The organism is Pseudomonas rhizophila, assembly GCF_003033885.1.
Classification (GTDB): domain Bacteria; phylum Pseudomonadota; class Gammaproteobacteria; order Pseudomonadales; family Pseudomonadaceae; genus Aquipseudomonas; species Aquipseudomonas rhizophila.
The window spans coordinates 4,905,426-4,961,653 of the sequence record NZ_CP024081.1; the positions used below are offsets into that span (position 1 = coordinate 4,905,426).

At 60.7% G+C, this 56,228-nt stretch carries 53 protein-coding genes, 1 tRNA gene, 1 pseudogene and 1 riboswitch; of the genes and pseudogenes, 30 read left to right on the plus strand and 25 right to left on the minus strand.

Annotation, left to right across the window (positions count from 1 at the left end):
* Positions 1-888: 888 nt before the first annotated feature.
* Entirely contained in the window at positions 889-1,200 is a 312-nt protein-coding gene (locus tag CRX69_RS22735; protein WP_107322912.1) for a hypothetical protein, read from the plus strand.
* Positions 1,201-1,307: 107 nt separating this feature from the next.
* On the opposite strand, the gene CRX69_RS22740 is transcribed toward CRX69_RS22735, so the two are convergent.
* Positions 1,308-1,679 (minus strand): PH domain-containing protein, encoded by a 372-nt coding sequence (locus tag CRX69_RS22740; RefSeq protein WP_107322913.1) that lies wholly within the window; start codon positions 1,677-1,679, stop codon positions 1,308-1,310.
* A 449-nt stretch (positions 1,680-2,128) separates the two neighbouring features.
* Between CRX69_RS22740 and CRX69_RS22745 the strand changes: the two genes are divergently transcribed.
* The 5 genes from CRX69_RS22745 (at position 2,129) to CRX69_RS22765 (ending at position 8,262) form a co-directional block, all read left to right on the plus strand.
* Positions 2,129-3,124 (plus strand): TRAP transporter substrate-binding protein, encoded by a 996-nt coding sequence (locus CRX69_RS22745; protein ID WP_047229440.1) that lies wholly within the window; start codon positions 2,129-2,131, stop codon positions 3,122-3,124.
* A gap of 66 nt (positions 3,125-3,190) precedes the next feature.
* Positions 3,191-3,823, plus strand: a complete 633-nt coding sequence (locus tag CRX69_RS22750; RefSeq protein WP_107322914.1) for a TRAP transporter small permease — start codon at positions 3,191-3,193, stop codon at positions 3,821-3,823.
* Positions 3,820-5,103, plus strand: coding sequence for a C4-dicarboxylate TRAP transporter large permease protein DctM (dctM, locus tag CRX69_RS22755; protein WP_047229438.1), 1,284 nt, complete (start codon positions 3,820-3,822; stop codon positions 5,101-5,103). Before CRX69_RS22750 ends, dctM begins: the two co-directional genes overlap by 4 nt.
* A 108-nt stretch (positions 5,104-5,211) precedes the next feature.
* Complete coding sequence (locus tag CRX69_RS22760) at positions 5,212-6,207, plus strand: TRAP transporter substrate-binding protein (RefSeq protein ID WP_047229437.1); 996 nt, start codon at positions 5,212-5,214, stop codon at positions 6,205-6,207.
* A gap of 147 nt (positions 6,208-6,354) precedes the next feature.
* The gene (locus tag CRX69_RS22765) at positions 6,355-8,262 is read left to right on the plus strand and encodes an alkaline phosphatase D family protein (RefSeq protein WP_047229436.1); all 1,908 of its coding nucleotides are present in this window, start codon (positions 6,355-6,357) and stop codon (positions 8,260-8,262) included.
* Positions 8,263-8,409: 147 nt separating this feature from the next.
* Here the strand turns inward: CRX69_RS22765 and CRX69_RS22770 are convergent, their stop codons facing one another.
* The 5 genes from CRX69_RS22770 to CRX69_RS22795 all read right to left on the minus strand — a co-directional run bounded on the left by CRX69_RS22770 (position 8,410) and on the right by CRX69_RS22795 (position 17,286).
* Positions 8,410-8,910, minus strand: coding sequence for a methylated-DNA--[protein]-cysteine S-methyltransferase (locus CRX69_RS22770; protein WP_076386269.1), 501 nt, complete (start codon positions 8,908-8,910; stop codon positions 8,410-8,412).
* A gap of 47 nt (positions 8,911-8,957) precedes the next feature.
* On the minus strand, positions 8,958-11,687 hold the full coding sequence (locus CRX69_RS22775) for a winged helix-turn-helix domain-containing protein (RefSeq protein ID WP_107322915.1): 2,730 nt from the start codon (positions 11,685-11,687) through the stop codon (positions 8,958-8,960).
* A 325-nt stretch (positions 11,688-12,012) separates the two neighbouring features.
* Complete coding sequence (locus CRX69_RS22785) at positions 12,013-13,377, minus strand: DUF1329 domain-containing protein (protein ID WP_047229433.1); 1,365 nt, start codon at positions 13,375-13,377, stop codon at positions 12,013-12,015.
* Positions 13,378-13,402: 25 nt separating this feature from the next.
* Entirely contained in the window at positions 13,403-15,268 is a 1,866-nt protein-coding gene (locus tag CRX69_RS22790; RefSeq protein WP_047229432.1) for a DUF1302 domain-containing protein, read from the minus strand.
* A gap of 335 nt (positions 15,269-15,603) precedes the next feature.
* Positions 15,604-17,286 (minus strand): fatty acid--CoA ligase, encoded by a 1,683-nt coding sequence (locus tag CRX69_RS22795; protein WP_076386273.1) that lies wholly within the window; start codon positions 17,284-17,286, stop codon positions 15,604-15,606.
* A gap of 269 nt (positions 17,287-17,555) precedes the next feature.
* Between CRX69_RS22795 and CRX69_RS22800 the strand changes: the two genes are divergently transcribed.
* Together CRX69_RS22800 and CRX69_RS22805 are read left to right on the plus strand one after the other, a co-directional pair.
* Positions 17,556-18,470: a glycosyltransferase family 2 protein gene (locus CRX69_RS22800; RefSeq protein WP_076386275.1), complete on the plus strand. Its 915-nt coding sequence runs from the start codon at positions 17,556-17,558 to the stop codon at positions 18,468-18,470.
* A complete protein-coding gene (locus CRX69_RS22805; RefSeq protein WP_076386277.1) occupies positions 18,467-19,084 on the plus strand; it encodes a CatB-related O-acetyltransferase in 618 nt (205 codons plus the stop codon). The genes CRX69_RS22800 and CRX69_RS22805 overlap by 4 nt, the downstream gene beginning before the upstream one ends.
* A gap of 46 nt (positions 19,085-19,130) precedes the next feature.
* Here CRX69_RS22805 and CRX69_RS22810 read toward each other — a convergent pair whose 3' ends face one another.
* Positions 19,131-19,760, minus strand: a complete 630-nt coding sequence (locus CRX69_RS22810; protein ID WP_107322916.1) for a LysE family translocator — start codon at positions 19,758-19,760, stop codon at positions 19,131-19,133.
* A 140-nt stretch (positions 19,761-19,900) separates the two neighbouring features.
* Here CRX69_RS22810 and CRX69_RS22815 point away from each other — a divergent pair, with 140 nt between their 5' ends.
* The 3 genes from CRX69_RS22815 (at position 19,901) to CRX69_RS22825 (ending at position 22,745) form a co-directional block, all read left to right on the plus strand.
* Positions 19,901-20,866, plus strand: coding sequence for a 2-hydroxyacid dehydrogenase (locus CRX69_RS22815; protein WP_107322917.1), 966 nt, complete (start codon positions 19,901-19,903; stop codon positions 20,864-20,866).
* A gap of 33 nt (positions 20,867-20,899) precedes the next feature.
* On the plus strand, positions 20,900-21,898 hold the full coding sequence (locus tag CRX69_RS22820) for a class I SAM-dependent methyltransferase (RefSeq protein ID WP_107322918.1): 999 nt from the start codon (positions 20,900-20,902) through the stop codon (positions 21,896-21,898).
* 50 nt (positions 21,899-21,948) lie between these two features.
* Positions 21,949-22,071, plus strand: a riboswitch (yybP-ykoY riboswitch).
* Between the two features lie 89 nt (positions 22,072-22,160).
* Positions 22,161-22,745 carry a TMEM165/GDT1 family protein gene (locus tag CRX69_RS22825; RefSeq protein ID WP_047229427.1) on the plus strand — a complete coding sequence of 195 codons (585 nt, stop codon included), beginning with the start codon at positions 22,161-22,163 and terminating at the stop codon, positions 22,743-22,745.
* Between the two features lie 195 nt (positions 22,746-22,940).
* On the opposite strand, the gene CRX69_RS22830 is transcribed toward CRX69_RS22825, so the two are convergent.
* Complete coding sequence (locus CRX69_RS22830; protein ID WP_047229426.1) at positions 22,941-23,756, minus strand: M48 family metallopeptidase; 816 nt, start codon at positions 23,754-23,756, stop codon at positions 22,941-22,943.
* Between the two features lie 1,303 nt (positions 23,757-25,059).
* On the opposite strand from CRX69_RS22830, the pseudogene CRX69_RS28325 reads away from it, so the two are divergent.
* Together CRX69_RS28325 and CRX69_RS28330 are read left to right on the plus strand one after the other, a co-directional pair.
* Positions 25,060-25,254: pseudogene (locus CRX69_RS28325) on the plus strand (HAMP domain-containing protein); the annotation flags it as partial.
* A 114-nt stretch (positions 25,255-25,368) separates the two neighbouring features.
* Positions 25,369-26,112: a methyl-accepting chemotaxis protein gene (locus CRX69_RS28330; RefSeq protein ID WP_372241397.1), complete on the plus strand. Its 744-nt coding sequence runs from the start codon at positions 25,369-25,371 to the stop codon at positions 26,110-26,112.
* A 113-nt stretch (positions 26,113-26,225) separates the two neighbouring features.
* Here the strand turns inward: CRX69_RS28330 and CRX69_RS22840 are convergent, their stop codons facing one another.
* The 3 genes from CRX69_RS22840 to CRX69_RS22850 are packed head-to-tail and all read right to left on the minus strand — an operon-like array spanning position 26,226 to position 27,340.
* A complete protein-coding gene (locus CRX69_RS22840) occupies positions 26,226-26,849 on the minus strand; it encodes an SOS response-associated peptidase (RefSeq protein ID WP_107322920.1) in 624 nt (207 codons plus the stop codon).
* Between the two features lie 35 nt (positions 26,850-26,884).
* Positions 26,885-27,145, minus strand: coding sequence for a putative signal transducing protein (locus CRX69_RS22845; RefSeq protein WP_014340166.1), 261 nt, complete (start codon positions 27,143-27,145; stop codon positions 26,885-26,887).
* Positions 27,146-27,157: 12 nt separating this feature from the next.
* A complete protein-coding gene (locus tag CRX69_RS22850) occupies positions 27,158-27,340 on the minus strand; it encodes a CPXCG motif-containing cysteine-rich protein (protein WP_047229423.1) in 183 nt (60 codons plus the stop codon).
* Positions 27,341-27,479: 139 nt separating this feature from the next.
* On the opposite strand from CRX69_RS22850, the gene CRX69_RS22855 reads away from it, so the two are divergent.
* Positions 27,480-28,646 (plus strand): 1-acyl-sn-glycerol-3-phosphate acyltransferase, encoded by a 1,167-nt coding sequence (locus CRX69_RS22855; protein WP_107322921.1) that lies wholly within the window; start codon positions 27,480-27,482, stop codon positions 28,644-28,646.
* A 99-nt stretch (positions 28,647-28,745) separates the two neighbouring features.
* Here the strand turns inward: CRX69_RS22855 and CRX69_RS22860 are convergent, their stop codons facing one another.
* A complete protein-coding gene (locus CRX69_RS22860; protein WP_047229421.1) occupies positions 28,746-29,027 on the minus strand; it encodes a hypothetical protein in 282 nt (93 codons plus the stop codon).
* A 361-nt stretch (positions 29,028-29,388) separates the two neighbouring features.
* Here CRX69_RS22860 and CRX69_RS22870 point away from each other — a divergent pair, with 361 nt between their 5' ends.
* Positions 29,389-29,595: a hypothetical protein gene (locus CRX69_RS22870; protein ID WP_047229420.1), complete on the plus strand. Its 207-nt coding sequence runs from the start codon at positions 29,389-29,391 to the stop codon at positions 29,593-29,595.
* A 129-nt stretch (positions 29,596-29,724) separates the two neighbouring features.
* Here the strand turns inward: CRX69_RS22870 and CRX69_RS22875 are convergent, their stop codons facing one another.
* Positions 29,725-30,309 carry a YajG family lipoprotein gene (locus CRX69_RS22875; protein ID WP_047229419.1) on the minus strand — a complete coding sequence of 195 codons (585 nt, stop codon included), beginning with the start codon at positions 30,307-30,309 and terminating at the stop codon, positions 29,725-29,727.
* 205 nt (positions 30,310-30,514) lie between these two features.
* Here CRX69_RS22875 and CRX69_RS22880 point away from each other — a divergent pair, with 205 nt between their 5' ends.
* Positions 30,515-30,748, plus strand: coding sequence for a hypothetical protein (locus CRX69_RS22880; protein ID WP_092402475.1), 234 nt, complete (start codon positions 30,515-30,517; stop codon positions 30,746-30,748).
* Positions 30,749-31,485: 737 nt separating this feature from the next.
* Positions 31,486-32,994 carry a malate dehydrogenase (quinone) gene (gene mqo / locus CRX69_RS22885; protein WP_047229417.1) on the plus strand — a complete coding sequence of 503 codons (1,509 nt, stop codon included), beginning with the start codon at positions 31,486-31,488 and terminating at the stop codon, positions 32,992-32,994.
* Positions 32,995-33,111: 117 nt separating this feature from the next.
* On the opposite strand, the gene CRX69_RS22890 is transcribed toward mqo, so the two are convergent.
* On the minus strand, positions 33,112-33,399 hold the full coding sequence (locus CRX69_RS22890; protein WP_047229416.1) for a PA4642 family protein: 288 nt from the start codon (positions 33,397-33,399) through the stop codon (positions 33,112-33,114).
* A 63-nt stretch (positions 33,400-33,462) separates the two neighbouring features.
* Positions 33,463-33,948, minus strand: a complete 486-nt coding sequence (locus tag CRX69_RS22895; protein ID WP_047229415.1) for a hypothetical protein — start codon at positions 33,946-33,948, stop codon at positions 33,463-33,465.
* 289 nt (positions 33,949-34,237) lie between these two features.
* Here CRX69_RS22895 and dauA point away from each other — a divergent pair, with 289 nt between their 5' ends.
* Positions 34,238-35,977, plus strand: coding sequence for a C4-dicarboxylic acid transporter DauA (gene dauA / locus CRX69_RS22905; RefSeq protein WP_107322924.1), 1,740 nt, complete (start codon positions 34,238-34,240; stop codon positions 35,975-35,977).
* A 128-nt stretch (positions 35,978-36,105) separates the two neighbouring features.
* Here dauA and CRX69_RS22910 read toward each other — a convergent pair whose 3' ends face one another.
* Both CRX69_RS22910 and CRX69_RS22915 read right to left on the minus strand, forming a co-directional pair.
* Entirely contained in the window at positions 36,106-36,579 is a 474-nt protein-coding gene (locus tag CRX69_RS22910) for a WbuC family cupin fold metalloprotein (RefSeq protein ID WP_076386290.1), read from the minus strand.
* Between the two features lie 3 nt (positions 36,580-36,582).
* Positions 36,583-37,140 carry a hypoxanthine-guanine phosphoribosyltransferase gene (locus CRX69_RS22915; RefSeq protein WP_047229412.1) on the minus strand — a complete coding sequence of 186 codons (558 nt, stop codon included), beginning with the start codon at positions 37,138-37,140 and terminating at the stop codon, positions 36,583-36,585.
* A gap of 175 nt (positions 37,141-37,315) precedes the next feature.
* Here CRX69_RS22915 and upp point away from each other — a divergent pair, with 175 nt between their 5' ends.
* A complete protein-coding gene (gene upp / locus CRX69_RS22920) occupies positions 37,316-37,954 on the plus strand; it encodes a uracil phosphoribosyltransferase (RefSeq protein WP_030138594.1) in 639 nt (212 codons plus the stop codon).
* A gap of 2 nt (positions 37,955-37,956) precedes the next feature.
* Positions 37,957-39,231 carry a uracil-xanthine permease family protein gene (locus tag CRX69_RS22925; protein WP_076386292.1) on the plus strand — a complete coding sequence of 425 codons (1,275 nt, stop codon included), beginning with the start codon at positions 37,957-37,959 and terminating at the stop codon, positions 39,229-39,231.
* A 129-nt stretch (positions 39,232-39,360) separates the two neighbouring features.
* Here CRX69_RS22925 and hemH read toward each other — a convergent pair whose 3' ends face one another.
* On the minus strand, positions 39,361-40,386 hold the full coding sequence (hemH, locus tag CRX69_RS22930; protein WP_107322925.1) for a ferrochelatase: 1,026 nt from the start codon (positions 40,384-40,386) through the stop codon (positions 39,361-39,363).
* 13 nt (positions 40,387-40,399) lie between these two features.
* Positions 40,400-41,299 carry a TIGR01777 family oxidoreductase gene (locus CRX69_RS22935; RefSeq protein WP_047229409.1) on the minus strand — a complete coding sequence of 300 codons (900 nt, stop codon included), beginning with the start codon at positions 41,297-41,299 and terminating at the stop codon, positions 40,400-40,402.
* A 196-nt stretch (positions 41,300-41,495) separates the two neighbouring features.
* Between CRX69_RS22935 and CRX69_RS22940 the strand changes: the two genes are divergently transcribed.
* The 6 genes from CRX69_RS22940 to CRX69_RS22965 all read left to right on the plus strand — a co-directional run bounded on the left by CRX69_RS22940 (position 41,496) and on the right by CRX69_RS22965 (position 47,221).
* The gene (locus tag CRX69_RS22940) at positions 41,496-42,482 is read left to right on the plus strand and encodes an NAD(P)/FAD-dependent oxidoreductase (protein ID WP_047229408.1); all 987 of its coding nucleotides are present in this window, start codon (positions 41,496-41,498) and stop codon (positions 42,480-42,482) included.
* Between the two features lie 170 nt (positions 42,483-42,652).
* Positions 42,653-43,615, plus strand: coding sequence for a YbgA family protein (locus tag CRX69_RS22945; RefSeq protein WP_047229407.1), 963 nt, complete (start codon positions 42,653-42,655; stop codon positions 43,613-43,615).
* Positions 43,615-44,553, plus strand: coding sequence for a MerR family transcriptional regulator (locus CRX69_RS22950; protein WP_047229406.1), 939 nt, complete (start codon positions 43,615-43,617; stop codon positions 44,551-44,553). The genes CRX69_RS22945 and CRX69_RS22950 overlap by 1 nt, the downstream gene beginning before the upstream one ends.
* On the plus strand, positions 44,554-45,987 hold the full coding sequence (gene phrB, locus CRX69_RS22955) for a deoxyribodipyrimidine photo-lyase (protein WP_076386296.1): 1,434 nt from the start codon (positions 44,554-44,556) through the stop codon (positions 45,985-45,987).
* 126 nt (positions 45,988-46,113) lie between these two features.
* Entirely contained in the window at positions 46,114-46,887 is a 774-nt protein-coding gene (locus tag CRX69_RS22960) for an SDR family NAD(P)-dependent oxidoreductase (protein ID WP_076386298.1), read from the plus strand.
* A 28-nt stretch (positions 46,888-46,915) separates the two neighbouring features.
* Positions 46,916-47,221, plus strand: a complete 306-nt coding sequence (locus tag CRX69_RS22965) for a YkgJ family cysteine cluster protein (RefSeq protein ID WP_076386300.1) — start codon at positions 46,916-46,918, stop codon at positions 47,219-47,221.
* Between the two features lie 99 nt (positions 47,222-47,320).
* Here CRX69_RS22965 and CRX69_RS22970 read toward each other — a convergent pair whose 3' ends face one another.
* The 6 genes from CRX69_RS22970 to hemA all read right to left on the minus strand — a co-directional run bounded on the left by CRX69_RS22970 (position 47,321) and on the right by hemA (position 52,703).
* A complete protein-coding gene (locus CRX69_RS22970; protein ID WP_047229402.1) occupies positions 47,321-47,839 on the minus strand; it encodes an acyloxyacyl hydrolase in 519 nt (172 codons plus the stop codon).
* Between the two features lie 114 nt (positions 47,840-47,953).
* Positions 47,954-48,745 (minus strand): glutamate racemase, encoded by a 792-nt coding sequence (gene murI / locus CRX69_RS22975; protein WP_076386302.1) that lies wholly within the window; start codon positions 48,743-48,745, stop codon positions 47,954-47,956.
* The gene (locus CRX69_RS22980; RefSeq protein ID WP_076386304.1) at positions 48,738-49,496 is read right to left on the minus strand and encodes a molybdopterin-synthase adenylyltransferase MoeB; all 759 of its coding nucleotides are present in this window, start codon (positions 49,494-49,496) and stop codon (positions 48,738-48,740) included. The genes murI and CRX69_RS22980 overlap by 8 nt, the downstream gene beginning before the upstream one ends.
* A complete protein-coding gene (prmC, locus tag CRX69_RS22985; RefSeq protein WP_076386306.1) occupies positions 49,490-50,320 on the minus strand; it encodes a peptide chain release factor N(5)-glutamine methyltransferase in 831 nt (276 codons plus the stop codon). Before prmC ends, CRX69_RS22980 begins: the two co-directional genes overlap by 7 nt.
* 14 nt (positions 50,321-50,334) lie before the next feature.
* A complete protein-coding gene (gene prfA / locus CRX69_RS22990; protein ID WP_047229398.1) occupies positions 50,335-51,417 on the minus strand; it encodes a peptide chain release factor 1 in 1,083 nt (360 codons plus the stop codon).
* Entirely contained in the window at positions 51,414-52,703 is a 1,290-nt protein-coding gene (gene hemA / locus CRX69_RS22995) for a glutamyl-tRNA reductase (RefSeq protein ID WP_047229397.1), read from the minus strand. Before hemA ends, prfA begins: the two co-directional genes overlap by 4 nt.
* A 171-nt stretch (positions 52,704-52,874) precedes the next feature.
* Between hemA and CRX69_RS23000 the strand changes: the two genes are divergently transcribed.
* From CRX69_RS23000 to CRX69_RS23015, 4 genes are all read left to right on the plus strand, one after another.
* Positions 52,875-54,599 (plus strand): tetratricopeptide repeat protein, encoded by a 1,725-nt coding sequence (locus CRX69_RS23000; RefSeq protein WP_047229396.1) that lies wholly within the window; start codon positions 52,875-52,877, stop codon positions 54,597-54,599.
* A gap of 4 nt (positions 54,600-54,603) precedes the next feature.
* Complete coding sequence (lolB, locus tag CRX69_RS23005) at positions 54,604-55,221, plus strand: lipoprotein insertase outer membrane protein LolB (protein WP_047229395.1); 618 nt, start codon at positions 54,604-54,606, stop codon at positions 55,219-55,221.
* Between the two features lies 1 nt (position 55,222).
* Positions 55,223-56,074, plus strand: a complete 852-nt coding sequence (gene ispE / locus CRX69_RS23010) for a 4-(cytidine 5'-diphospho)-2-C-methyl-D-erythritol kinase (RefSeq protein WP_107322926.1) — start codon at positions 55,223-55,225, stop codon at positions 56,072-56,074.
* 36 nt (positions 56,075-56,110) lie between these two features.
* Positions 56,111-56,185: transfer RNA gene (locus CRX69_RS23015), tRNA-Gln, on the plus strand.
* Positions 56,186-56,228: the final 43 nt, after the last annotated feature.

Below are 56,228 nucleotides of genomic sequence, written 5' to 3' on the forward strand. Positions count from 1 at the left end.
CCGCCGTCATCGCGAGCAAGCTCGCTCCCACAGGGGATCTGTGGCGGGCATAGAATCTGTGAACACCGCGATCAAAACTGTGGGAGCGAGCTTGCTCGCGATAGGGGTCTGTCTGAACCGGTGATGTTGGATGGGCCGCCGTCATCGCGAGCAGGCTCGCTCCCACAGGGGATCTGTGGCGGGCACAAAATTCGTGAACACCACCAATCAAAACTGTGTGAGCGAGCTTGCTCGCGATAGGGGTCTGTCTGAACCGGTGATGTTGGATGGGCCGCCGTCATCGCGAGCAGGCTCGCTCCCACAGGGGATCTGTGGCGGGCATAGAATCTGTGAACACCGCGATCAAAACTGTGGGAGCGAGCTTGCTCGCGATAGCGGCCTGTCTGAAACGGTGATGTTGGATGGGCCGCCGTCATCGCGAGCAAGCTCGCTCCCACAGGGGATGTGTTGCGGACACAAAATTCGTGAACACCGTCAATCAAAACTGTGGGAGCGAGCTTGCTCGCGATGGCGGTCTGCCTGAACCGGTGGTGCTGAATGGGCCGCCGTCATCGCGAGCAGGCTCGCTCCCACAGGGGATGTGGGGCGGGCACAAAATTCGTGAACACACCGATCAAAACTGTGGGAGCGAGCCTGCTCGCGATAGCGGTCTGTCTGAAGCGGTGATGTTGAATGTGCCGCCGTCATCGCGAGCAGGCTCGCTCCCACAGGGGATGTGTGGCGGGCTTTCGCTTATAGCGTTCCAATACAAAATCCGTATTCACTTACTTCCATCAGGTCTTGGCTACTGTCAGATATGACAGTGGTCCTCACTGCGGCTCACTTCTAACCTGATCCAGCCTCGCAAGTACGCGAAGCCAATCTTCGATGACCCGCAAGGAGTTCATGATGAACACAAGATACTGTCCCACTAAACCGACCCTGCTGGCTCTTTCCCTATTATTGAGCGGCATGACTTTTCAAGCTTTCGCGGCAGGACGCGAGCCTTGCAGTGCGGACAAGGTCGCGCAAGCCAAGGATTTGAAACCAGGGGGGATGGGTGAAACGGCTCTGTCCGAAGAAGAGTACGTAACGCAACTGAACCTGGAAGCGGTCAGGGTCACCGGAGTAGTCATGACCAAGGACTTGAGAAGTGATCGTCTCACTGTGGTTACCGACAGCTCCAGCAGCAAAATAGTGACCGACATGTACTGCAAATGAACGGTCCCGAAGGACTCGCCACATGCCCCCTCATTGAAGTGGCATGTGGCTGTCACCCTGCGCCACTTCACCCCCCGAGTTTCCGTATTCACTCAGGGTCACTGACATCAGGCCAAAAGATGCCTGGAGATCAGCTTCGATATTTCGACGATGCCTGTCTTGCCGGTGAATTCGAACTTCACCTTGCCCAGGGATGAAAAGTAAATCTCCAGTTCCGAATCCAGGTCGAAGGTGCCGGAGGTTTCTACCGAGTAGGCCACGATGTTTTTATAAGGCAGAGAGGTGAAGTCTTTTTTGCTGCCGGTGATGCCTTGCACGTTCACTGCGATGATGCGTTTGTTGGTGAAGACTACGCCGTCGCGCATGGACTTATAGGCGTCGATGACCTGTTCGCCATCCAGCAGCAGGGCTGTTACGCGTTCGGCGAATTCATCGTTCTGCTTGAGCTTGAAGAAGCCTTTGTTGTTGAAATCGATCATCCGTAAATCCTTGTGGGGTTGAAAAGCGTTCCAGGCTTCCTGGGCCCATATCGAGACGGGCGCGGGGATTCTGGCGCAGCGAGGAGTAACATCACAAGGCCATGACCGAGCATTTCGCCGTCTCACCAGGCTAAATCCCCCGACACCCGATGCGTGGCCAGCGAACAGGCCAGTAGCCATTATTTCGCTTTTATGGTTTCCTGACCCCCGTTACGGTTGCAGGCTGAAACCTTTCGCCCTGTTTCGGTCCCGATGGTTGTCGCCCCAGCCCTGGAAGGCTCTAACGCACCCTTTTGAGGCGTTAGCCAATACTCGCGATTTTTCCCGCACTGACCGTCACAATCCCCCGGCAAACTGTTTTTCTGCCTAGACTTGCAACTGTCCCGCCGTGCGCTGCGTTTTGAATGAGCCCGCACGATAAATACAAAAACAAAAGAGGAAACCCCACAATGTTCAAACCTATCTGGAAAGCGCTCGCCTGTACGCTGGCACTCAGTGCGTTGAGCACGGCCATGGCGGCGGATCCTGTCGTCATCAAGTTCTCCCACGTAGTAGCCGAACAAACGCCCAAGGGCCAGGGCGCACTGATGTTCAAGAAGCTCGTGGAAGAGCGTCTGCCAGGCAAAGTGAAGGTCGAGGTGTACCCCAACTCCTCGCTGTTCGGCGATGGCAAGGAAATGGAAGCCCTGCTGCTGGGCGACGTGCAGATGATTGCGCCGTCGCTGGCCAAGTTCGAGCACTACACCAAGTCCGTGCAGTTGTTCGACCTGCCGTTTCTGTTCGATGACATCTCCGCCGTGGACCGCTTCCAGTTGAGCCCTGAAGGCCAGAAGCTGCTCAAGTCCATGGAAAGCAAGAACATCACCGGCCTGGCCTATTGGCACAACGGCATGAAGCAGTTGTCGGCGAACAAGCCACTGCGTGAACCCAAGGATGCCCGTGGCCTGAAGTTCCGCGTGCAGGCCTCAGCCGTGCTGGAAGAGCAGTTCAAGGCGGTGAACGCCAACCCGCGCAAAATGAGTTTCGCCGAGGTGTATCAAGGCCTGCAGACTGGCGTGGTCAACGGTGCGGAAAACCCGTACTCGAACATCTACAGCCAGAAAATGCATGAAGTACAGAAGTACATCACCGAGTCCAACCACGGTGTACTCGACTACATGCTGATCACCAACACCAAGTTCTGGAACGGCCTGCAACCTGACATCCGTACCGAACTGGACAAGATTCTGGTTGAAGTCACCACCCACGTGAACAACGAGGCGGCGCAACTGAACCAGAAAGACAAGCAGCGCATCCTGGACGCCAAGACCACCGAAATCATCACCCTCACGCCTGAAGAGCGCGGCGAGTGGCGCGACAAGATGAAGCCGGTGTGGAAGAAGTTTGAAGGTGACATCGGTGCTGATCTGATCAAAGCCGCCGAAGCCTCCAACAAGGCTCAGTAATGGGTTGGCCGGTGCTGCCGCCCTGGCAGCGCCGGCCGGTCGTCCCCCCTGCAGGAGATGTCATCCATGAACGCCCTTCGGCGCATCTGGGAACACTTCGAGGAAGGTTTCATTGCCTTTCTTCTGGCCGCCATGACGCTGGTTACTTTCGTCTATGTGGTGCTCAACAACCTCTACACCGTTTTTTACAGCCTCGGCGACAACTGGCCAGCCGCCAGCGAGCCGGCGTTCGCCATTGGTGACGGCATCATGGGCATGGCCCAGGCGATGACCTGGAGCAGCTCGCTGACCAAGGCCCTGTTTGGCTGGCTGATCTTTTTCGGGTTGTCCTACGGCGTGCGCACGGCCGGGCATATCGGCGTGGATGCGCTGGTGAAACTGGCGAGCAAACCGGTACAACGCTTTATCGGCGTGATCGCTTGCCTGTGCTGCCTGACTTACGCCGGGCTGCTGGCCGTCGCCAGTTACGAGTGGATCAATACCCTGATGATCGCGCAGATCGGCGCAGAGGACCTGGGCCACTTCGGCATCATGCAATGGCACATCGGCCTGATCGTGCCGGTGGGTTTTGCGTTGGTGTTTATCCGTTTCGCGGAAATCCTCGTGCGCATCCTGATGAATCGTCAGACCGGCTTGGGCCTGGCCGATGAAGCGGCCGAAGCCATCAAATTGACTGAACACGAGGAAGACAAGCCATGACCATTGCCTTCCTGTTCGTGGCGCTGTTCGTGCTGATGTTTATCGGCGTGCCCATCGCCATTTCGTTGGGGCTGGCCGGTTCGCTGACCATCATTTTCTTCAGCCCGGACTCAGTGCGCTCCCTGGCGATCAAGCTGTTCGAAACCTCTGAGCACTACACACTGCTGGCGATTCCGTTCTTCCTGCTGGCCGGTGCGTTCATGACCACCGGTGGCGTGGCGCGACGCCTGATCGACTTTGCCAACGCCTGCGTCGGGCATATCCGTGGCGGGCTGGCGATTGCGGCGGTACTGGCGTGCATGCTGTTTGCCGCGTTGTCGGGTTCAAGCCCTGCGACGGTGGCGGCGGTCGGTTCCATCGCCATTGCCGGTATGGTGCGCTCGGGTTATCCACAGGCGTTCGGCGCCGGCATCGTCTGCAACGCCGGCACCTTGGGCATCCTGATTCCGCCGTCGATCGTGATGGTGGTGTACGCCGCCGCGACCGAAACCTCGGTGGGCAAGCTGTTCATGGCCGGGGTGATCCCGGGCCTGCTGCTGGGTTTATCGTTGATGGTGGCGATCTATATCGTCGCTGTGAAGAAAAACCTGCCGGCCCTGCCTCGGGCGACGTTGCGCGAATGGCTGTCCACGGCGCGCAAGGCCCTCTGGGGTCTGCTGCTGATGGTGATCATCCTCGGCGGGATCTATTCCGGGATGTTCACACCCACCGAAGCGGCTGCGGTGGCGGCGGTGTATTCGGCCTTCATCGCACTGTTCGTCTACAAGGACCTCACGTTCCGTGAGACGCCCAAAGTGCTGCTCGAATCGGCCAAGCTGAGCATCATGCTGATGTTCATCATTGCCAACGCCATGCTCTTCGCCCATGTGCTGACCACCGAGCAACTGCCGCAGCAAATCACCGCTTGGGTGATCGATGCCGGGCTGACGCCGGTGACCTTCCTGCTGGTGGTGAACATCGTGCTGTTGATTGCCGGTGCGTTCATGGAGCCTTCGGCGATCATCCTGATCCTGGCGCCGATCCTGTTCCCTATCGCCATGCAACTGGGCATCGACCCAATCCACCTGGGCATCATCATGGTGGTGAACCTGGAGATCGGCCTGATCACGCCTCCGGTGGGGCTGAACCTGTTCGTCACCTCGGCGGTGACCGGCATGTCGCTGCCCGCCACCATCCGCGCAGCTATGCCATGGCTGATGATCCTGCTGGCGTTCCTGATGCTGATTACCTATGTGCCATGGATCTCGCTGGCCTTGCCGAACTGGTTGGGGATGAGCTAGCCCCGACTCAAGACAGGCGCAGCGGCGAGGGCATTTGTTCCCTCGCCACTGCGCTGTCGGGCTAAGCCTGCGTGTCGCACCGTCGACCAATAAAAGGGAAGCCTCACCATGCTAAAACCTCTTTGCAAAGCGCTCGTCTGTACCTTGAGTTTCAGCCTGCTGGGCTCAGCCATGGCGGCTGAACCGATCGTGATCAAGTTTTCCCATGTCGTGGCCGAGCAAACGCCCAAGGGCCAGGGCGCGTTGATGTTCAAGAAACTGGCGGATGAACGATTGCCAGGCCGGGTGAAGGTCGAGGTGTATCCCAACTCCACGTTGTTTGGCGATGACAAGGAGATGGAAGCGCTGCTGCTGGGTGACGTGCAGATCATTGCGCGCTCGCTGGCCAAGTTCGATCAGTACACCCGATCCGTGCAGTTGTTCGACTTGCCGTTTCTGTTCAACGACATTGCCGCGGTGGACCGCTTCCAGCAGAGCGCGGAAGGCCAGAAACTGCTCAAGTCCATGGAAAGCAAGAACGTCACTGGCCTGGCCTATTGGCACAACGGCATGAAGCAGTTGTCGGCCAACAAACCACTGCGTGTACCCGAGGATGCCCGTGGCTTGAAGTTCCGGGTGCAGAGTTCGGCCGTGCTGGAAGAACAATTCAAGGCCGTGAGCGCCATCCCCCAACCGATGATTTTCTCTGTGGTATACCAGGGCCTGCGCACCGGTTTGGTCAACGGCACGGAAAACACCTACTCAAACTTCTACAACCAGAAACAGCATCAAGTGCAGAAGTACATCACCGAATCCAACCACGGCATTCTCGACTACATGCTGATCGCCTCGTCCGACTTCTGGAACGGCCTGCCGCCGGATATCCGCACCGAACTGGACAAGATCGTGGTCGAGGCCACCGCCTATGCAAACAGTGAGGCGGACCGACTGAACCAGCAGGACAAGCAGTTCATCCTCGACGCCGGGACCACCGAGATCATCAGCCTCACCCCCCAGCAGCGCAACGCCTGGCGCGAGAAGATGAAACCGGTGTGGGCAAAGTTTGAGAAAGAGATTGGGCCGGATTTGATTAAAGCCGCTGAAGCTTCCAACCAGGCGCAGTGAGGCAGCAAAGCCCAGTGCAGCCTGTGGCGAGGGAGCTTGCTCCCTCGCCACAAGAGCTGGAGCACGTCGCCTTTTCACCGAGTCCCAGTTCTCCAGCGCATTGCGTTATGATCCCCGCCTCCATCGGAGCCAGAGCTTTACCTGCGAATGTTGCCGTCCTCATCTGACATCTCCCCTGCCCTGCCCCCTGTCCTGGTCGGCCCGCTGCTGCGGCGACTGGAGCCCACACGGCTGGTGATGTGGCTGGTGGGTACACGCCCCCTCACGTTGACGCTGCGTGTGGACGGTGTGGGCGATCTCACCCTGGATGCCCCGCGCTGCACCGTAGTGCCGGTGGGGCAGCAGGCTTTTGTGCACCTGATCGATGTACGACTCGACACCGCCCTGCCCCAGGACGTGGTGATTGACTACGACCTGCTGGTGGACGGCGCGCCCATTGCCGAATGGGCGCCCCATCTGTTGTATGGCCAGGCGCAGTGCCCGAACTTCGTCCTGCATTCGCGTATCGATCAACTGGTCCATGGTTCCTGCCGCAAACCCCACTATCCGACCCACGACGGCTTGCTCTGCGTCGACCGGCTGTTGGCACAAGCCCCACAGCAGCGTCCGGCGTTGTTGATGATGAGCGGCGATCAGGTCTATGCCGATGACGTCGCCGGGCCCATGCTGCGGGCGATTCATGCGTTGATCGAGCGGCTGGGGCTGTTCGAGGAATGCCTGGACGGCGCGGTGGTTGAAGACAGCGCCAAGCTCTATGAACACCCGGCCAGCTACTACCACCGCGCCGATTTACTACCGGCGCTGGAAAGCAATGAAACCCTGCGCGAGCGTTTTTTCGGCGGGGCCCGCAAGCCGATATTCACCAGCAGCAGCGCCGACAATCATCTGGTGACCTTCGCTGAAGTGATGGCGATGTACTTGCTGGTGTGGTCACCCGTGCCGTGGACCCTGATCGACCCGCAACCGCCGGAACTGACCGCCGAGCGGCGCCAGCGCTACGCGCTGGAACAGCAGCGCATCGAGGGTTTCAAGACCGGTCTTGGGGACGCGGCGCGGGTGTTTGCACACCTGTCGTGCCTGATGATTTTCGACGATCACGACATCACCGATGACTGGAATCTATCCGCGCAGTGGGAAGAAACGGCCTACGGCCACCCGTTCTCCAAGCGCATCATCGGCAACGCACTGATCGCCTACATGCTCTGCCAGGGCTGGGGCAACAACCCCGACGTGTTTGATGAGGTGATCCAGCAAACCCTGGCCCTGAGCGACACCGCCCGGGACCGCTACCTGGACAGCGGCCCACAGGACAAACTGATCGACACGCTGCTGGGTTTCCAGCAATGGCACTACGTGTTGCCGACCACCCCGGCCCTGGTGGTGCTCGACACCCGCACCCGCCGCTGGCGCAGCGAGCGCAACCTCAAGCAGCCTTCGGGACTGCTCGATTGGGAAGCCCTGAGCGAACTTCAGCAGGAACTGCTGGATCATCCTTCGGCGATTATCGTTTCACCGGCGCCGATCTTCGGTGTGAAGCTGATCGAAACCGTGCAACGGGTGTTCAGTTGGTGCGGTTATCCGCTGCTGGTGGACGCGGAAAACTGGATGGCCCATCGCGGCGCGGCGCAAGTGATCCTGAACATTTTCCGGCACTCACGCACGCCCGGTAATTACGTGGTGCTGTCCGGGGATGTGCATTATTCCTTCGTCTATGAGGTGCTGATCCCACACCGTAAGGGCGGCCCGCGCATCTGGCAGATCACCAGCAGCGGCATCAAGAATGAGTTCCCGCCGGCGCTGCTGGAATGGTTCGATCGTCTGAACCGTTGGCTCTACTCACCCCGCTCGCCCCTGAACTGGTTCACCAAGCGCCGCAGCATGCGCATCATTCCTCACACCCCCGAACACGCCGAGGCTGGAGAGCGGTTGTGGAACTCGGCGGGGATCGGGCAGGTGTTCTTCAATGAACAGGGGCAGCCGACGCAGATATTCCAGCACAACGCCAACGGCCAACCGCCGACGCGCATGCTGGCGCCGCAAGAGCCTTCCGCCTGAACCGAATGAGTCCTGTGTGGGAGCGAGCCTGCTCGCGATAACGCAGGCCCATCCAACATCCTTGCAAGCTGACCTTCCGCTATCGCGAGCAGGCTCGCTCCCACAAGGGATTTGCAGTGTTATGGGTTTGCGGCCAAATGAAATAACTCAAAACACCAACTGCAGCGTCTGCTGACCTTCCAGGCTCAGCAGGAACTGTTTGGCCGCAAGGCCGCCCGCAAAGCCGGTAAGGCTGCCGGAGGTGCCGATGACGCGGTGGCAGGGGGCGATGATGGAGATGGGGTTGCGGCCGTTGGCGGCGCCTACCGCCCGCACCGCCGTGGGCTGGCCGATCTGGATGGCGATGTCGCGGTAGCTGCGGGTTTCACCGAACGGAATACTCAGCAGCGCCTGCCAGACCCGGACCTGAAAGTCGGTGCCGGCAAAGTCCAGCGCCAGGTCGAAACGGCGGCGCTGGCCGGCGAAATACTCCATGAGCTGGCGCTCGGTTTCCTTGAGGACCGGATGCTGGCTGTCCTCTTCCAAAGGCCCCAGGCGCACGCGGTTGAGACGTTCGTTTTCCCAGAGGATGGCCGCCAGTTTTGTATCCCGGGCGACGAGGATCAGTTGGCCTACGGGGGATGGGATGGTTTTGTACAGGGGTAACATCAAGCATTCCTTATCGCTGGCCAACCGCTTGGCACAAGTAACCAGTCCTAGCCCAACAACCCCAGCACCTTCGCCCGCGCCACGGCCTGGGTGCGGCGCTCCACGCCGAGTTTGCTGTTGATGTGGCTGGCGTGGGTCTTGACCGTGTGCAGTGAGATGAACAACTGCTCGCTGATTTCCTGGTTCGAACAGCCCTGGGCAATCAATTGCAGCACCGCCCGCTCGCGACTGCTGAGGGTTTCGACGGGGGCCGGTGAATCGGCAGCCACCGTCGACGGCAAGCGCTCAAGCAGGTTCTGGCGCAAGGGACTCGGTGGGGCGCGCAACAATTGCTCGCGCAGCCACTCCCGATGTTCGCCCAACAACCATTCGAACGGCTGCAGCACCCCGCCAGCGGCGGCTTCGAGGGCTTGGGCCAGGGTACTGCGGGCTTCGGGTTCGCGGCCGACGCTCAGCAGCAAGGCGACCTTCTGGTTGAGCGCCATCACACTGAGCATCTGCCGGCCGGTTTGCTGGCCGTGTTCAAGCAAGGCATTGAGCCGTCCTTCGGCCAACATGGGCTGGCCGCGGATGGACTCCAGCACCGCCTGTTGCAGTTCGACGTGCAGCGGCAGTTGCGGGTGGAATTCCGGCGGCGCGGCGGCCCGCTCACCGGTGTAGGTCTGCCCCAGCCGCGCCAGCCAGGCTTCGGCCAGGTCCGTACGGCCCTGGGCCAGCCAGAGTTCGCATTTGACCAGGGTGATCATCGCCAGGTAATAAATCGGCGGAACGTCCCAGATATGCATCAGGCGTTCGGCTTCGGCCAGTTCGGCAAAGGCCCGGGCGAATTCACGAGCGTGGCCTTCAACCCGCGCGATCACGCAGTGGCCGATCAACACGCTGATGTCGCGACACGCCCGCGCTTCGGTAAGACCGGCCTGCAACCGCGCCAAGCCGGCCTGGGGCTGCATGCGCAAGGTCAGCAGGAACCCTTCGTACAGAATCAATCGCGCCCGCACGGCATACAGCCGTTGCGGCGAGAGTGCGTGCAGGCGTTGCAGGCCCTGGCGCACTTCATCGAGCGCCCGCAGGATCTCCCCTCGCGCTTGCAACACCCGGGCGCGGTCGTAATGGGCCAGGGCCTCGAACAACGGGTTACCGACGCGCTGCGCCAGCTCCAGGGAGTCACGGTTCAAGGCCCGGGCGCGCCACAGGTCACCGTCGGCAATCGCCAGGTTCGACAGCGTGGACAGGCACATCAGACGTTGGCCATAGCGCTTTTGCGGCAGGCTCTCCAGGGCTTCGGTGCAGTAACGCACAGTGGCCTCGCGATCCCCACGGCCACGGGCAATGATTCCGCTCAGGGCCAGCCATTGGGCAAGCATGGATTTTTGCGCAGTGGCCGAAGGCGCCGGCAGGAACCGACTCAGGTGGGCGGCCAGTTCTTCAGCGGCGTCCAACTGGCAGGCCAGCCCCAGCGCCCAGCTGTACAGCACGATCAAGCGCGGCGTGCTGATGAGCAGGCTGTCGGGCAAGTCCATTTTCCAGCGCAGCAACATGCCGACGTTCTGCTCGGCCAGCAATTGCTCCTCCGAGAGGTTCTGCACCAGGTTCGCCGCCACATCCAGGTGCCCGGCCCGCAGCGCCTGCTCCACGGCCTCGTCGATCAAGCCCTGGGCATTGAACCAGCGGCAGGCCCGCAGGTGCAGGGTCGCAGCCGGCACCATGGCCGGCGCACTGGGACGGCTGCGCAGCAAATCGGAAAACAAATGGTGGTAACGGTACCAGTGGCCATGCTCGTCCAGCGGCACCAGGAACACCTGGTGCGCCGCCAGATACTCCAGGATTTCGGCGCTGTCATGGGCTTCGCGCACGGCATCACACAGTTCGCTGCAGAAACGCTCCTGGGACGCGGTGTCGTAGAGAAACGCCTGCACTTCGGCGGGCAGACAGTCGATGACTTCCTCAAGCAGGTAATCGCGAATCAGCCCTTCGCCGCCATGCAAAGCCTGGGGCATCCGGCCCTCAGTCCCGGCCTCGGAAGCGGCCAGCAACCAGAAACGCAGCCCGGCCACCCAGCCTTCGCTGCGCTGAATCAGGCTCTCCAGGGCTTCCCCGCGCAACGAACTGCTGTGGTGCTGCAGCAGGGTCAGGGCTTCTTCATGGGTCAGACGCAAGTCCTGCTCGTTCAGTTCGAGCAATTGGCGTGACAGACGCAGGCGCGCCAGATGCCAGTCCGGGCGCTGCCGACTGGTGACCAGCACCAGCAAACCTTCGGGCAGGTGATTAAGGAAAAATTGCAGGCAACGGTCCAGCACCGGGCTTTGGGCCAGGTGGTAGTCGTCGAGCACCAGCAGCAAGGGTGTATCCGGCGACAGATGCGCGGACAGTTCATCCAGCAGGCCGTCGAGCCATTCTTCGAAGGCGAAAGGTTGGTGGCGCTGGCGCATTTTCAGCAGCCCCAACGCCCGACCTCCCAACTGCGGGAAGAACGCCTGGAGCCCTTCGAGCAGCCGTTCCAGAAAGCGTCCCGGGTCGTTGTCCCGGGCACTGAGCCCCAGCCAGAGGCTTTGCCAATAGGCCGGCAGGCTCTGGCAGAACTCCACCGCCAGTGAGCTTTTGCCGAACCCCGCCGGTGCGCTCACCAACAGCAACCGACCTCCAAGCCCCGCACTCAAGCGCTCGCACAACCGCGGCCGCACGACATGGCCTTCAGGCAAGGGCGGGCGGTAGAAGCGCCCGTCCTGGACCGCGACGGCGGTGCGGGCAGAACCCGGGAGTGAAGACAGATCAGTCATGGCCGGCTCTTGTTGAAATGCGGGTGGCGGCGTTGCAGATGTCCGCAGACTAGCGGTAAACGAGGAGGTATTGAAGGGAGTTGCTACAAATGGCTACAAAAAGGCTACAAGCCGACCGACTCGAAAAACTCAGGCAGCCACCGCTCTTGTGCCGAGGGAGTTTTGATCATTCCCACGCAGGAGCGAGGGAACGCTAGAGCTTTTTGGGGCTGCTTCGCAGCCCAGCGGGGATAAATCCCCTCGCCACAGGGGGTTTGTGTTGGGCAAAAAAAGCCCCGAACCAGTCGGGGCGTTTTTTCGAGGATGCGGCCTCGGGTGAAGCTGTTTAGCGGATACCCTCCTGGCGCAATGCGTTGGGAGTGAACTCGGCGGTGCTGGCGGTGAAGCCGAAGTCGTAGGCCGATTTCTCTTCGTTCTTCATGCCCAGCGCCAGATAGCGGCCGGACTGCAGGTCGTAGAGGGTTTCCAGGGCGTACCACGGCACTTGCTTGTCGTAGTAGTTCTCGGCATGGGCCTCGGCAACGCGCCACAGTTGGCCACGACCGTCGTAATGGTCGATCACCGCGGCTTGCCAGGTGTCTTCGTCGATGTAGAAGTCACGCTTGGCGTAGATGTGGCGTTGGCCTTCCTTCAGGGTCGCGGTCACATGCCAGACCCGACGCAGCTCGTAGCGAGCCAGGTCCTGGTTGATATGGCCGGCCTTGATGATGTCGGCGTACTTGAGCTGAGGCGAATCGATCTTGTAGCTGTTGGAGGCGATGTACAGTTCTTTCTTGCCCACCAGCTTCCAGTCGTAGCGATCCGGCGCACCGTTGTACATGTCCAGGTTGTCGGAGGTACGCAGGCCGTCGGCAGCGGTGCCCGGGCCGTCATAGGAGACCTGTGGCGCACGGCGCACACGGCGCTGGCCGGCGTTGTAGACCCACGCAGAACGCGGTTCCTTCACCTGGTCGAGGGTTTCGTGCACCAGCAGTACACCACCGGCCAGACGCGCCGGCGCGGTGACTTGCTGCTTGAAGTAGAACAGGATGTTGCCAGGGTTGGCCGGATCGAAATCCTTCATCTTGTCGCGGAACACGAACTGGTCCCTGAAGTACACCAGGCTGTAGGAGCCGTTGGGCTGCGGCGTGGCCTGGGTCACCAGGCGGGTCACGCTGCCGCCGCGATAGCGAGTGATGTGGTTCCAGATCACTTCCACACCGCTCTGGGGAATCGGGAACGGCACAGCCGTCTCGAAGTTCTCCAGACCGTTACCGCCGGACACCAGCTTGGTGTTCACCGCGTTTTTCTTGATGGAGGCATACACGTCATCCGGCACGGTGGCGCCGCGATGGGATGGGTAGACCGGCATCTTGAAGGATTCCGGGTATCGCTTGAACATCGCGTACTGGCCCGGCGCGAGCTTGTCTTTGTACTGGTCGACGTTCTGCGCAGTGATGGTGAACAGCGGCTTTTCACTGGCGTACGGGTCGGAAAGGAAACCCTTGCTGTCCACGCTGCCGGCGTTCTTGGCCATGGGTTTCCAGGCCGGGATCGAACCGTCGGCATTGCCGGCCATTTCGGCGCCCATCGGCGTCAGGCTTTTGCCCAGTTTGTCGGCTTCGGCGGCAGGCACAGCCGCCATGACGCTGGCGGCCAGCAGGGATAGCCCCAAAACACCGACCTGCAACAGACTCTTTGTTATTTTCATAGTGTGTCGTCCTGAAATACTGTGCTTAGAAGGTCACGCCGACGCTGAGCGCCAGGAAATCGCGATCGTCCACGGTGCTGAAGTCGCCACCAAAGAAGTTGGTGTAGGCCAGGCTCGCGTTGTAGGTGTTCTGGTACTCGGCATCCAGTCCGAGGCTGACGGCTTTGCGGCCTTCTTCAAAGTTGGCGCCCGGGCCTGGCGAGTAGCCTTTGACGTCATGGGACCAGGCCACGTTGGGCTTGAGGTTCACACCGGCGAACACGTCCGGGTATTCCCAGATGGCGCGGGCACGGTAGCCCCAGGAAGTGGAGGTGGTGAAGCCGTCGTTGTTGCAGTTGCTGTTCACATCGGCACTGGTCTGGCCACCACCTGCCGCAGTCGAGCCATTGAGCAGGTTACAGAAACCGTTGGGCAGTTCGCCCGGACCAAACACCGGGTCACGGCCGTAACGAGCGTCGGACCTGCTTTCCAGGCCGCCCACGTAGGTCACGCCGACTTCGCCCACCAGGGTCAGACGGCTGGCGCCCATGACCTGATCCAGGAAGTGGGTGAACGTGGTCTGGAACTGAGTGATTTCCTTACGGTTATAGCCATGCAGGTCCTGACCCGGCGAGCCAGGGAGGATCGAAGCATTGCCAAGACCGGGAAGCGGGGTCACACCGGCGAAAAGAATGTCCGTGGTGCTCAGTTGCACCGGGGCGTTCGGACGATAGCTCAGTTCACCGCTCCACGCCGTACCGGTAGGCAAGGTGGTGGAGAAACTCAAACCGTAGAGACGGATATCTTCAGGGTACTCGATGAAATAGTTCGAGTTACCCGCCACCAGCAGAGGCGACAACGCGGCGAACGCAGGCGGCAGTCCTGCTGCCAGGTCAAAAACGGACTGTGGAGCACCGGTGGCACTGAAAATCGGCGCACGGCTGTGGTAGTTCATGAAGTAGGCACCAAACTCGGTGTCCAGCGGCTCGAACATGTACTTGAACGACACGCCCCACTGGCCACTGTCGCGAGCATCACGATCCGGACCGCGACGCACCAGCACGCCTTCTTCGTTGACGTTGACGCCAAGCGCCTCCGCTGGGCCCAGGGCGGCCGCCGGGAGCGTGGAGCGTTTGTTCAGCACTCGCAGGTTGTCGGTGCAACCATCGGCAACCACGTCCGGCTGCGAGAAGAACGTACCGCAGTTGTCCACCACGGTCTGGTCCCACTCCAACTGGTAGAACGCCTCGGCCGACAGGTTGTCGGTCAGGCTCTGGGACACATAGAACATGTTGACCGGAATCAGGCCTTCCTTGACCTCGGCACCAGGACGACGGAACGCCGACACGTCGACCGGGTTGATCGAGTTGATCCCGCCCTGGATGAAGGTACTTTCACCCCAGCTGACCACCTGTTTACCCAGGCGAACCGAACCTGGCTGATCGCCAATGGCGTAGTTGTGGTAGATGAAGGCATCGAGGATCTGCCCGCCGGAAGACTGGGCGCCTTCCTTGCGGTTAGTGTCGCTGATGTCCTTGTACAGACGATGTTCGTCCTTGAGTTCGAAGTCGTACCAGTACTTGCCGCGCACAAACACGCCGGTATCGCCGTACTTGAGTTCCAGGTCGTGGATACCCTTGAAGATCTTCGAAAAGGTTTCCCCGCGCTTGAAGTTCAGGTGACCGTCGTCGGAGGTCTGGGACAGGCCCTTGCCGCCGTTGTTGACGCCGATCAGGTCCCTGTTGGCCTTGGCCGTGGACCAGCTTGCGCCGACCGACAGGGACGAGTCGAACTGGCCCTCGATTTCACCGATGTTGAAACTGACGCCGAATGCTGGCCCGGCGAGCGAAGAGGCGAGACTGACCGCCAGAGGCAGTTTTGCCCGGCGCCAGAACGTGTTTGCTGAGGTCATCGACGCTACTCCATGTGCTTTTATTTTTATGGCAGTCAGTATTTTCCAAGAACACTTTCAACGGCTGGGAATGGCAACGTTCCACCCCGTTCAAAGTCGCATCGCCCGTTTAGTGCGTGCGCCCCGTTCTTGAAAATCCTTAAACGGACTATAGCCAGCAGGTAGTACGGCTTGATCCCTCTAAAGTGTGATTTGCAGCCCGCGACCACTCTGGAACAGTCCTTTCGCCAGGCCGACAGATGTCGGCACGGCAAGGATGGCTGAAATTTTCGGTTTGACAAGGCAAGCGCTTGCTTGGTGGGGCTGCCGTGCCCTTTTGGACACGGCAAAAACGTTTAAAGCGTCGACAGGAAGGTGCTGTTATTGCTCTGCCATTCGGTGACGTCGATGCGGATACGCTTCTTGTCGAGCTTGCCGACGCTGGTCTTGGGAATTTCCGTAACAAGGGCGATCTGGCTCGGGATCGCCCACTTGCTCAGGTGCCCCAATTCGACGAACGGCTTGAGATGTTCCTTGAGCTCGCGAGCCCCGATCTGATGCCCTTCGCGGATGACCAGCAAGGCAAATGGGCGCTCGCCCCACTGCGGATCGGGAATCCCCACCACTGCTACTTCGCGTACCGCCACGTGACGGCTGATGAGGTCTTCCAGGTCCAGGGACGAGATCCATTCACCGCCAGTCTTGATCACGTCCTTGATGCGGTCGCGAATATCGATCACGCCCATGCTGTCCAGCGTGGCGACATCGCCGGTGTGCAGCCAGCCGCCGGCCCAGAGCTCGGCGCCCTTCTGCGGCTCGTTGAAATAACCCTCGGTGAGCCACGGTGCGCGCAGCACCAGCTCGCCCTGGGTCTCGCCGTCAGCGGGCAGGAAATGCCCCTCGGCGTCGACAATCGCCGCTTCCACCAATGGCCCTGGTACGCCGGCCTTGATCCGGTAGGTGATGCGTTCGTCTTCGCTGCCGGCCATCAATTCGTCGTTGAGGTGGGCGCAGGACACCAGCGGGCCGGTTTCCGACATGCCATAGGCGGCGGTGAGCTGGATGCCCCTGGCCTTGGCCGCTTCATACAGGCTGCGGTTCAGGGCGCTGCCGCCGATGACGATTTTCCAGCCAGCGAAATCGGTGTCCTGGGCGCCCTTGGCATTGAGGACCATTTGCAGAATGGTCGGCACGCAGTGGGAAAAGGTGACTTTCTCCTTGCGCCACAACTGGACCAGGAATTCGGGGTCATAACGGCCGGGGTAGACCTGCTTGAGCCCGAGCATGGTCGCCACGTACGGCAGGCCCCAGGCATGGACATGGAACATCGGCGTAATCGGCATGTACACGTCGTTGGTGCCCAGCAACCGCACACTGTCGATGGCGCCCATGATGGTCGACACGCCCATGGTGTGCAGCACCAGTTGCCGATGGGTGAAATACACGCCCTTGGGGTTGCCGGTGGTGCCGGTGGTATAGAACGTGGTGGCGACCGAGTTTTCGTCGAAGTCCTGGAAATCGTAGGCGGGGCTGGCGGCGGCGAGCAGTTGTTCGTATTCGCCCACCAGGTTCGGCAGGTCGGCGGTTTTTTCAGGCAGGTCGGTCAGCAGGAGGGTTTTTTCTACGGTCGTCAGGTGTCCGGCAATCGCCTGGTACAAACCGACGAACTCGCTGTTGACCAGCACGAAGCGGTCTTCAGCGTGATTCATGGTGTAGAGGATCTGTTCCGGTGACAGGCGCACGTTGATGGTGTGGATCACCGCGCCGATCATCGGGATCGCAAACATGCATTCCAGGTAGCGATGGCTGTCCCAGTCCATCACCGCCACGGTATCACCGGCCTTGACCCCGGCCTCGGTCAGCACATTGGCCAACCGCGCGACGCGTTCGATCAGGGTCGGATAGCTGTAGCGCAACTGGTCGCGGTAAATGATCTCGCGGGTTTTCTCGTAACGCGCACCGGACATCAGCAGCCGCTTGATCAGCAGCGGGTATTGATAAGCGCCTTCGGCTGGAGGAATAACGCGAGTCTGCAACATAAGAGTCCCTTTTCTGACTGCACGGTCTTGGCTGGAAGTAAGCACTGTAGAGCGCCGGTACGCGGATCAAATCAGCCAAAGGAATGATTTGATCCGCCCGCAAATACTGGCCTTGAGCCACTTAAGTGCACGTTTTGCACGCATTATGTTGGTTAAACCTTGTCAGAGCTGGATCCAGCAGCGAGCATAGGTGTCAACGTTGTTACAAAAGCCTGTAGGGAAGTACTCTCGCAGGCTCACCCGATACCACCCGCCTTTTGCAGAGAACAATGAGCACCGACCTGACTTCTTCCCCGGCCATCGCGCCACAGAGTGAGCCGCTCGTGTCGATCGTGGCCCCTTGCTACAACGCCGAGAAATACCTGGAAGAAGCGATCCACAGCATCTTTGCCCAGGATTATCCGAACGTTGAGGTCATCGTGGTCGATGACGGCTCCACCGACAATAGCCTCGCCATGCTCCGGCAGTTGCAACAGACCTACAACTTCCAGCTGTACTCCCAGGAAAATCAGGGTGTCAGCGCGGCGCTCAATCACGGGCTGAAATACGCCAAGGGCGTTTACATCTCGACCCCGGACCTTGACGACATCATGTTGCCCCACTCGGTCGGGCTCCGTGCCCGATACCTGGACGAGCATCCGCAGGTCGGTTGTGTCGGCGCGCTGATCATCTACATGGACAGCGAAGGCCACACCATCAAGGCGCAACAACGCGACCACATCCAGGTGCATACCTTCGACGACCTTCTACGCAGCGCTGCGGTCATCGGCGCGCCAACAGCGCTGTATCGCATGAGCGCACTTCGCGACGCCGGCTTTTATGATCCGCTGCTGCGGGTCCAGGATTTCCAGATCACTTTGCGGATCGCCCACAAGGGTTATGAAATTCATGAATTGCCGGTTTGTGTGACGCGCTATCGACGCCACCCCAATAACCTGTCGAGAAAGTACCGGTTGATGCTCAAGGCCGACCTGCAGGCTATCGAGCCCTATCGGGCCCACCCCGCCTACGGTGCGGCTCGTACGGTGCTGGTCCACAAAGCGCTGAAGTACGCGGTGGTCGAAGACCGCAAAGAAGCCTGGCGGCTGCTGCGCAGCATCCCGTGGCGCCACCTGAACGCAACCAGCCTGAAACGCTTCAAGCGACTGGTCTTGCGACGCCCGACAGCGAGGGCGCGACCTTGAATTTTTTGAAAAAGCTCAAAGAGCGCAAAGTACGCAAGCATCTCAAGCGCCTGGAGAAACTCGAGAGAGCGCCGGAAAAAATCCGTTTGCGCTATCCGAAATACCAGATTGGGGTGGGCACGTATGGCATTCCCGAAGTCATGGAGTTCGGCGACGACACGATCCTCAAAGTCGGGTCTTATACGTCGATCGCTCAAGGCGTGAAAATCCTGCTGGGTGGCGGGCATCGCACCGACTGGGTCAGCACCTTTCCGTTCCCGCTGATGATCGAACAGGCCCAGGGTATCGCCGGCTGCAACCCGACCAAGGGCGATGTGGTGATTGGCAGCGACTGCTGGATCTGCGCCGAAGCGATGATTCTGTCCGGTGTGACCATTGGTCATGGCGCCGTGGTCGCAGCCGGCGCCGTGGTGACGCGCGATGTCGAGCCATACGCCATCGTCGGCGGCAACCCATGCCGGTTCATTCGCTGGCGCTTTGAAGAGCCGGTGCGTCAGGCCTTGCTTGAGTCATCCTGGTGGGACTGGCCGATGGAAGAGGTCAAAGCGGTGTCGCCACTGCTGTGCAGTGACAACATCGACGCCTTTCTGGAGTACGTTCGTCAACGCCACTGACCGTCCCCTCCCTGGTGTGGGGACGATCAGAAGTAGGATCAAACGATCAACGCATCTCGGTAAACGCCAATTTGACGCCAATGGCAACGAGTACCGCGCCCATGGTCCGGTCGAACCAGTGGCCCATGCGGGCAAACCCGGCGCGCACTCGCTGCTGGCTGAACAGCATGGCCACCAGGCAGAACCACACTGCCGTCGCCGCCGCCAGGTAAACGCCGTAACCGGCCTGGATTGCCAGGGGGGTATGAGGGTTGATGACCACGGTGAACAGCGACAGGAAAAACAGCGTCGCCTTGGGGTTCAGGCCGTTGGTGACGAAGCCCGAGGTGAACGCGCCACGGGCGGTACGTTCGCCGGCCTCTTTGTGCAGGTTGTCCGCCGTCGGCTTGACCGGTTGCGCCCGCAGCGCCTTGAAGCCGATGTACAGCAGGTAGGCGGCAGCGGCCCATTTCAGCGCGTTGAACAGCATGATCGATTGCGACACGATCAGGCCAATGCCCAGCAGCGAATACCCCACATGCAGGAAAATCGCCGTGCCCACGCCCAGCGCTGTCCAGGTTCCGGCGCGGCGACCATGGGTCACGCTCTCGCGCACCACCACGGCAAAATCCGGCCCGGGGCTGGCCACGGCCAACAGGTGGATCAGGGCGACGGTGAGGAATTCGGTGAGGTACATGGGGACTCCTTGGCTAGCTCAATCTCAAGACAAACATCAACTGTGAGTGAGGGGCTGTATGGGAGCAAAGCTTGCTCCCACACACATCTGATAGGCTCGCCACATTACGCCTTCGATTCCTGCGATAAAAGGTACAGCTGATGACGAACAACGGCCGCGCAGTTTTCCTCGACCACCCTTCCCTGGACCTCGGCGATCTGGACCTGGGACCACTGCGCAACTGCTTCAGTGAACTGCAACTGTTCGCCCGCACGAGCCGGGATGAAGTGAGCGAGCGGCTCAAGGGCGCCACGGTGGCGATCACCAACAAGGTCGTGATCGATGCGACCGCCATGGCCGCCAACCCCGAGCTGAAGCTGATCCTGATCAGCGCCACCGGCACCAATAACGTCGACCTGGACGCCGCGCGCCAACACGGCATCACAGTGTGCAACTGTCAGGGCTACGGCACGCCGTCGGTGGCCCAGCACACGATCATGCTGCTCTTGAATCTGGCGACGCGCCTGGGTGATTACCAAAAAGCAGTCGGCGCAGGTCGGTGGCAGCACGCTTCGCAGTTTTGCCTGCTGGACTATCCCATTGTCGAACTGGAAGGCAAAACCCTCGGGCTGTTGGGTCATGGTGAACTGGGCAGCGCCGTCGGACGACTGGCCGAGGCCTTTGGCATGCGCGTGCTGTTGGGGCAGATCCCCGGACGCCCTGCTCGTCCCGACCGCTTGCCTCTGGATCAACTGTTGCCGCAGATCGATGCCCTGACCTTGCACTGTCCTCTCAACGAACACACGCGCAACTTCATCGGCGCCCGGCAACTGGCGCAGCTCAAACCCGGCGCCTTTGTGCTCAACACCGCCCGCGGCGGCCTGATCGACGAACAGGCCCTGGCCGATGCCTTGCGCAGCGGCCATTTGGGCGGCGCGGCCACCGATGTACTGAGCGTGGAGCCACCGACCCAGGGCAATCCGCTGCTGGCCGCCGACATTCCGCGGTTGATCGTCACGCCCCATAACGCCTGGGGCAGCCGCGAGGCGCGGCAACGGATCGTTAGCCAACTGACGGAAAACGCCTTGGGTTTTTTCAGCGGTACAGCGCTGCGAGTCGTCAGTTGATAAACTGCCGCACTTTTTTTCAAGGAGCAGACCATGGATCCGCGCAGTGAAGTACTGCTTCGTCAGGCCGAGTTATTTCAGGGTTCGGTCCTGCTGGCCGGCCTGCCCGCCGATGATCTGCTCGGCCGCTTGCCCCAAGCCCACGGCTGGTGCTGGCACGCCGGTGATCAGGCCGCGCTGGATGCCCGTTTCCCCGAGCGCAGCCACTTTGGCGTGAACGTGCCGGCCCGTGAGTTCGAGACCGCCGTGGTGTTCCTGCCCAAGGCCAAGGACCTGACCGACTACATCCTCAACGCCGTGGCCTCGCGCCTGGCCGGTCGCGAGGTGTATCTGGTGGGGGAAAAGCGCAGCGGCATCGAAGGCGCGTCCAAGCAGCTCAATGCCTTCGGCAAGCCGCGCAAGCTCGACAGCGCGCGCCATTGTCAGCTATGGCAGGTCACCGTGGCCGACGTCCCCGAGGCCAAGCCTTTGGAAAGCCTCGCCCAGACCTACGAGCTGCCCCTGGCCGAAGGCGCACTGAAGGTCATCAGCCTGCCGGGGGTGTTCAGCCAGGGTCGCCTGGATCGCGGCAGTGCGCTGTTGCTGGAACACCTGGATAAACTGCCCAGCGGCCACCTGCTGGACTTCGGTTGTGGCGCCGGGGTGCTGGGGGCAGTGGTCAAGCGTCGCTATCCGCACAACACCGTCACGCTGCTGGACGTGGATGCGTTCGCTGCCGCCAGCAGCCGCCTGACCCTGGCCGCCAATGGTCTGGAGGCCGAGGTGCTGACCGGCGACGGTATCGACGCCGCGCCCATGGGATTAAGTGCGATTCTGAGCAACCCGCCGTTCCATGTCGGCGTGCACACCGACTATCACGCCACGGAAAATCTGCTGCGAAAAGCAGCGAAACATCTGAAAAACGGCGGCGAACTGCGCTTGGTGGCGAACAGTTTCCTCAAGTATCAGCCGTTGATCGAAGAGCATCTGGGCGTGTGCGCGATCAAGGCCGAAGGCCAGGGTTTTCGCATCTATCGGGCCAAGCGCGGCTGAAGCAAATTTAAGAAACAGCACTTGCCCAATCGGATTTGCCTAGGCAGAATCCGCTCCGTCCTAGGGGAGTAGTCTCCCGCGAGCGCCATGCTCGCCCGGCATACGTCAACATACTTGGTCAGCAGACCATGGCGTATGCGGCCCAAGCGTCCACGCAGATGGTCGCTGGGTTTGACAAGACCTATGACACGCACACCTTACCCGGGGCGGGAAGGCTGTACGTGTCATAGCCGTGTCGACCCGCCCCTCTAGGAATCACCTGATGCTGGACTCTTTCCTCGTACCTACCGCTATCGTTGCGCTGGCCGAAATCGGCGACAAGACGCAACTGCTCGCGCTTATTCTCGCGGCTCGCTTTCGCAAACCCTGGCCCATCATTGCCGGCATCGTTGCCGCCACCTTGGCCAACCATGCGGCAGCCGGCGCGGTGGGAGCCTGGGTCGGTAGTATTTTCTCGGACGCGGTCCTGCACTGGATCCTGGCGGTGAGCTTTGCCGCCACGGCGCTGTGGACGTTGGTGCCGGACAAACTGGACGATGACGAAGCCAGTACGGCCCGCAAGTTCGGGCCTTTCCTGACCACGCTGATCGCGTTCTTCCTGGCGGAAATCGGCGACAAGACCCAGATCGCCACAGTGATGCTCGCCGCGCAGTACCCGGAACTGTGGCTGGTGATCATCGGCACCACCGTGGGCATGCTGATTGCCAACGTGCCGGTGGTCCTGGCGGGCAATTTCGCCGCCGAGAAGCTGCCTCTGACACTGATCCGCCGTCTGGCCGCCTCGGCGTTCTTGGTCCTGGCGATCGTGGCGGTGTACAAGGCGATGCAGAGCAGTGGGTGGGTTTGATCGGGTAGGTGAGTAATACCGCGTTATCGTTCATCGCGAGCAGGCTCGCTCCCACACTGGCTGCGGGTGTTCACAAGAATATCGAACACGGCCAATCTCTTGTGGGAGCGAGCCTGCCCGCGATGAACGATGACGCGGTCTGATTGAAGTCTGCGTCGCCTCTGTCGCGAGCAAGCTTTGCTCCCACAACGATGATTACTTTCTAGCCTGCTGATACAGCGGCATCACCTTCGGAATCGCCGCCTGCAGCGACGCGATCCGGCTGCTGGAGGACGGGTGGGTGCTCATGAATTCCGGCGGCGCGCCTTCCGAAGCCTTGGCCATCTTGTTCCACAACGTGATCGCGGCATTCGGGTCGTAGCCGGCGCGAGCGGCCAGTTCCAGGCCGATCAGGTCGGCTTCGTTCTCATTGCCGCGACTGTTGGGCAGGGTCATGCCGTAGTTGGCCACAGTATCGGCCAACGCCAGGCTGTCCTGGCCCAGACCGAACAATGCACCGGCGCCCTGCTTGGCCATTTCGATGCCGTAGGCCTTGGACATCGCTTCGCGGCCGTGCTCGCGCAAGGCGTGGGCGATTTCGTGGCCGATGATCGCGGCGATTTCATCGTCAGTGAGCTTGAGCTTGTTGATCAAGCCGGTATAGAAAATGATTTTGCCGCCGGGGCCGCAACTGGCGTTGAGCTCATCGCTCTTGATCAGGTTCACTTCCCAGTTCCATTGCGCCGAATCCGGGCGGAACACAGGTGCCTGAGCGATCAGCCGACTGGAGATGGCCTGGACGCGCTTGGCATCGCTACTCGTCTTGTCCAATACACCCTTGGCGCTCGCTTCGCCCATGGTCTTTTGGTAGGACTGGGCATACATCTGATTGACCTGGTCGGTGGACAGCATGCTGAACATGTATTGCTTGCGCTCCACGCCCACGGCTCCGCCGCTGGTGGTGTTGACCGACTGGCAACCGGCAAGCAGCAAGCCCACACTCAGTGCACTCACCATCAATATCTTGTTCATGTAAGAAGCTCCCTGGAAACGTGGGCGTATCCTAGGCGCTGATTTGTATCGGCGCCAGATACATAGCGTGGGATTACAGTTTTTTCAGACAGACCCTACTCCAGTCCATTTACGACACCCACAAAGCCAAAACAGTCATCCGACGAACAGCGCCTCATGCTGGGCCAAAGAATCGCCGATACAGGCTTCAGACGTCATTCCCGCGTCCGGAGCCTTTATGAAATTCAAATCGATACAGTTTTCCGTGGCCGCTCTGGCCGGCGCCATCATCCTCAGTGTGGTCGGCGCCCTGGTGCTGTACGCGCTGTTTGCCGGCGCCCGCACCCAGGAAATGGTGCAACAGCGGACCAAGGCGCAGTTCGAGCATCTGATCGAACAACGCCTCGACGCGCTGGCCCGCACCCAGGCCAGCCTGATCCAGCGAGAACTGGAGGCACCGCTGTTGCTTGCCCGGGGCCTGGCGACCACCAATGCCTTGATGGGCATGAACGGCCCGGACGGCAACGCACAACTGAAGGTGCCCCGCGAGCAGATGATCAGCCTGCTGCGCGAAACCGTGGTGCGCAACCCGAAGATTCTCGGCGCCTACATCGCCTGGGAACCAAACGCCATTGACCACGACGACGCCAATTACGTGAACAGCCCGGTGCTGGGCATGGAAACCGACGGGCGCTTCCTGCCGTGGTGGTTTCGCAACCAGGACGGCACCCTGGGCCTGGAAAAGCTCGCCGATGTGGCGGACCAGAAACTGCTGTCCACCGGTATTCGCGCCAGTGAGTATTACCTGTGCTCCCGGGACAGCAAGAAAGCCTGTGTGATCGACCCGGCGCCTTATCGCGTTGGCGATACCATGACCATGCTCGCCTCGTTCATCGAGCCGATCATGGTCGATGGCAAGTTCCAGGGCATCGTCGGCGCCGACCTGTCGGTGAACTTCATCCAGGACATGCTCGTCGCTGCCGACCGTGACCTGTATGAGGGCGCCGGGGAAATGGCGTTGCTCTCCAGCAACAACCGCTTGGTGGCCTTCACGAAGGACCCGTCCAAACTGGGAGAAAAGGCCAGCGACCTGCTGGACGCCAATGAACTGGACAACCTGTCCAAGCTCAGCGTCGGCCAGGTACGTTACGACGTCGATGAAGCCCATGGGCACATCGAGGTGTACATGCCGTTCGGCATCGGTGAAACCCAAGCCCGTTGGACGCTGATGCTGCAACTGCCACTGGATGCGGTGATGGCCGAACTGCAAGCGTTGCAAAAAGACCTGGATGCGCAACGCCAGACCGACATCTTCGGCATGGCCATGGTGGGCCTGGTGATTGCCGGCATCGGCCTGCTGGTGATCTGGCTGGTGGCCCACGGCATCGCCCGTCCCCTCAAGCAAATGGTGGCGATGCTCGATGACATCGCCCAGGGCGAAGGCGACCTGACCCGTCGCCTGGTGAGCGACCGCGCGGATGAACTGGGTGCGATCGCCAAGGGCTTCAATACCTTCCTGAGCAAGTTGCAAGGGATGATCACCCAGGTCGTCACCTCGGTGCAGAGCGTCAGCGATTCCTCGGAGCACACTGCCGACATCGCCATCCGCACCAACCAGGGCGTGCACAAGCAAATGGTGGAGATCGATCAGGTCGCCACCGCCGTGCACGAGATGACCGCCACCGCCCAGGACGTGGCCCGCAACGCGACCCAGGCCGCCCAAGCCGCTGGTCACGCAGACCAGGCTGCCAGCCAGGGCATGCAGATCGTGCGGGACACTTCCACCTCCATCGGCGCCCTGGCCGTGGAAATCGGCAAGGCCGTGGGCGTGGTGCAGGCTCTGGCCAAGGACAGCGAGAACATCAACGCGATTCTCACCGCCATCCGCGGGATCGCCGAACAGACCAACCTGCTGGCCCTCAACGCGGCCATCGAAGCAGCTCGCGCCGGTGAACAGGGGCGTGGATTTGCGGTGGTGGCCGATGAGGTGCGCAACCTGGCGCAGAAAACGCAGCAGGCCACTGAAGAAATCCAGACGATGATCCAACAGTTGCAACAAGGCACCCGGGATGTGGTGCGGGTGATGGAAGACAGCCAGCACCGCACCGATGAAAGCGTGCAACACGCAGCGAAAGCGGCCCAGGCCCTGGAGACCATCACCCAGGCGGTATCGGTGATCAACGACATGAACACCCAGATCGCCAGCGCCGCCGAGGAACAAAGCGCGGTGGCCGATGACATCAACCGTAACGTGATCAACATCGGGCAAGTGGCAAATGAAGTGGCGGGCGGCGCGGACGAATCCAGCGCGGCCAGTGCGGATCTGACCAAACTGGCGGAGCAGCAGCGGCGGTTGATCAATCAGTTCAAGGTTTGATCCGAGGGCCCCATCGCGAGCAGGCTCGCTCCCACAAAGGGTTGGTGGCGAACACTCTCTCTAATGTGGGAGCGAGCCTGCTCGCGATGGGGCCAGCACAGGCGCCTCAACACTCAAGCCGGAGTCAGGCACTCCGGCCCGTTGAGCTTCGGATCATTGACCATGTTGGCCAGTACCCGCTCGCGCAGTGCCGCCGGCTCACTGGCCAGCAAGCCTTGCAATACATGCAAGGGCGTCTCGGGATCGAGCCACAGGCGCTGGCCCTCTTCATCCAGGATCAACGGCCGACGCTGCCCTGCCGCCGGCTGGGTGATGACTGCGGTGCTCAGCCACACCTGTTCCTGCACGGGATAGGCTTCCCAGATCGCGGCGAAAAACAACGAAGAGCCCTCACCCGGCGTCAACCAGTAAGGGCGTTTGCGCGTGCCACCGCGCCATTCATAGAAGCCGTTGGCCGGCAGCAGGCAGCGGCGCAGGCGCAGGGCCTCACGAAACATCGGCTGCTCGGCCACGGTTTCGGCCCGGGCGTGGGCCGGGGTACGGGACAGGTCGGTCAGCCAGGGCGGCGTGAGGCCCCAGCGGGCCCGGGCCAGTTCGCGCTGCCCCTGCGCGCCGGCGCGCAGCATCAGCACCGAATCGTTGGGCGAAATATTCCACTGGGCCTTCTGGTCGGCAGGGAAGCCGGGCAAGGCCGCAAAGGCGGGGTTCCAGCGAAACAGGGCATAACGTCCACACATGGGGCAACACGACTCTTGATCAAACGGTCGCCAGCCTAACAGACCAATGTGCCGGGGTAACTGTCCGGCTCATCGCCGGGCAATGGCAGCGCGGCATTGTAGGCGGCGATCAGCTCCCGGGCGTATTGCGCCTGGTCGTCCTCCACCGCCAGTCCCAGCAGGCCATACATCGGCAACTCGCCGGCGCCGCCCACCAGGTCACGGCCCACCAGGTGGGCGGTGATGCCTTCGCTGGCGAGCATGCCCTGGAGCAGTTCGCCTTCCATCAGGTTTTCCAGCTCGTAGATTCGCTGCATGGACGTCCCCCATCATTCGTTTTCACTGAAGACTTCCAGATGCCATTCCTCATCGTGGACCTGCAGGACAAATGTTATCGGTCGGCAACAGACCTGACAGTCCTCGATATAGGTCTGATCACCGCCGGACAGGTCCACCAGCGTTTCCACTTCCTCACCACAATACGGACATTCATACGGAGCGGTTTCCAGCATCGCGGTCTCCCAGGTGACTTGTGCGTATAATCGCCGGTCTATTTGCAGGGCTATTTTTGTCTGGCGGATCTTCCAGGCCGTGCCCTGTCGGTTTTTCGATCGAACCTTTACTTACCCTAGCCGTTTCCTACAAGAGAGCATGATGGGCGAATTCGATGCCATCCGACCTTACGACGACAGCGAAGTCCCAGCGGTGCTGGCACGGCTGCTCGGCGACAAGGCGTTTCTAGATATCCTCACCCACTTCCGCTTCCCACGCCTGGCCGGGGCTTTCGGCTGGATGCTCAAGCCTCTTATAGCGCAAAGGTTGCGTCGTGAGTTCGCCGGCGTGACATCGGTCGCCACTTTGCAGGACAAAGTGGAGTTCTATGTCGACCACACGATCGAGCGTGCCACCGATGGCGTGACCTACACCGGGGTGGAGCAATTCAAATCCGGTAGCGCGTACCTGTTCATCGCCAACCACCGCGACATCGTGATGGACCCGGCCTTCGTCAACTACGCCGTGTACCACGCCGGCTTGCCGACGCCACGCATCGCCATCGGCGACAACCTGCTGCAGAAGCCCTTTGTCAGCGATCTGATGCGTCTGAACAAAAGCTTCATCGTGCACCGCTCCATCACCGGACGGCGGGAAAAAATGGCCGCGTACCAGTTGCTCTCGGCCTATATCAATCACTCGATCCGCAACGACTGCGCCTCGATCTGGATTGCCCAGGCCGAGGGTCGGGCCAAGGACGGTGACGACCGCACCGAATCGGCGATCCTCAAGATGTTCCACATGAGCCGCAAGGACGAACCCTTCGGCGAGGTCATCCAGTCGCTGAACCTCACGCCGGTGTCCATCAGCTACGAATACGACCCGTGCGACCAGGCCAAGGCCCGCGAGCTGTACATCCGCGCCACCACCGGCACCTACACCAAGGCCCCGGGCGAAGACGACGTGAGCATCGCCAAGGGCATTACCGGCTACAAGGGGCGGGTCCATGTGAACTTCGCCGCGCCGATCACCGAGCTGTTCGAGGACACCAAGCAACTGGCCCAGGAAATGGACCGGCAGATTCTCGGCGGCTACCGCCTGTTCCCGGTGCATTACCTGGCTTACGCCCAATGGGCCGACGCCGACCCGCAGTTGCAGGTGCCGACAGCGGCCCAGGTATTCGGCGCCGATGAACTGGCCAAGGCCCAGGAAGAATGGCAGCGCCGGCTGGACGCTTGTCCGGCGGAGCACCGCCCATTCCTGGTGCTGCAATACGCGACACCGGTGCGTAATCAGTATCGGGTCAAGGCGGGATTGGCGCTTTAAGCGACGCCTGTCAAAAAGATCGCAGCCTTCGCCAGCGCCTACATGAATCGATTGTTCATCTTGTAGGCGCTGGCGAAGGCTGCGATCTTTTTTTATCCATCAGAACTGTGTGCTGACCCACGACACCAGCAGTGCCAGGCCCAGGCAGGCAAAGCCGAAACGGTAGAAAAACCGGTTCATGCGCTGGGTCGCCAGGTCCAGCAAGGCTTCGAATCGCTCGTCGCCGTCGCTCTTGCGCGCCTCAAGGCAGGCCCGCGCCCGTTGTTCACGGCGGCGTGTGGCATGCAGCACCCAACCGCCCGGGCAGGCAAACAACAATGCGAGCAGGTTGATCAGTTTGGCGGGGTGAGCAGCGAACAACGAAAACAAATGCAGCGACATCACAAACCTCAAGCAATAAACGGACAGGACGCGCCCGGGACCTACGAACGGCGTGAATTCTACCGAAAGCGCCCTCGCCTACTGCATTTTTTCCGACCAATAACGATCCCCTTGCCCTGCATGCCATATTCCTTTGTGGCGAGGGAGCTTGCTCCCGCTGGGGTGCGAAGCGCCCCCAATGAAGCTGAGGCAATCAACCTGAGACACCGCAGCGACAAGTTTGGGGCTGCTGTGCAGCCCAGCGGGAGCAAGCTCCCTCGCCACAGGATCCGTCAGCAAGCCCTGGGTTAATTTTTCACGTCACGGTTTCGTCATCTGAATAGGCCACCCTGTCGCCCTTCAAACCTGCCCGGAACCCACCATGCTCCACGCCGAAAACCAGGATCGTCTCTATCTCATCAGCCCGAGCGACGAACAACAGAACCTCGTCGGCAGCCTGTCCTTCAACGTACAGGATCGGCATTGGCTGGTGTATTGCGCCCTTGGCGGCCATCAACACGCCGACCTTCCGGAGACCGATCTGCTGACTGGGATCAGCGTGCTGGAGCTGTATTCCCAGGCTGCATGAAGGTTTCTTGCTTGCAAAAAAACTGTGGGAGCGAGCCTGCTCGCGATAGCGGAGTGTCAGTCACCTCAATGTTGACTGATCCGCCATCGCGAGCAGGCTCGCTCCCACAGGGGGTACGGAACGTCCTACTTACTCAGCCAGCACCTGACCAATGGTCGGGTCCTTGAACAGGCGTGTCAGGGCATCGCTCAACACGTCGCTGACCAGCTTGGTGTTGGTGTCCTGGTTAGGCGCCATGCCGAAGCGCTGGTCCAGCGAGGCACCGTAACGACCGCTGTAACGACGATTGGCGTTCTGCACCTCGGAGCGGAAGGTCGCGCCGATGGTGGCTTCGGTCACATACATGCCTTCCTTGGGCGACTGGTACTTCAACTCGGCCAGGGTGACGGTCAGTTGCGGTGCATTCATCGCATTGGCGGTAGGGGTGAAGCCCAGCAAACGTACCGCCGCTTCGGCCTGGGCCTGCAGCTTGGGCAAAATCTGCGCGCCCTGCACCGTGATCACACTGGTTTCCGGGTACAGCCCGCCGCGGGTGCCGAGGGTCGGCGACGGACGACCGTCCACCACCCGTACCACCACCGGCTGGCCGCGACCCACGGGCGCCAGTTGGGCGTTGAGCTTGGGCTCCGGGTTAAGTTGTTGCGGGCTGTGGGCGCAGCCGACGAGGGCCAGACTGGTCACAGCGATCAAACCGAACAACAGGCGTTGCAACATGCTCTTCTCTCCAGAATCGGGCACAAACAGGCCCGCAGTATAGCGGTGCGCCATGGCGGTGAACTAGCGCTGCACGATGAATACTCAAATGTCTGACACCCCATGGGAAAACCGGTTCGTGTCATGCCATTGTCATGATCCTTACACCGGCATGTCATGGCCTCCTGTCAGCCTTGGCACAAGCTCCCCGACACGGTGTCCGACCATGCGTTTTCTCATTTCCCTGTTCACCCCGCGCCCACAGCACCGCTGCTTCGCCCTGCTGGACCGCAACGGCCGTTGCCAGGCATTCAAGCAATGCAGCCTGCAGCCCATGGGTGAAGGTTGGGTGGAAATCGAAGAGATTCGCTTGAACTGGCTGCACCAGCCATTGCCCGCCAGCGCCCGCGTGCAAACCCTTGGCGCTCGCCCACGCAACCGTCAACTGTTGGCCGTCTGACCGGATGGCTAATAAAAGTCATTAAACACGACCATTTCCCTGCGTTTCTTCGATACAATCTGCCCCCGATTATAAGGACGTCTCCTGATCGGGCCTCGCAACACCGCTAATGCGCTTGTATTGGCACCCCGCAACGCCCACAGAGAGCCGCCCACACAGATCGAGTGAAGCTGGCGCGCTTGCTGTTTTTCAAGCAAATCACCACTTTTCGCGAATCTGCAGAGCTGTCATTACGCTCGGTCACTGAGCTGTCTGCCCGTTTTGCCTGTCATGTATTACATGGGGGCAAACCAAACCGGGCGCGGTGCCAGGCTGGGACAGCCCTTTTTTGAGGTTCACGTCTTCAAAAGAGCGTGAAAAAACGGGTTTTCACAACTTCACGAGAGTGTGGCGAGCAAATGAATAGTTTTGCGTCTGAACAAGCACCATTAGCGTCTGAAACAGCCCAACGACACAGGACTGCCTATCGCTCAAGAACCGGCGCCTGAAGCCTGTCCGCTACGGATTTGGTTGCACGAACGGATGTCTCGGCCATAAGTCGAATTGCCTGCCCGGCGCTTAAATGAGTTCATGGGACTCTGAGGCCAGGCTGCATGCATCCGCAGTAGTTGCGAAAAATTGCGAAGATTCGGACATGGCGATCCTGGCCATGGATACCTGGGGCGCAACTGACCTGCCCCGCCACTCCTGGCCGCCATGCCGACAATTTGGTGCTGCAGATTTTGGAGACGCGTTAAATGGCGCATAACGAAGCAGTCGATGTAGTTCTGGTAGGGGCCGGCATCATGAGTGCCACCCTGGCCGTGCTGCTCAAGGAACTCGACCCCGCGATCTCGCTGGAAGTCGTCGAGTTGATGGATTCCGGTGCCGCGGAGAGTTCCAACCCGTGGAACAACGCTGGCACCGGCCACGCCGGGCTGTGTGAGCTGAACTACACGCCCCAGGCGGCCGATGGCAGTGTCGACATCAAGAAAGCCGTGCACATCAACACCCAGTTCGAGGTGTCGAAGCAGTTCTGGACGTACCTGACCAAAAAAGGCACGTTCGGCTCATCCAAATCCTTCATTGCCCCCGTCCCGCACCTGAGCTTCGTGCAGGGTGAAAAAGGCGTGTCGTTCCTGAAAAAGCGCTTTGAACTGATGCGCCAGCATCACGCCTTCGCTGACATGGAATACACCGAGGACAAGGCCGTGATGGCCGAGTGGATGCCGCTGATGATGCCGGGCCGGCCAGCTGACGAAGTCATCGCCGCCACCCGCGTCATGAACGGCACCGACGTCAACTTCGGCGCCCTGACCAACCAGTTGCTCAAGCACCTGACCAGCGCCCCGGACACCCAGGTCAAGTATTGCAAGCGCGTCACCGGCCTCAAGCGCAACGGCGCGGGCTGGACCGTCAGCATCAAGGACGTCAATTCCGGCAGCAGCCGTGACGTCGATGCCAAGTTTGTCTTCCTGGGCGCCGGTGGTGCGGCATTGCCGCTGCTGCAAGCGTCGGGCATCGAAGAAAGCAAAGGCTTCGGTGGCTTCCCGGTCAGCGGCCAGTGGCTGCGTTGCGACAACCCGGAAGTGGTCAAGCATCACCAGGCCAAGGTCTACAGCCAGGCCGCCGTGGGCTCGCCACCGATGTCCGTGCCGCACCTGGACACCCGCGTGGTCGATGGCAAGAAATCCCTGCTGTTCGGGCCATACGCCGGTTTCACCACCAAGTTCCTCAAGCATGGTTCGCTGATGGACCTGCCGCTGTCGGTACGTGCCGGCAACATCGGCCCGATGCTGGCCGTGGCCCGGGACAACATGGACCTGACCAAGTACCTGATCAGCGAAGTGATGCAGTCCATGGAGCAGCGCCTGGAATCCCTGCGTCGCTTCTATCCCGAGGCGAAAGCCGAGGACTGGCGCCTGGAAGTGGCCGGCCAACGGGTTCAGATCATCAAGAAAGACCCGAAGAAAGGCGGTGTCCTGCAGTTCGGCACCGAACTGGTGGCGGCCAAGGACGGCACCCTCGCCGCCTTGCTCGGCGCCTCGCCCGGTGCTTCGGTGACCGTCTCGATCATGCTGGACCTGATCGAGCGCTGCTTCCCGGACAAAGCCAAGGGAGAATGGGCGAGCAAACTCGCTGAGATCTTCCCGGCGCGGGAAAAAGTGCTGGAAACCGACGCGGCGCTGTATCGCAAGGTCAATGCGCAGAACAACGTCGCCCTGGAACTGGTTGAAGAAAGCAGCGAGACACCCAGCTTCGCTTGATTCTGCCGGATAAAAAAACGCCCCGTTCTTTCTGAGAACGGGGCGTTTTTTTATGGGAGAAGCTGTCGTGGCGAGAGGGCTTGCTCCCGCTGGCCTGCGAGGCAGGCCGCTTAGTAATCAGCCACGAGCCTTGTTGATCAACTCGATGTACTCCTCGGCATTACGCTGGTCCTGGATCAGCGCCACGAAATCGTTGCCATGCTCATCCTTGCCATTGAGGTCGTAGCCGGCCTCGACGAAAAACGTCAGAAAGCGCTCGAAGTCGTCGACCCGCAGGCCACGGTAGGCCTTGATCAGTTTGTGCAGCGACGGCGAAGTGGCATCGACCGGATCGAAATTGAGGAACAGCTTGATCTGCTCATCGCCAATCTCGTCACCAATCACTTGTTTCTTGTCTTTACGCATTGCCGGGCTCCAGCTCGCACAGTTCACGGGGGCGGGCAGTTTACCCCCGGCAGGCCTCGGGGCTCAACGCGGGCGTACAGCGCCGGTGTGCAGGTCGGCCCAGATATGGCCGTTGGCGTAGCTGAGGAACTGCACGTACACCGTGTCGCTGCGCAGCAGATCGATCACCACTTGATACTGGGCCTGTGGATAAGACAGGGTCAGAGTCTTGCTCGCCTCGTCGAAGGCAGGTTTTTTCAGGCTTTTGCTTTCGCCATCGAAGTTCAGGATCACCTGGTTGAGGGTGGCGCCTTTGTTCAGGGGTTTACCTTTGAGGCGCACCAGCAACGGCGATGTAACCGGTATCGGTTGCTGGTTGGACTGACGCTGATTGCCCAGCACCACCGAATACTCGGTGACCTGAAGCAATTGCTGGTGTTCGGGTTGTTCCTGACGTACCGCCAGATCGTCGGGGGGCAGAAATTGACTGTGCATCGGCGCGCCAACGGCCGCCCACGACAGGCTGGACATCAGTAGCAGAGCGGCGCAGCGACGGGTCAGTACACTCATGACAGGCTCCAGGATCTTGGCCCGGCACTCTAGCATGAGCCCAGGCGGTAAAAATAACGATCCAGGTCAATACATCCGCGCCACGAGCACGGCATACTCAAGGAGCCATCAGCCCCGGCCTGCCGGTTTATGCCTTTGTGGCGAGGGAGCTTGCTCCCGCTGGGTTGCGCAGCGGCCCCAAGATATTTTGCGAGCGCTACGCACTCGAGCGGGAGCAAGCTCCCTCGCCACGAATTTTGTGTTTGGCAAAGCTCAGGATGTATCCCTTTCTTTCATGCGTGGAGTGCCCATGTCCTTCTCCGCCCCACCGATATTCGCCGCTTGGCGCCAAACCTGGCGCGCCGGTTACACCCTTGAACGCCTGCGCGGCGATCTGGTGGCCGGGCTGACCGTCGGCATCATTGCCATCCCCTTGGCCATGGCCCTGGCAATCGCCGTCGGCGTGCCGCCGCAGCATGGCTTGTACACGGTGCTGGTGGCCGCCCCCCTGATTGCCCTCACCGGCGGCTCGCGCTTCAACGTGAGCGGGCCGACAGCGGCGTTCGTGGTGATCCTGCTGCCCATTACCCAGCAATACGGACTGGGCGGCCTGCTGCTGTGCACGATGCTGGCGGGCATGATCCTGATAGCGCTGGGCCTGATGCGGGCCGGGCGCCTGATCCAGTACATTCCTTATCCGGTCGTTCTCGGTTTTACCGCTGGGATCGGCGTGGTCATTGCCACCCTGCAACTCAAAGACCTGTTGGGCCTGACCACTGTCGGCAACGCCGAGCATTACATCGAGCAATTGGGCGCCTTGATCACGGCGCTGCCCAGCGCCCGGCTCGACGACGGCCTTATCGGCCTCATCTGCCTGGCGGTATTGATTGTCTGGCCGCGCTGGGTGCCGCGTGTTCCGGGACATCTGGTCGCCCTGTTGGTGGGTGCGCTGTTGGGGCTGGCGCTGGAAAGCGGCGGCTGGCAAATCGCGACATTGGGCGAACGTTTCAGCTACGTGGTCGACGGCATCAGTTACCCCGGCATCCCGCCATTTTTGCCGAGTTTCGACTGGCCTTGGAATCTCCCGGACAATCAGGGCCGCTCCTTGGAACTGTCCTACGATCTGATCCGCCAATTGCTCGGGCCTGCCTTTGCCATCGCCATGCTCGGTGCCATTGAGTCGCTGTTGTGCGCGGTGGTGGCCGACGGCATGACCGGCAGTAAACACGACCCCAACGCCGAACTGATCGGCCAGGGCCTGGGCAATCTGGTGGCGCCACTGTTCGGCGGCATCACTGCCACGGCGGCGATTGCCCGCAGCGCCACCAATGTGCGCAGCGGCGCGTTTTCGCCATTGGCCGCGATCATTCACAGCCTCGTGGTATTGGGGGCGATTGTGCTGCTGGCGCCGTTGTTCAGCTATCTGCCCATGGCAGCGCTGGCGGCATTGCTGGTGATGGTGGCCTGGAACATGAGCGAAGCCGGACACGTGCTGCACACCTTGCGTATCGCCCCACGCAGTGACGTGCTGGTGCTACTGACCTGCCTGAGCCTGACCGTACTGTTCGACATGGTCCTGGCCGTCGCCGTCGGCCTGCTGCTGGCCGCCGGGCTGTTCATCAAACGCATGAGCGAGCTGACGGACACCGCCGAACTGCCGCGCCATTTCCATCAGGCCCTGCTGGAGATGCCCGAGCACGTTCGCTGCTACGCCATTCGCGGACCGCTGTTTTTTGGCGCGGCAGAAAAGGCCCTGGATGTGCTGCGCAAATTCGATCCGGGGATTCGGGTGATGGTGGTGGAAATGAGCGCCGTGCCGATGCTGGACATGACTGCGCTGGCGGCTTTTGAAAGTATCCTCAAGGACTACCGCAAGCAGGGCATCGGCCTGATTCTGGTGGCAACCGCGCCACGGGTACGCCTGAAGTTGCGCCGCGCCGGCATCCATCGCGAGCAGCGCCAACTGGCGTATGTGCAGACCCTGGAGCAGGCACGGGCCAAAAGCGAAAAATGGCTCGCCGGTAGCGCTGCACACTCGAGCCCGGCCTGATTGATCTGTTACCACGCAGCTGTTTGTGGCGAGGGAGCTTGCTCCCGCTTGGGTGCGTAGCATCCACCTGCAATTGGGGCTGCTGCGCAGCCCAGCGGGAGCAAGCTCCCTCGCCACAGAAGCACCGCTCAGTCGAACTGAGCGCGCATCCAGGCCTGGTACTGCGCCACCCCCGCCTCGCCTTCGCGGGGCGCCCAGGGGGCCAGTTCGCCATCGCCCACCGGGCGGTAAGGCCCGGCCTTGCACTCGAACATCAGGCTGTCGGCTTCCAGCACCACTAAACCGTGGTACACGCCCGCCGGCAGGTCGACACCGAGGCAATCGCCACCGGCCTGCAGGATACGCTTGTCCACCACCGTCCCGGTTTCATCAAAGATCAACACACCGAGCCGGCCCTTGAGCACCAGCAAGGTTTCAGCCTTGTCGGCGCTCAGGTGGCGATGCGGCGGGATGTAAGTGGACGGCTGCAAGCCAACCGCCATGCGATGGCAAGGCTCGTCCATCTGATGAAAATTGTGGTGTTGGCGCCCGCGAGGACTGGCCGTGGCTTTCTCGGCCAGTTCGTTGAACAGCGCTTGATCCAGAAAGCCCGGCCGGTTCATCGATTACATTCCTTTGACGGCGAAAATACCGTTGGCATTGCGCCAGTAACCTTTGTAGTCCATGCCGTAGCCGAAGATGTAGCGGTCAATGCACGGCAGGCCGACGAAATCGGCTTTCAGGTCCGGACGGGCCTTGCGGTCGTGGTCCTTGTCGATCAGCACGGCAGTGTGCACAGCGCGGGCACCGGCGTGTTTGCAGAAGTCGATGATGGCGCCCAGGGTGTGACCTTCGTCGAGGATGTCGTCGATGATCAGCACGTCACGGTCGATGAACGAAACTTCCGGCTTGGCTTTCCAGAACAGGTCGCCACCGCTGGTTTCGTTGCGGTAACGGGTGGCGTGCAGATAGGACGCTTCCAGCGGGAAGTTCAGGTAGGTCAGCAGTTTGCCGGAGAAAATCAGCCCACCGTTCATGACGCAGAACACCACCGGGTTGGAATCGGCCAACTGGTCGTTGATTTGCGCGCCGACACGGGCGATGGCCGCTTCGACTTCGGCTTCGGTGTACAGGCAGTCAGCCTCTCGCATGATTTGACGGATATGCTCGAGATCAGCGGACATGGCGCTCTCCAGGGGAGGTTGGGGGAGGGACGGGTTCGGAAAAGCGGGCAAAGGTACGCATCCCGCCCGGCCAGATCAAGCGTTTGTGGACTAACGTTCTGTATTGTCTATAGGACAACACCCTCGGATAGATTAATCTAGGCCGGTTTTTTTGCCCGCCGCCGGAGCTTTCCCCATGCCCATCCTCGAGATCCGCCACCCGCTGATCAGACATAAACTCGGCCTGATGCGCCGCGCCGACATTAGCACGAAGAACTTCCGCGAACTTGCCCAGGAAGTCGGTGCACTGCTCACCTATGAAGCCACCAAGGACCTGCCGCTGGAGTCCTATGAAATCGACGGTTGGGCCGGTACGGTCCAGGTGGAAAAAATCGCCGGCAAGAAAATCACCGTGGTGCCGATCCTGCGTGCCGGCATCGGCATGCTCGAAGGCGTGCTGAGCCTGATCCCGGGCGCCAAAGTCAGCGCCGTGGGCGTGGCCCGCAACGAGCAGACCCTGCAGGCGCACACCTACCTGGAAAAACTGGTGCCGGAAATCGACGAGCGCCTGGCAATGATCATCGATCCGATGCTCGCCACCGGCAGCTCCATGGTCGCCACCATCGACCTGCTGAAAAAAGCCGGTTGCCGTGACATCCGCGCCATGGTGCTGGTGGCGGCCCCCGAAGGCATCAAGGCCGTGGAAGACGCTCACCCCGACGTCACCATCTACACCGCTTCCATCGACCAGAAACTCAACGAACATGGCTACATCATCCCGGGCCTGGGCGATGCCGGCGACAAGATCTTCGGTACCAAGCAGAAGGACGCTTGAGCATGCAGGATGAGTTCAACGATCCGCTCTGGCGCCAGGTATTGTCTGGCGCGCAGATGCTGTTCGTCGCCTTCGGCGCGCTGGTACTGATGCCGCTGATCACCGGGCTGGACCCGAACGTAGCGCTGTTCACCGCAGGCCTGGGAACAATCCTGTTCCAGATCGTCACCGGGCGTCAGGTGCCGGTGTTTCTGGCATCGAGCTTTGCCTTCATCACCCCGATCATTCTCGCCAAGGGCCAGTTCGGCCTGGCCGCGACCATGGGCGGGGTGATGGCGGCCGGTTTCGTCTACACCTTCCTGGGCCTGGCGGTGAAGGTCAAGGGCACCGGATTTATCGACCGCTTGCTGCCGCCGGTGGTGATTGGGCCGGTGATCATTTCCATCGGCCTGGCCATGGCACCGATTGCCGCCAACATGGCCATGGGCAAGGCCGGCGACGGCACCGAGCTGATTGCCTACCAGACGGCGATGCTGATCTCGATGCCGGCGCTGCTCACCACCCTGATCGTCGCGGTGTTCGGCAAAGGCATTTTCCGCCTGGTGCCGATCATTTCCGGCGTGCTGGTGGGCTTTGCCATGGCGTTTTATTTTGGTGTAGTGGACACCGCCAAAATCGCCGCCGCGCCATGGTTCGCCCTGCCGAATTTCACCGCGCCGGAGTTCAACTGGCAAGCGATCCTGTTCATCGTGCCGGTGGCTTTGGCGCCAGCCATCGAGCACATCGGTGGGGTCATCGCGGTGGGCAGCGTGACCGGTCGCGACTACCTGAAAAAACCCGGCCTGCACCGCACCCTGCTCGGCGATGGCATCGCCACCACGGCAGCCGGCCTGTTCGGCGGCCCGCCCAACACCACCTACGCCGAAGTCACTGGCGCGGTGATGCTGACTAAAAACTACAACCCGAAAATCATGACCTGGGCGGCGATCTTCGCCATCAGCCTGGCGTTCATCGGCAAGTTCGGCGCGCTGCTGCAAAGCATCCCGGTGCCGGTGATGGGCGGGATCCTGTGCCTGTTGTTCGGTTCGATCGCGGCGGTGGGCATGAACACGCTGATCCGCCACAAGATCGACCTGAGCGAAGCGCGCAACCTGGTGATCGTTTCGGTGACGCTGGTGTTTGGTATCGGCGGTGTGCTGGTAGGCACCGGCACCGGCCCGGACGACTTCGGCCTCAAAGGCATCGCGCTGTGCGCGGTGGTGGCGATCGCCCTGAACCTGATCCTGCCGGGCAATGACGGCTGGAAGCAGAAGAAGGCGGATGAGCCGCTGATCTGACTCAAGCTTGAAGTTTTGTGCTGCCAGTCAGATAGCTATCGCGAGCAGGCTCGCTCCCACATCAGCGGATCTTTGAACACTCGAGATCCATTGTGGGAGCGAGCCTGCTCGCGATTGGGCCCTTGAATTTTACAAAGCGATCGGTGCCCGCTCGCACAGGGTACTCAACGCCTGCGCCCATTGCACATCATCATTGAGACACGGCACCAGCACCAACTCCTCCCCGCCCGCCTCACGAAATTGCTCGCGCCCGCGATCACCGATTTCTTCCAGGGTTTCGATGCAGTCGGCCACAAACGCCGGGCACATCACCAACACTTTTTTCACGCCACTTTTAGCCAGTTCATCCAGGCGCGCTTCGGTGTAGGGTTCGATCCACTTGGCGCGCCCCAGTCGCGACTGGAACGACACCGACCATTGGCCATCCTTGAGCCCCATGCGCTGGGCGAATAGGTCGGCGGTGCGAATGCATTGCGCGCGGTAACACGTAGCCATGACCTCAGGCGGCGCATTTTTGCAGCAGTCGGCGTCCTTGAAGCAATGGAAACCCGTGGGGTCGAGCTTGGTCAGGTGCCGCTCGGGCAAACCATGGAAGCTCAACAGCAGGTGGTCGTAATCCTGCATCAGATACGGCTTGGCGCTGGCAACCAGGGCGTCGAGGTATTCCGGCTGATCGTAGAACGGCTGGAGAATCGAGAACTGCACATCGAGCTTCTTCTCGCGCACCACCCGCTTGGCTTCTTCGATCACCGTGGTGACTGTGCTGTCGGCAAATTGCGGATACAACGGCGCCAGCGTGATCTTCTTGTGGCCCTGGCTTGTCAGGCGCACCAGGGTCGACTCAATGGACGGCTCGCCATAACGCATCGCCAACTCAACCGGCCCCTGGGTCCATTGCGCAGTCATGGCTTGTTGCAAGCGACGGCTGAGCACCACCAGCGGCGAGCCCTCGTCCCACCAGATCGACGCATAGGCATGGGCCGATTGCTCGGGGCGCTTGATCAGGATCAGCGACACCAGCAAGCGCCGCACCGGCCACGGCAGGTCGATGACGTAGGGATCCATCAAAAACTGATTGAGGTAGCGGCGCACATCGGCCACCGAAGTAGAAGCAGGCGAACCCAGATTCACCAGAAGCAACGCGTGATCGGTCATGCAACGTCCTATTTCAAAGGCGGTCCGACAAATCGTCGAGAGCCGCATGCAAATCAGTGAACCGGAAAGTGAAACCCGCCGCCTGCAATCGGGCCGGCGTTGCGCGCTGGCCGCCCAGCAACAGCAATGACAATTCTCCCAATGCGACCTTCAGCGCCAGTTCCGGCATCGGCACCACGGCCGGCCGATGCAGCACGTGCCCCAGGGCCTTGGCAAAATCGCGGTTGCGCACCGGGTTCGGCGCGCAGGCATTATAAGGACCGCTGGCCTCATCGCGGTGCAGAAGAAAATCAATCAGAGCGATTTGATCGGCAATGTGAATCCACGGCATCCACTGCCGGCCATTGCCAATACGCCCGCCCAACCCCAGTTTGAACGGCAGCAGCAGCCGCGACAAAAAGCCGCCCTCGGCCGACAGGACCAGACCGGTGCGAACCAGTACCACCCGTATGCCCATGGCCTCGGCGCGCTGCGCGGTTTCCTCCCAGGCGATGCACAACTGGCTGGCGAAGTCCTCGCTCACCGGTCCCGAGTCCTCGGTCAGCTCACGCTCGCCGCCGTCGCCGTACCACCCCACCGCGGAACCGGAAATCAATACCCCGGGTTTGTGTTCGCTACGCTCCAGCCAAGCCAACAACGCTTCTGTCAGGGTGATGCGACTGCTCCACAACAACTTCTTGCGTTTATGGCTCCAGGGTCGATCCGCAATCGGTGCCCCCGCGAGGTTGACCACCGCATCCACCGGCTCGGCAATCTCCTCGAGCCGGGCGACACCCCGCACTTGCGCGCCGCAGATCTTCGCCACGTCTTCGGGGCGACGACTCCACACCGTCAAGCGATGGCCCTGCGCCAACCAGTGGCGGCAGAGCTGACGTCCGATCAAACCAGTACCGCCGGTCAGCAATATGTGCATGAAGTGTTCCTCGCATCGCGTTTTACCCAGCCCATTAGTCTATTTTTATAAGCAGGGATTTTTCGTATCAGGCAGGGTCTGTGTTTAACAATAGGTCACCCTGTCAAAACGCGAACGGTAAAACTTATACCAAAAACCCTAATTGTACAGGTTTAAACGACGGCGTAGTCTGTACAGAAAGGTAAACGAGGCCCTCATGACTGTACCTATCGCAATCATCGGCACCGGCATCGCCGGACTTTCAGCCGCCCAGGCCCTGACGGAGGCCGGGCATGTCGTTCAACTCTTCGATAAAAGCCATGGCAGTGGCGGACGCATGTCCAGCAAGCGCAGTGATGCCGGCGCACTGGACATGGGCGCGCAGTATTTCACTGCCCGCGATCGCCGCTTCGTGATGGAAGTCCAGCGTTGGCAAGCCCAGGGCTGGGCGGCGGAATGGACACCTCAGCTTTATCATTTCAAGGATGGGCAATTGAGCCCGTCGCCGGATGAGCAGACCCGCTGGGTCGGCACCCCGCGCATGAGCGCCATCACTCGCGCCCTGCTTGGCGAGTTGCAGGTGCAGTTCTCCTGCCGCATCACCGAGGTGTACCGCGGTCAGGAGCATTGGCACTTGCAGGACGCGGAAGGCTTCACCCACGGCCCCTTCGGCCAGGTTGTGATCGCCACGCCCGCGCCCCAGGCCACGGCATTGCTGGCGGCCGTGCCAAAGCTGGCCGCAGTGGCGGCGGGCGTGAAGATGGACCCCACCTGGGCCGTGGCCCTGGCCTTCGAAACACCGCTGGATACCTCCATGGAAGGCTGCTTCGTCCAGGACAGCCCCCTCGACTGGCTGGCTCGCAACCGCAGCAAACCGGGGCGCGACAGCACGCTCGACACCTGGGTGCTGCACGCCACCAGCGACTGGAGTCGCCAACACATCGACATGGCCAAGGAAGCGGTGATCGAACACCTGCACGGCGCGTTCGCCGAACTGCTGCACAGTGCTATGCCTGCGCCCAGCTTCAGCGTGGCCCATCGCTGGCTTTACGCGCGCCCCGCCGGCAACCATGAATGGGGCGCCTTGGCCGATGCCGACCTGGGTATGTATGTCTGTGGCGACTGGTGCCTGTCCGGTCGTGTCGAAGGTGCTTGGCTAAGCGGTCAGGAAGCCGCACGCCGTCTGCACGCCAGCCTGCAATAGAACGCGCCAGCCTACGTCACCCGCTGCTGTCGAAACAGGCAGCAGCCTGTCTGCGCAAAAACCACATCGCCCCACACGCAAAAGCGGTTGACTTGTGCGCGTTCGGATCTATGATGAAAATATTGTACACAAATGTTATTTTGTACAAGATTTGAAATCAGAGGTCGCCCATGCCCCATGATGCCGTCGTCAAACCGAAAATCGCTATCAGCGCCTGCCTGATGGGCGCTGAAGTTCGCTTCAACGGCGGACACAAGCAATCGCAGCTATGCAGCCGTACCTTGGTCGACTACTTCGACTTCGTGCCGGTCTGCCCTGAAGTCGCCATTGGCCTGGGCATCCCCCGCGAGCCGATCCGGCTGGTGGGTAATCCCGAACGGCCTGACGCGGTTGGTACGGTCAGGCACGACCTCAATGTAACCCGGCCATTGGCCGCTTACGGAGAGCAGATGGCCGAGGAACTGGATGACATCTGCGGCTACATCTTCATGCAGAAGTCGCCGTCCTGCGGACTGGAGAGGGTCAAGGTCTACGATCACAACAGCGTGCCACAGGACGGCGGCGGACGCGGCATCTATGCCCAGGCGTTTTGCGAGCGCCACCCCGACTTGCCGGTGGAGGAAGACGGTCGCCTGAACGACCCGGTGCTGCGGGAAAATTTCCTGACCCGGGTATTTGCCTACGCGGCCTGGCAACCGCTGCGCCGCAAAGGCCTGACACGCCGCGACCTGATCCACTTTCACTCGCGCTACAAATATCTGTTGATGGCCCATAACCCTGTGCAATACAAGGCCTTGGGCAATCTGTTGGGCAACATGGGCAAGGCCGATCCTGACGAGCTGGGCGCACGCTACTTCAGCGCCTTGATGGCTGCTTTGAAGAAATGCGCCACCCGCCGCACTCACACCAATGTGCTGCAACACCTGAGCGGTTACCTCAAACGCGCCATCAACGCCGAAGACAAGCAGGAAGTACAACACCTCATCGGGCAATACCGCCTCGGCATCGTACCCCTGGTAGTTCCGCTGACCTTGCTCAAGCATCACTTGCGCCTGCATCCCGATCCCTATCTGGCGCAGCAGGTCTACCTGCAACCACACCCGGAAAACCTCAGTCTGCGAAATGCCATTTGATGAAAAGCGAACCTGATTCCAGCGCCAGCGAAGACCTGGGGGCCGACTTCGCCAAAGCCCTGGCGCAGGGCTGGCTGCCCATACGCGAAGTCGCCCGCCAAACCGGGGTCAATGCCGTCACCCTGAGAGCCTGGGAGCGCCGTTATGGCCTGATCGTGCCGCACCGCACCCCCAAGGGTCACCGACTGTTCAATGCCGATCATGTGCAACGTATCTTGAGCATCCTCACCTGGATCGATCGGGGGGTGGCGGTGAGCAAGATAAAACCGCTGCTCGACACACCGCAGCCGCCCAGTGAACCGTTGGAAAACGACTGGCAGCGTCAGCGCCACGCCCTGATGCTGGCGGTCACGCAACTGGCCGAGCGTCAGGTCGATGATCTGGTCAACCAGGCTATGGCGCTTTATCCGCCCTGGACGGTGTGCGAGCAGTTGTTGCTGCCTTTGCTGGCCGAACTGCAATTGCGCTGGCAAGGCCAGTTCGGTGCGCAGTTGGAGCGGGTGTTTCTGTACTCCTGGCTGCGCAGCAAATTCGGCAGTCGGATCTACCACAACAATCGTCAGTTGCGCGGTGCGCCATTGCTGCTGGTCAACCATTCGGACCTGCCCCTGGAACCCCAATTGTGGCTTAGCGCCTGGCTGGCCAGCAGCGCCGATTGCCCCGTGGAAGTGTTCGATGGGCCGATACCCGCAGGCGAACTGGCCTTGGCCGTCGAACGCCTCAAAGCCCGTGGAGTGCTGCTGTACTCCAGCAACGCGCTGAACCTGTCCCAACTGCCCAAGCTGATCAGTGGAGTGGATTGCCCGATCATCATCGCCGGCCCGGCCGCATCGATCCATCACGCCCGGTTATCCACAGGCATTTCGACCGACAATCTTACGTGGGCCGAAGATCCGTTATCGGCTTACCGCGAACTGAGTCGCAGAGCACTTATTTGAATGAAAAAACCCACGCAACTGATCTGGCTGCGCAGCGACCTGCGCCTGCACGACAACACCGCCCTCGCCACCGCAGCAGCCCGGGGACCTTGTGTGGCGGTGTACCTGCCGAGCCCGGAACAATGGCGCGCGCATGACGATGCACCGTGCAAGATCGACTTTTGGCTGCGTAACCTCGCCTCGTTGAGCACTGCCCTGGAGGCGTTGAACATCCCGCTGCTGATCCGCCACGCTGCACGCTGGGATCAGGCACCGCAGATTCTGCTCTCGCTGTGCCACGAACTGGCAATCGACGCCGTCCATGTCAATGAAGAATACGGCTTGAACGAAACCCACCGAGATGCCGAAGTTGCCCGAACGTTGCAGGGCCAGGGCATCGAATTTCACAGCCACCTCGACCAGTTGCTGTTCAAGCCCGGCAGTGTGCTGACCAAGACCGGCACCTATTTCCAGGTGTTCAGCCAGTTCCGCAAGGTCTGTTACAGCCGCCTGCACTTTTCGCTGCCAAGCCTGGTCGCCAAACCGGCCCGGCAGGCACCCACCGGCATTGTCAGCGACCCGGTGCCCACGCAAGTCGAAGGCTTCTCGCCTGCGAGTGAAACGCTGCGCGCCCTCTGGCCAGCCGGTGAAAACGAAGCCCGGCGGCGCCTGGACACCTTCGCTGAGCAACACCTCGATTATTACCAGAGCGAACGGGACTTTCCCGCCAGGCCAGGCACCAGCCAGCTCTCGGCGTACCTGGTGGCGGGTGTGATCTCGCCACGCCAATGCCTGCATGCGGCGCTGCAGGCCAACCAGGGTGAATTCGAGAGCGGAAATGTCGGTGTTGTGACATGGATCAATGAATTGCTCTGGCGTGAGTTCTATAAACACATTCTAGTGGGCTATCCACGGGTGTCTCGCCATCGCGCGTTCCGTCCGGAAACCGAAGCGCTGGCGTGGCGCAACGCCCCTGAAGAGCTGGAGGCCTGGAAACAGGCACGCACTGGCTTGCCGATCATCGACGCGGCCATGCGCCAGTTGCTGGAAACCGGGTGGATGCACAACCGTTTGCGGATGGTGGTGGCGATGTTTCTGACCAAGAACCTGCTGATCGACTGGCGCGAGGGTGAGCGCTTTTTCATGCAACACCTGATCGACGGCGACCTGGCCGCCAACAACGGCGGCTGGCAGTGGAGCGCCTCGACCGGGACGGATGCTGCGCCCTGGTTTCGGATCTTCAACCCCTTGAGTCAATCGGAAAAATTCGACCGTGAAGGATTGTTCATCAAACGCTGGTTACCTGAACTGAACGATCTCGATAAGCAACAGGTCCATAATCCAAACATGCAGGGCCGATTGTTTGGCGTGACGGATTATCCTCCGGCGATTGTCGACCTGGGTCAGTCCCGGGCTCGTGCATTGCAGGCGTTCAGAAACCTGCCAACTCGATAAGTGTAAAACCAAGAAATCGGGCGATCAGCGAACAGAAAAACACGGACCGTAAGATGCAATTTCAACCCTGCGGCCATACAGTCTTATACCAAACTCGTGCACTCTGCTCGGCGAAGGAAGTATGGAATGGGTCTAGAAACTCGTAAGCGATATTGGCTGACCGGCGCGGGCAACGGAATCGGCGTTTCGTTGGCCGAAGCGATACTCAAAACCGGCGCACACCTGGCCGTTAGCTCGCGCTCGTCGCGCTCGAGTGAAGACCTTTCGGCACGTTATCCGGGACAAGTACTGGCGGTGCCCGGCAACTTGACCGACAGCCAGACCGTACGCGAGATCGGCGAACAGATTGCCCGGCAGTGGGGCTCGCTGGACACCGTGATTCTCAATGCAGGAACCGCCGAATACATCGACGGCCAACCCGCCGACCCTTTGATCATCGAACACATTGTGCGCAGCAATCTGATAGCGGCCAGCTTCTGCATTCACACTGCCCTGCCATTGCTGCGTGCAGGCAACCGGTCCCATCTGGTGGGCATCGCCAGCCCGGCGACTTACCTGCCACCGTCATATAGCGAGGCCGACGGCAAAGGCATGCGTTTTCTGTTTGAGTCGGCTCGCGTCCAACTGGTGGCCGAGGGCATCGACGTGACGCTGGTTCATCCGGGCTTCGACAGCCCTTCGCTCAGGCTCGACGACTGTTTTCCGGCCCCAGTCCAGTGGACGGCCGAAACGGCGGCACATCACGTGCTGAAACAACTGGCCGAGCGCCCCCATGAAGTGGCGCTCCCCGTTTCGTCCATGACCGTACTCTGGCCGCTACCTTCATCGACCGAATCGATGCTCACTGACGTCAACTCAGATAAAGCGGGGAATGGGTGCCCGATCAAGGGCCAACCCTGAGGGGCGCGGTTGCCTTACACTGCGCGCCATGAAAACCATCCCTGTCCATCAGATCCCCCAGCCTGCCGTCACTTGTTCGACGTGCGCGGCGTGCTGTTGCCAACTGGAAGTCATGCTGATCACTGACACTGGCGTGCCCGAACGCTTTATCGACACGGACGAATGGGGTGGAGAAGTGATGTTGCGGCTCGACGATGGTTGGTGCGCGGCGCTGGATCGCGACAGCATGAGGTGCACGATCTACGAAAAACGCCCGCTGATCTGCCGCGAGTTCGAGATGGGCGCGCCGGAATGTATTGAAGAACGCAAAGGGATTGCGACTGCGTATCGGTAGCCCGTGGGAGCGAGCCTGCTCGCGATAGCGGTAGACCAGTCAATATGAGGTTGTCTGATACTTCGTTATCGCGAGCAGGCTCGCTCCCACGGGTTTGGGTTACAGCGGCATCGTGTAGTGCAGCGCGTAACTTTCGACACCGTCGTTGGTCGACTTGATGCCGGCGTTGGAGTAATGAGTGGCGCGAATACCCACTTCATGTCCACCGTTGAAGCGCAGGCCGAAACCAATGCGGTCCTCGAACTGAAAAGCCGTACCGAGCTGGTTGTTTTCCACTTGGGTATTTTCAAACAACGCAACACCGATACCCGCCTCGATGTAGGGTTTTACGTTTTGACCGGCAAACTCATACACAAAGACAGGCGAGAACGACAGGCTGTGGTTGCTCGAGGCCTCATCCCCTTCCCAATACGTGTAAGCGCCGCTCCAATAGCCGGTCAGGCGACCGACATCACTCTGCAACCAGCTCTTGTCCCAATCGAACTGCATACCCAAGCGGTAAGTCATGGTCGACTCGCCGGTCTGGCCCACCCCAAACTCCACACCTGCCGCTTGTGCGGAGTAAGTGTGCCCCAACAATGCAGCCGCAAGTGCAGCCAAGCAGAATAAACGCTTCATTAGAAACATCCTTTTCCGAACAGACTTAGTTAGTTTTGTTACAAACAGACAAAGCTATAGAAATCCGCGTTAAAACAGAAGTTCAGCCTGATTTAGGTATTTTTCAGGTTTTTTTTACAGACTGAAGCTTCGCACAACGCCGGACGAATTCCATAGCGTTGGTAGGATTTTTCTTAAATGTATCGGATCTGCGCTACTCCAGAATCGCGTTTCACTGGCGGGACCGGCGGCCAGGAGGCCGCGTTCAGCGAGCAGGCGCTGAAGTTGCCGGGCAACGGCGGCCCCCGTGTCGATCAGGCTGATGTGCGCGGGGACCATGTGCTTGAGCAATGGCTTGAGGAAGGGATAGTGCGTGCAACCCAGGATCAGCGTGTCGCAGCCGGCGGCCAGCAAAGGTTCGACATAGCCCTGCAGCAATTGACGCAAAGCCGGGCTCTGGAGATCGCCTGCTTCGATCAGCTCTACCAGCCCGGGGCATGGCTGGGTGATCACCTGCACATCGGTGGCGAACCGATCAAGTAACGCGGCGAATTTGGCACTTTGTAATGTGCCAGTGGTTGCCAGCACACCGACAATGCCACTTCGAGTGGCAGCCGCCGCCGGTTTGACCGCCGGCTCCATGCCGACAATGGGCCAGTGGGGATAATCACGACGCAAATCGGCGACCCCGGCGACCGTCGCGGTATTGCAAGCCACCACCAGCGCCTTGGCGCCCTGGTGATGGAGAAAGTTGGCGATGATTGCGCACCGCTGCCGGATGAATTCCGGGGTTTTCTCGCCGTAGGGAATATGCCCACAGTCTGCAACGTAGAGCAGTGACTCATTGGGCAACAGCCGACGAATCTCCCCCAGCACCGACAACCCGCCGACACCCGAATCGAACACACCGACCGGCGCTTCAGTCATGCTGGCTGCTACCACAGACGCTGCACCCCGGATCACGCTTGACCCTCAGCTCACGAAAACGGCTGCCCACGGCGTCGATCAACAGCAGGCGTCCCACCAGTGGTTCGCCGAAACCGGCCAACAGTTTCAAGGCTTCAAGGGCTTGCAGACTGCCCACCAACCCCACCAGCGGCCCGAGCACACCGGTTTCGCTGCAGGTCAATTCGGCTTCACTGCCGTGGCCATAGAGGCAGTGATAGCAGGGGCTTTCCGGGCGGCGCGGATCAAACACGGATAGCTGCCCTTCCAGGCGAATCGCCGCACCGCTGACCAGCGGTTTGCCCGCTGCGACACACGCCGCATTCACCGCTTCGCGGGTGGAGAAATTGTCGGAACAGTCCAGCACCACATCCACTGCCGCAACGGCAGCAGACAGGCTGTCTTCATCCATGGCCTGTGGGTGAGGCACCAGGCTGATTTCAGGGTTGAGCGCCGTCAGGCGACGCATCGCCGAATCGACCTTGCTCAGGCCCACACTGTCGGTGTCGTGGATGATCTGGCGTTGCAGGTTGGTCAGGTCGACCGTGTCAAAATCCGCCAGGTGCAACTCACCGACGCCAGCAGCGGCCAGGTACAACGCCACCGGAGCGCCGAGTCCGCCGAGGCCGACAATCAATACGCGGCTGTGCTTGAGTCGCAGTTGCCCGTCGATGTCGACGTGCTGCAACAGAATCTGCCGGCTATAGCGCAACAGCTCCTGATCGTTCAGCACGGCAGGCGCCCCAGGCTGATGCGCTCATGCCCACCCAGGTCCTGGCGGCTGTGGACTTCAGTAAACCCTTGGGTTTGCAGCAGATCACGCACCGCGTCGGCCTGATCGTAACCGTGCTCGAGCATCAACCAGCCACCCGTTTCAAGATGATCGGGGGCCTGGGTGATAATTGTGCGCAAATCATCAAGCCCGTCGTGCCCTGCCACCAGGGCACTGGCCGGCTCAAACCGCACGTCGCCCTCGGCCAGGTGAGGATCGGTGGCGGCTATATAGGGTGGGTTGCTGATGATCAGCTCAAAACGCTCACCGTCCAAAGCGCTGAACCAGTGGCTGCTCAGCACCGTGACGTTGCGCAGGTCCAGGCGCTGGCGATTGCGTTCGGCCAGGGCCACCGCCTCCAGCACACGGTCGACCGCGGTGACTGTCCAGGCCGGGCGCTCGCTGGCCAATGCCAGGGCAATCGCGCCGCTGCCGGTGCCCAGATCCAGAACCCTCGCCGGTGCGGCCGGCAGCAAGGCCAGCGCGGTTTCCACCAGCAGTTCGGTGTCGGGACGCGGAATCAAGGTGTGGGGCGCCACTTCCAGGTCCAGGTTCCAGAAGCCTTGCTGCCCGAGGATATAAGCTACTGGCTCGCCAGAACGACGGCGGCGCAGGTATTCAGAGAACACCAACGCCGCTTCGCTTGGCACGATTCGCTCGGGCCAGGTGTGCAGGAAGCTGCGGGACTTGCCCAGTGCCGCGGCCAGCAGCAATTCGGCATCCAGTCGGGACGTGGGCGAATCCGGCAGCTCGGCGGCGCGTAACAAACTGGCGATGATGGTCATATGTTCACCTGTGCTTACTCGCCAATCGCGGCCAACTGGTCGGCCTGGTATTCGGCCAGCAACGGTTCGATCACTGCATCGACGCCGCCGGCGAGAATTTCGTCCAGCGAATACAACGTCAGGTTGACTCGATGGTCGGTGACCCGCCCCTGGGCAAAGTTGTAGGTACGAATCCGCTCCGAGCGATCTCCAGAGCCCACCAACAGCTTGCGTTCGCTGGCGATGGCGTTGGCCGCAGCACTGGTCTGTTGATCGTTGAGCTTGGCCGACAACCACGACATGGCACGCGCACGGTTCTTGTGCTGGGAACGCTCCTCCTGGCACTCGACCACAATGCCCGAAGGCAGGTGAGTGATACGGATAGCCGAATCGGTCTTGTTGACGTGCTGACCGCCCGCACCCGAGGAGCGGTAGGTGTCGACCCGCAGGTCCGCCGGGTTGATCTCGATGGCTTCCTGCTCGTCCGGCTCGGGCAAAACCGCCACGGTACAGGCCGAAGTGTGGATACGCCCCTGGGATTCGGTGGCCGGGACACGCTGCACGCGGTGGGCGCCGGATTCGAATTTCAGCTTGCCGTAGACGTTGTCACCTTCGACCCGGGCGATGACCTCTTTATAGCCACCGTGTTCGCCTTCGTTCTCCGAGAGGATCTCCACCCGCCAGCCGCGACGCTCGGCGTAACGCGAATACATGCGGAACAGGTCCCCGGAGAATATCGCCGCTTCGTCGCCGCCGGTGCCGGCACGGATCTCGAGAAACACATTGCGACCGTCATTCGGATCCTTGGGCAACAACATGCGTTGCAGGTTGCTTTCAAGCTCGAGCAACTGCTCCTTGGCTTCACGGACTTCCTCGACCGCCATTTCGCGCATGTCCGGATCGCTGTCCTTGAGCAACGCCTGGGCGCCTTCAAGGTCGCCCTGCACTTTGAGCAACTGTTTATAGGTGGCGACGATCGGCTCGACTTCGGCGTATTCCTTGGAATACGTGCGGAACTTGTTCTGGTCGGAAATGACTTCACCATCGCCCAGCAGGGCGGTCAGTTCCTCGAAACGGTCCTGGAGAATGTCCAGCTTATTGAGCAGTGACGCTTTCATTGCGATTTTTTATCCGAAAAACTATCCGGTGAACCCTCACCGAGGGCAAAGAGTTCCTGGGCCATGGCCAACGCATCGAGGCGGCCTTCGGCGGTCAGCTTCTTGAGCTGGACACTGGGCGCGTGAAGCAATTTATTGGTCAGGCCGCGAGCCAGTTGCACCAGCACCTCTTCGGCGCTGCCACCGTTGGCCAGCAGGCGCTGGGCCTTTTGCAGCTCTTCGTCGCGCAGGCGTTCGCTCTGCTGACGATAAGCCTTGAGCACATCCACCGCCGCCAGCTCGCGCAGGCGGACCATGAAATCCTCCGCGCCGATGGTGATCATTTCTTCGGCCGCCTGGGCCGCCCCTTGCCGGCTCTTGAGGTTCTCGGCGACCACTTCGTGCAGGTCGTCGACGCTGTACAGATAAACGTCGTCGAGCTCGCCCACTTCCGGCTCGATGTCCCGGGGAACGGCAATGTCCACCATGAAAATCGGCTTGTGCTTGCGCAGTTTCAGGGCGCTTTCCACTGCGCCTTTGCCCAGGATCGGCAACTGGCTGGCGGTGGAGCTGATGACGATGTCACTGTGCACCAGCTCGGCCGGGATGTCCGAGAGCAGCACAGCATGGGCGCCGAACTGCTCGGCCAGGGTACTGGCGCGCTCCAGGGTACGGTTGGCAACCACGATACGCTTGACCCCCAGGTCGTGCAGATGGCGCGCGACCAGGGTGATGGTCTCCCCCGCGCCGATCAGTAGCGCCTGGCTGCGTTGCAGATCGCTGAAAATCTGTTTCGCCAGGCTGACCGCGGCAAATGCCACGGACACCGGGTTTTCGCCGATGGCCGTGTCGGTGCGCACCTGTTTGGCGGCATTGAACGTAGCCTGGAACAAGCGCCCCAGCAGAGGCCCGACCGTGCCGGCCTCACGGGCCACGGCATAAGCCGACTTCATCTGGCCGAGAATCTGCGGTTCGCCCAGCACCAGCGAATCGAGCCCGGAGGCAACGCGCATCATGTGACGAACGGCCGCATCGTCTTCATGCACATAGGCACTGGCGCGCAGCTCTTCAAGACTCAGATCGTGATATTCGGCCAGCCAGCGCAGCACGGTATCGGCCGAAATGTGATCCTGCTCTATATAAAGCTCGCTGCGATTGCAGGTGGAGAGGATGGCAGCCTCGCGGCTCTCGGTGAGTCGGCAAAGCTGCTGCAGGGCCTCAACCAGTTGCTCAGGCGTAAAGGCCACGCGCTCGCGGACGTCTACGGAAGCAGTCTTGTGGTTAATACCAAGTGCAAGGAAGGCCATTCAAGGTCGCTGATAGTGACGTGAAGCCGGCAATTGTCCTACTTCGCCAGATTCAGAACAACCACTCGATATCTATCGCCCTGCCCCGTGCCGTAAATCGACGGGCCGGTTATGTTTGACCGAAGGCTGTGTCATGATGATCCGACCGCAGGTTAGTCGTCCTTTTCCTATATGAATAGATCTTCCGCGTTGCTCCTCGCTTTTGCCTTGCTCGGCGGCTGTCAGTCCATGGCCCCCGTGTCGACAGACGGTACGCCGCCGGTCGAAGACAGCACCCAGGCCCCTGAAAAGCCCAAGGTCTATAGCTCATTCAGCGAAGAAACCATTTTCAGCCTGTTGAGCGCCGAACTGGCAGGCCAGCGCAATCGCTTCGACATTGCGCTGGACAACTACGTCACCCAGGCCATCAACACACAGGACCCGGGCATCTCCGAGCGGGCGTTTCGCATTGCCGAATACCTGGGTGCCGACCAGCCCGCCCTGGATACCGCACTGATCTGGGCCAAAAACGCCCCGCAAGACCTCGAAGCGCAACGCGCCGCCGCCGTGCAACTGGCCCGGGCCGGACGCTACGACGATTCCATGGTGTATATGGAGAAAGTCCTGCTGGGCAAGGGCGACACCCATTTCGACTTCCTTGCGCTATCAGCAGCCGATACCGACCAGGAAACCCGCGACGGCCTGACTAAAAGCTTCGACCGACTGCTGCAGCGCCATCCCGATAACGGTCAACTGATTTTCGGCAAGGCCCTGCTGCTGCAACAGGATGGTGACATCCAGGGCGCCCTTTCCCTGCTGGAAGACAACCCGCCGCAAGCGGGCGAAGTGGCGCCGATTCTGCTGCGCGCTCGCTTGCTGCAAGGCGCGAACCGCGGCGACGAAGCCCTGCCGCTGCTGGAAAAAGCCATCAGGCAATACCCGGACGACAAGCGCCTGCGTCTCACCTACGCGCGCATGCTGGTGGAAAACGACCGCATGGACGACGCCAAGGTGGAGTTTTCCAGCCTGGTCCAGCAGTACCCTGAAGACGATGAATTGCGCTATTCCCTGGCGTTGGTCTGCCTGGAAGCCAAAGCGTGGGAAGAAGCCAAGGGTCACCTGGAAGACCTGATTGCGCGGGGAACGCATGTCGACTCCGCCCACTTGAACCTGGGCCGCATCGCGGAAGAACGCAACGACCCCGAGAGTGCACTGCTCGAGTACGCCCAAGTCGGCCCAGGCAACGATTATCTGCCGGCCCAGTTGCGCCAGGCCGATATCCTGATGAGCAACGGCAAAACGGCCGAGGCCCAGAGTCGCCTCGCCGTGCAGCGGGACACCCAGCCGGACTACGGCATCCAGTTGTATCTGATCGAGGCTGAAACCCTGTCGGCCAATAATCAGGGCGACAAAGCCTGGACTGTGCTCGATCGGGCGTTGAAGCAGTACCCGGACGACCTGAACCTGTTGTATACCCGCGCCATGCTGGCGGAGAAACGCAATGACCTGGCGCAGATGGAGAAAGACCTGCGCCTGATCATCCAGCGCGACCCCGACAATGCCATGGCCCTCAATGCCCTGGGCTACACCTTGTCCGATCGCACCACCCGATACGCCGAAGCCAAGGTGCTGATCGAACAGGCCCACCAGCTCAACCCGGAAGACCCGGCGGTGCTCGACAGTCTTGGCTGGGTGCATTTCCGCCTGGGCAACCTCGACGAGGCCGAACGCCTGCTGCGCCAGGCCCTGGAGCGCTTTCCCGACCAAGAAGTCGCCGCGCACCTGGGCGAAGTCCTGTGGGCCAACGGCAAACAGCGCGAAGCCCGGCAGATCTGGAGCAAGTTCCTCAAGGAACAGCCCGACAGCCCCATCCTGCGCAGCACCATCAAACGCCTGACCGGATCAGAGACCCTTTAAAATTATGCTTTTGCGCCACTTCATCGTTTTCAGCTTTATCGCCCTGCTCGCCGGTTGCGCCGGCTTCGGCGCCCGAGAATCCGTCCAGGGCCACGGCAACACGGCCCAATGGCGAGAGCACAAGGAACAACTGAGCGGTCTCGACGGCTGGCAGATCGATGGCAAGATCGGCATACGCGCACCGAAAGACTCGGGCAGCGGCACACTGTTCTGGCTGCAACGCCAGGACTACTACGACATTCGCCTGTCCGGCCCGCTGGGTCGTGGCGCGGCGCGCCTGACCGGCCGACCAGGCCAGGTTTCGCTGGAAGTGGCCAATCAGGGTCGCTACGAATCACCCTCGCCGGAAGCCTTGCTGGAAGAACAACTGGGCTGGAAGCTGCCCGTATCCCACCTGACCTGGTGGGTTCGCGGCCTGCCGGCACCGGACAGCAAAAGCCGCCTGACCCTCGATGCCGACAGTCGCCTGTCCAACCTGGAGCAGGACGACTGGCAGATCGAATACTTAAGCTACGCCGAGCAAAACGGGTACTGGTTGCCCGAGCGCATCAAACTGCACGGCAGCAACCTGGACGTCACGCTGGTGATCAAGCAATGGCAGCCGCGCAAGCTGGGGCAATGACATGACCGCTGCACGCCTGACCCTGCCCTCCCCGGCCAAGCTCAACCTGATGTTGCACATCCTGGGCCGTCGCCCGGACGGCTATCACGAGTTGCAGACGATTTTTCAGTTTCTCGACTACGGCGATGAAATCACCTTTGCCGTGCGCGACGACGGCGTGATTCACCTGCACACCGAATTCGAAGGCGTTCCTCACGACAGCAACCTGATCGTCAAAGCCGCGAAAAAACTTCAGGAGCAATCCGGGTGTTCGCTGGGCATTGATATCTGGATCGAAAAAATCCTGCCCATGGGCGGCGGCATCGGCGGCGGCAGCTCAAACGCGGCAACGACTTTGCTGGGGCTCAACTACCTGTGGCAGCTGGGTTGGGACGCTGATCGCCTGGCTGCATTGGGCCTTACGCTGGGCGCCGATGTGCCGGTTTTCGTACGGGGCCACGCGGCTTTTGCCGAGGGCGTCGGGGAAAAACTCACACCGGTAGAGCCCGAGGAACCCTGGTACTTGGTGCTGGTGCCGCAAGTATCTGTAAGTACAGCAGAAATTTTTTCAGATCCACTGTTGACACGTAACTCTCCTCCCATTAAAGTGCGCCCCGTTCCCAAGGGAAACAGTCGAAATGACTGCTTACCGGTGGTAGCAAGGCGTTATCCAGATGTTCGTAACGCTTTGAATTTGTTAGGTAAATTTACCGAAGCAAAACTCACCGGAACTGGAAGTTGTGTGTTTGGGGGCTTCCCAAGCAAAGCTGAAGCTGATAAAGTCTCGGCCCTTCTGACAGAGACCCTTACAGGGTTTGTAGCAAAAGGAAGCAACGTTTCGATGTTGCATCGCAAGCTGCAAAGTCTGCTCTAACGGAATCGAGTGCTGGGCACTCGAAGCAACAGATACAGGGGCGTCGCCAAGCGGTAAGGCAGCAGGTTTTGATCCTGCCATGCGTTGGTTCGAATCCAGCCGCCCCTGCCATTTTCCTATACTCATCCAGGTATACCCTCAGCCTTCAGGTACT

Coding starts and splice junctions, on each gene's coding strand:
- CRX69_RS22735 (WP_107322912.1), top strand. CDS start 889: ATGAACACAAGATACTGTCCCACTAAACCGACCCTGCTGGCTCTTTCC.
- CRX69_RS22740 (WP_107322913.1), bottom strand. CDS start 1,679: ATGATCGATTTCAACAACAAAGGCTTCTTCAAGCTCAAGCAGAACGAT.
- CRX69_RS22745 (WP_047229440.1), top strand. CDS start 2,129: ATGTTCAAACCTATCTGGAAAGCGCTCGCCTGTACGCTGGCACTCAGT.
- CRX69_RS22750 (WP_107322914.1), top strand. CDS start 3,191: ATGAACGCCCTTCGGCGCATCTGGGAACACTTCGAGGAAGGTTTCATT.
- dctM (WP_047229438.1), top strand. CDS start 3,820: ATGACCATTGCCTTCCTGTTCGTGGCGCTGTTCGTGCTGATGTTTATC.
- CRX69_RS22760 (WP_047229437.1), top strand. CDS start 5,212: ATGCTAAAACCTCTTTGCAAAGCGCTCGTCTGTACCTTGAGTTTCAGC.
- CRX69_RS22765 (WP_047229436.1), top strand. CDS start 6,355: ATGTTGCCGTCCTCATCTGACATCTCCCCTGCCCTGCCCCCTGTCCTG.
- CRX69_RS22770 (WP_076386269.1), bottom strand. CDS start 8,910: ATGTTACCCCTGTACAAAACCATCCCATCCCCCGTAGGCCAACTGATC.
- CRX69_RS22775 (WP_107322915.1), bottom strand. CDS start 11,687: ATGACTGATCTGTCTTCACTCCCGGGTTCTGCCCGCACCGCCGTCGCG.
- CRX69_RS22785 (WP_047229433.1), bottom strand. CDS start 13,377: ATGAAAATAACAAAGAGTCTGTTGCAGGTCGGTGTTTTGGGGCTATCC.
- CRX69_RS22790 (WP_047229432.1), bottom strand. CDS start 15,268: ATGACCTCAGCAAACACGTTCTGGCGCCGGGCAAAACTGCCTCTGGCG.
- CRX69_RS22795 (WP_076386273.1), bottom strand. CDS start 17,286: ATGTTGCAGACTCGCGTTATTCCTCCAGCCGAAGGCGCTTATCAATAC.
- CRX69_RS22800 (WP_076386275.1), top strand. CDS start 17,556: ATGAGCACCGACCTGACTTCTTCCCCGGCCATCGCGCCACAGAGTGAG.
- CRX69_RS22810 (WP_107322916.1), bottom strand. CDS start 19,760: ATGTACCTCACCGAATTCCTCACCGTCGCCCTGATCCACCTGTTGGCC.
- CRX69_RS22815 (WP_107322917.1), top strand. CDS start 19,901: ATGACGAACAACGGCCGCGCAGTTTTCCTCGACCACCCTTCCCTGGAC.
- CRX69_RS22820 (WP_107322918.1), top strand. CDS start 20,900: ATGGATCCGCGCAGTGAAGTACTGCTTCGTCAGGCCGAGTTATTTCAG.
- CRX69_RS22825 (WP_047229427.1), top strand. CDS start 22,161: ATGCTGGACTCTTTCCTCGTACCTACCGCTATCGTTGCGCTGGCCGAA.
- CRX69_RS22830 (WP_047229426.1), bottom strand. CDS start 23,756: ATGAACAAGATATTGATGGTGAGTGCACTGAGTGTGGGCTTGCTGCTT.
- CRX69_RS28330 (WP_372241397.1), top strand. CDS start 25,369: ATGGTGGAGATCGATCAGGTCGCCACCGCCGTGCACGAGATGACCGCC.
- CRX69_RS22840 (WP_107322920.1), bottom strand. CDS start 26,849: ATGTGTGGACGTTATGCCCTGTTTCGCTGGAACCCCGCCTTTGCGGCC.
- CRX69_RS22845 (WP_014340166.1), bottom strand. CDS start 27,145: ATGCAGCGAATCTACGAGCTGGAAAACCTGATGGAAGGCGAACTGCTC.
- CRX69_RS22850 (WP_047229423.1), bottom strand. CDS start 27,340: ATGCTGGAAACCGCTCCGTATGAATGTCCGTATTGTGGTGAGGAAGTG.
- CRX69_RS22855 (WP_107322921.1), top strand. CDS start 27,480: ATGATGGGCGAATTCGATGCCATCCGACCTTACGACGACAGCGAAGTC.
- CRX69_RS22860 (WP_047229421.1), bottom strand. CDS start 29,027: ATGTCGCTGCATTTGTTTTCGTTGTTCGCTGCTCACCCCGCCAAACTG.
- CRX69_RS22870 (WP_047229420.1), top strand. CDS start 29,389: ATGCTCCACGCCGAAAACCAGGATCGTCTCTATCTCATCAGCCCGAGC.
- CRX69_RS22875 (WP_047229419.1), bottom strand. CDS start 30,309: ATGTTGCAACGCCTGTTGTTCGGTTTGATCGCTGTGACCAGTCTGGCC.
- CRX69_RS22880 (WP_092402475.1), top strand. CDS start 30,515: ATGCGTTTTCTCATTTCCCTGTTCACCCCGCGCCCACAGCACCGCTGC.
- mqo (WP_047229417.1), top strand. CDS start 31,486: ATGGCGCATAACGAAGCAGTCGATGTAGTTCTGGTAGGGGCCGGCATC.
- CRX69_RS22890 (WP_047229416.1), bottom strand. CDS start 33,399: ATGCGTAAAGACAAGAAACAAGTGATTGGTGACGAGATTGGCGATGAG.
- CRX69_RS22895 (WP_047229415.1), bottom strand. CDS start 33,948: ATGAGTGTACTGACCCGTCGCTGCGCCGCTCTGCTACTGATGTCCAGC.
- dauA (WP_107322924.1), top strand. CDS start 34,238: ATGTCCTTCTCCGCCCCACCGATATTCGCCGCTTGGCGCCAAACCTGG.
- CRX69_RS22910 (WP_076386290.1), bottom strand. CDS start 36,579: ATGAACCGGCCGGGCTTTCTGGATCAAGCGCTGTTCAACGAACTGGCC.
- CRX69_RS22915 (WP_047229412.1), bottom strand. CDS start 37,140: ATGTCCGCTGATCTCGAGCATATCCGTCAAATCATGCGAGAGGCTGAC.
- upp (WP_030138594.1), top strand. CDS start 37,316: ATGCCCATCCTCGAGATCCGCCACCCGCTGATCAGACATAAACTCGGC.
- CRX69_RS22925 (WP_076386292.1), top strand. CDS start 37,957: ATGCAGGATGAGTTCAACGATCCGCTCTGGCGCCAGGTATTGTCTGGC.
- hemH (WP_107322925.1), bottom strand. CDS start 40,386: ATGACCGATCACGCGTTGCTTCTGGTGAATCTGGGTTCGCCTGCTTCT.
- CRX69_RS22935 (WP_047229409.1), bottom strand. CDS start 41,299: ATGCACATATTGCTGACCGGCGGTACTGGTTTGATCGGACGTCAGCTC.
- CRX69_RS22940 (WP_047229408.1), top strand. CDS start 41,496: ATGACTGTACCTATCGCAATCATCGGCACCGGCATCGCCGGACTTTCA.
- CRX69_RS22945 (WP_047229407.1), top strand. CDS start 42,653: ATGCCCCATGATGCCGTCGTCAAACCGAAAATCGCTATCAGCGCCTGC.
- CRX69_RS22950 (WP_047229406.1), top strand. CDS start 43,615: ATGAAAAGCGAACCTGATTCCAGCGCCAGCGAAGACCTGGGGGCCGAC.
- phrB (WP_076386296.1), top strand. CDS start 44,554: ATGAAAAAACCCACGCAACTGATCTGGCTGCGCAGCGACCTGCGCCTG.
- CRX69_RS22960 (WP_076386298.1), top strand. CDS start 46,114: ATGGGTCTAGAAACTCGTAAGCGATATTGGCTGACCGGCGCGGGCAAC.
- CRX69_RS22965 (WP_076386300.1), top strand. CDS start 46,916: ATGAAAACCATCCCTGTCCATCAGATCCCCCAGCCTGCCGTCACTTGT.
- CRX69_RS22970 (WP_047229402.1), bottom strand. CDS start 47,839: ATGAAGCGTTTATTCTGCTTGGCTGCACTTGCGGCTGCATTGTTGGGG.
- murI (WP_076386302.1), bottom strand. CDS start 48,745: ATGACTGAAGCGCCGGTCGGTGTGTTCGATTCGGGTGTCGGCGGGTTG.
- prmC (WP_076386306.1), bottom strand. CDS start 50,320: ATGACCATCATCGCCAGTTTGTTACGCGCCGCCGAGCTGCCGGATTCG.
- prfA (WP_047229398.1), bottom strand. CDS start 51,417: ATGAAAGCGTCACTGCTCAATAAGCTGGACATTCTCCAGGACCGTTTC.
- hemA (WP_047229397.1), bottom strand. CDS start 52,703: ATGGCCTTCCTTGCACTTGGTATTAACCACAAGACTGCTTCCGTAGAC.
- CRX69_RS23000 (WP_047229396.1), top strand. CDS start 52,875: ATGAATAGATCTTCCGCGTTGCTCCTCGCTTTTGCCTTGCTCGGCGGC.
- lolB (WP_047229395.1), top strand. CDS start 54,604: ATGCTTTTGCGCCACTTCATCGTTTTCAGCTTTATCGCCCTGCTCGCC.
- ispE (WP_107322926.1), top strand. CDS start 55,223: ATGACCGCTGCACGCCTGACCCTGCCCTCCCCGGCCAAGCTCAACCTG.